Origin of the sequence: uncultured Faecalibaculum sp. (genome assembly GCF_910588395.1) — a bacterium.
Classification (GTDB): Bacteria; Bacillota_I; Bacilli_A; order Erysipelotrichales; family Erysipelotrichaceae; genus Faecalibaculum.
In genome coordinates this window covers 1-57291 of record NZ_CAJUPA010000008.1, presented here as the reverse complement: position 1 = coordinate 57291, position 57291 = coordinate 1, and the positions used below count along the sequence as shown (strand labels likewise).

Annotated in this window: 58 protein-coding genes and 1 tRNA gene (1 of these 59 only partly in view); 23 read left to right on the top strand and 36 right to left on the bottom strand. The window is 54.4% G+C overall.

The genetic code is table 11. The features are described 5' to 3' along the window. The 6 genes from QZ305_RS03545 to QZ305_RS03520 all read left to right on the top strand — a co-directional run. On the top strand, positions 1–457 hold the 3' portion of the coding sequence (locus QZ305_RS03545) for an MATE family efflux transporter (RefSeq protein WP_294730138.1). Its footprint begins 908 nt before the window's first position; only the last 457 of its 1365 coding nucleotides appear in the window; the start codon falls outside the window, past its left edge; it ends in the stop codon at positions 455–457. Positions 458–679: 222 nt separating this feature from the next. Then, positions 680–2566 carry a BMP family ABC transporter substrate-binding protein gene (locus QZ305_RS03540; RefSeq protein ID WP_294730137.1) on the top strand — a complete coding sequence of 629 codons (1887 nt, stop codon included), beginning with the start codon at positions 680–682 and terminating at the stop codon, positions 2564–2566. Beyond that, a complete protein-coding gene (locus tag QZ305_RS03535; protein WP_294730136.1) occupies positions 2563–3216 on the top strand; it encodes a metallophosphoesterase in 654 nt (217 codons plus the stop codon). Before QZ305_RS03540 ends, QZ305_RS03535 begins: the two co-directional genes overlap by 4 nt. A gap of 530 nt (positions 3217–3746) precedes the next feature. Further along, positions 3747–4289: a hypothetical protein gene (locus QZ305_RS03530; protein ID WP_294730135.1), complete on the top strand. Its 543-nt coding sequence runs from the start codon at positions 3747–3749 to the stop codon at positions 4287–4289. A gap of 21 nt (positions 4290–4310) precedes the next feature. Further along, positions 4311–4523 carry a hypothetical protein gene (locus QZ305_RS03525; RefSeq protein ID WP_294730133.1) on the top strand — a complete coding sequence of 71 codons (213 nt, stop codon included), beginning with the start codon at positions 4311–4313 and terminating at the stop codon, positions 4521–4523. After that, on the top strand, positions 4523–5098 hold the full coding sequence (locus QZ305_RS03520; protein ID WP_294730132.1) for a flavodoxin: 576 nt from the start codon (positions 4523–4525) through the stop codon (positions 5096–5098). The genes QZ305_RS03525 and QZ305_RS03520 overlap by 1 nt, the downstream gene beginning before the upstream one ends. Positions 5099–5214: 116 nt before the next feature. Here QZ305_RS03520 and QZ305_RS03515 read toward each other — a convergent pair whose 3' ends face one another. The 6 genes from QZ305_RS03515 to QZ305_RS03490 form a co-directional block, all read right to left on the bottom strand. Beyond that, positions 5215–6243: a zinc-dependent peptidase gene (locus QZ305_RS03515; protein WP_294730130.1), complete on the bottom strand. Its 1029-nt coding sequence runs from the start codon at positions 6241–6243 to the stop codon at positions 5215–5217. Between the two features lie 114 nt (positions 6244–6357). Next, positions 6358–6960, bottom strand: a complete 603-nt coding sequence (locus QZ305_RS03510; protein WP_294730129.1) for a glycerol-3-phosphate acyltransferase — start codon at positions 6958–6960, stop codon at positions 6358–6360. A gap of 42 nt (positions 6961–7002) precedes the next feature. After that, on the bottom strand, positions 7003–7830 hold the full coding sequence (locus QZ305_RS03505) for an RluA family pseudouridine synthase (protein ID WP_294730127.1): 828 nt from the start codon (positions 7828–7830) through the stop codon (positions 7003–7005). A gap of 66 nt (positions 7831–7896) precedes the next feature. Then, positions 7897–7973, bottom strand: a tRNA-Pro gene (locus QZ305_RS03500). 113 nt (positions 7974–8086) lie between these two features. Beyond that, the gene (locus tag QZ305_RS03495; protein WP_294730126.1) at positions 8087–8953 is read right to left on the bottom strand and encodes a hypothetical protein; all 867 of its coding nucleotides are present in this window, start codon (positions 8951–8953) and stop codon (positions 8087–8089) included. A gap of 221 nt (positions 8954–9174) precedes the next feature. Further along, the gene (locus QZ305_RS03490; RefSeq protein ID WP_294730124.1) at positions 9175–10074 is read right to left on the bottom strand and encodes a 3-hydroxyacyl-CoA dehydrogenase NAD-binding domain-containing protein; all 900 of its coding nucleotides are present in this window, start codon (positions 10072–10074) and stop codon (positions 9175–9177) included. Positions 10075–10292: 218 nt separating this feature from the next. Here QZ305_RS03490 and QZ305_RS03485 point away from each other — a divergent pair, with 218 nt between their 5' ends. From QZ305_RS03485 to QZ305_RS03475, 3 genes are read left to right on the top strand one after another with little or no spacing between them, the layout of a single operon-like run. After that, the gene (locus QZ305_RS03485) at positions 10293–10949 is read left to right on the top strand and encodes an HAD family phosphatase (protein ID WP_294730123.1); all 657 of its coding nucleotides are present in this window, start codon (positions 10293–10295) and stop codon (positions 10947–10949) included. A gap of 38 nt (positions 10950–10987) precedes the next feature. Further along, on the top strand, positions 10988–11851 hold the full coding sequence (locus QZ305_RS03480) for a transketolase (RefSeq protein WP_294730122.1): 864 nt from the start codon (positions 10988–10990) through the stop codon (positions 11849–11851). Further along, a complete protein-coding gene (locus QZ305_RS03475; RefSeq protein ID WP_294730121.1) occupies positions 11848–12789 on the top strand; it encodes a transketolase family protein in 942 nt (313 codons plus the stop codon). Before QZ305_RS03480 ends, QZ305_RS03475 begins: the two co-directional genes overlap by 4 nt. A gap of 100 nt (positions 12790–12889) precedes the next feature. On the opposite strand, the gene QZ305_RS03470 is transcribed toward QZ305_RS03475, so the two are convergent. Both QZ305_RS03470 and QZ305_RS03465 read right to left on the bottom strand, forming a co-directional pair. After that, positions 12890–13687: an SDR family NAD(P)-dependent oxidoreductase gene (locus tag QZ305_RS03470; RefSeq protein WP_294730120.1), complete on the bottom strand. Its 798-nt coding sequence runs from the start codon at positions 13685–13687 to the stop codon at positions 12890–12892. A gap of 158 nt (positions 13688–13845) precedes the next feature. Then, on the bottom strand, positions 13846–14106 hold the full coding sequence (locus tag QZ305_RS03465; protein ID WP_294730119.1) for a hypothetical protein: 261 nt from the start codon (positions 14104–14106) through the stop codon (positions 13846–13848). Positions 14107–14321: 215 nt separating this feature from the next. Between QZ305_RS03465 and QZ305_RS03460 the strand changes: the two genes are divergently transcribed. Beyond that, positions 14322–15875, top strand: a complete 1554-nt coding sequence (locus QZ305_RS03460; RefSeq protein WP_294730118.1) for a nitrite/sulfite reductase — start codon at positions 14322–14324, stop codon at positions 15873–15875. A gap of 391 nt (positions 15876–16266) precedes the next feature. On the opposite strand, the gene QZ305_RS03455 is transcribed toward QZ305_RS03460, so the two are convergent. The 3 genes from QZ305_RS03455 to QZ305_RS03445 form a co-directional block, all read right to left on the bottom strand. Next, positions 16267–17352, bottom strand: coding sequence for an FUSC family protein (locus QZ305_RS03455; RefSeq protein WP_294730117.1), 1086 nt, complete (start codon positions 17350–17352; stop codon positions 16267–16269). A 184-nt stretch (positions 17353–17536) separates the two neighbouring features. Further along, entirely contained in the window at positions 17537–17857 is a 321-nt protein-coding gene (locus tag QZ305_RS03450) for a hypothetical protein (protein ID WP_294730116.1), read from the bottom strand. Between the two features lie 208 nt (positions 17858–18065). Next, entirely contained in the window at positions 18066–18491 is a 426-nt protein-coding gene (locus tag QZ305_RS03445; RefSeq protein ID WP_294730115.1) for a DUF2871 domain-containing protein, read from the bottom strand. Between the two features lie 136 nt (positions 18492–18627). On the opposite strand from QZ305_RS03445, the gene QZ305_RS03440 reads away from it, so the two are divergent. Genes QZ305_RS03440 through QZ305_RS03430 form a run of 3 tightly spaced genes read left to right on the top strand, consistent with a single transcriptional unit; the run spans position 18628 to position 21303 of the window. Continuing rightward, the gene (locus tag QZ305_RS03440; RefSeq protein ID WP_294730114.1) at positions 18628–19605 is read left to right on the top strand and encodes an ABC transporter substrate-binding protein; all 978 of its coding nucleotides are present in this window, start codon (positions 18628–18630) and stop codon (positions 19603–19605) included. Further along, positions 19580–20530 (top strand): iron ABC transporter permease, encoded by a 951-nt coding sequence (locus QZ305_RS03435; RefSeq protein WP_294730112.1) that lies wholly within the window; start codon positions 19580–19582, stop codon positions 20528–20530. The genes QZ305_RS03440 and QZ305_RS03435 overlap by 26 nt, the downstream gene beginning before the upstream one ends. Next, positions 20527–21303, top strand: a complete 777-nt coding sequence (locus QZ305_RS03430; RefSeq protein WP_294730110.1) for an ABC transporter ATP-binding protein — start codon at positions 20527–20529, stop codon at positions 21301–21303. The genes QZ305_RS03435 and QZ305_RS03430 overlap by 4 nt, the downstream gene beginning before the upstream one ends. Positions 21304–21441: 138 nt before the next feature. Here the strand turns inward: QZ305_RS03430 and QZ305_RS03425 are convergent, their stop codons facing one another. The 6 genes from QZ305_RS03425 to QZ305_RS03400 form a co-directional block, all read right to left on the bottom strand. Then, positions 21442–22689: a hypothetical protein gene (locus QZ305_RS03425; protein WP_294730109.1), complete on the bottom strand. Its 1248-nt coding sequence runs from the start codon at positions 22687–22689 to the stop codon at positions 21442–21444. Continuing rightward, entirely contained in the window at positions 22686–23582 is an 897-nt protein-coding gene (locus QZ305_RS03420) for an ABC transporter ATP-binding protein (RefSeq protein ID WP_294730107.1), read from the bottom strand. The genes QZ305_RS03425 and QZ305_RS03420 overlap by 4 nt, the downstream gene beginning before the upstream one ends. Before the next feature lie 209 nt (positions 23583–23791). Continuing rightward, on the bottom strand, positions 23792–24238 hold the full coding sequence (locus tag QZ305_RS03415; protein ID WP_294730106.1) for a hypothetical protein: 447 nt from the start codon (positions 24236–24238) through the stop codon (positions 23792–23794). Next, complete coding sequence (locus QZ305_RS03410; protein ID WP_294730105.1) at positions 24225–24440, bottom strand: helix-turn-helix transcriptional regulator; 216 nt, start codon at positions 24438–24440, stop codon at positions 24225–24227. Before QZ305_RS03410 ends, QZ305_RS03415 begins: the two co-directional genes overlap by 14 nt. A gap of 107 nt (positions 24441–24547) precedes the next feature. After that, complete coding sequence (locus QZ305_RS03405) at positions 24548–25681, bottom strand: sensor histidine kinase KdpD (protein WP_294730104.1); 1134 nt, start codon at positions 25679–25681, stop codon at positions 24548–24550. Next, complete coding sequence (locus QZ305_RS03400; RefSeq protein WP_294730103.1) at positions 25668–26369, bottom strand: response regulator transcription factor; 702 nt, start codon at positions 26367–26369, stop codon at positions 25668–25670. Before QZ305_RS03400 ends, QZ305_RS03405 begins: the two co-directional genes overlap by 14 nt. 205 nt (positions 26370–26574) lie before the next feature. On the opposite strand from QZ305_RS03400, the gene QZ305_RS03395 reads away from it, so the two are divergent. Then, the gene (locus QZ305_RS03395; protein WP_294730101.1) at positions 26575–26991 is read left to right on the top strand and encodes a hypothetical protein; all 417 of its coding nucleotides are present in this window, start codon (positions 26575–26577) and stop codon (positions 26989–26991) included. Positions 26992–26994: 3 nt separating this feature from the next. After that, positions 26995–28020, top strand: coding sequence for a Panacea domain-containing protein (locus QZ305_RS03390; protein WP_294730099.1), 1026 nt, complete (start codon positions 26995–26997; stop codon positions 28018–28020). A gap of 124 nt (positions 28021–28144) precedes the next feature. On the opposite strand, the gene QZ305_RS03385 is transcribed toward QZ305_RS03390, so the two are convergent. The 3 genes from QZ305_RS03385 to cobA all read right to left on the bottom strand — a co-directional run bounded on the left by QZ305_RS03385 (position 28145) and on the right by cobA (position 31185). After that, positions 28145–29038, bottom strand: a complete 894-nt coding sequence (locus QZ305_RS03385; protein WP_294730098.1) for a YitT family protein — start codon at positions 29036–29038, stop codon at positions 28145–28147. A gap of 132 nt (positions 29039–29170) precedes the next feature. Then, complete coding sequence (locus QZ305_RS03380; protein WP_294730096.1) at positions 29171–29500, bottom strand: hypothetical protein; 330 nt, start codon at positions 29498–29500, stop codon at positions 29171–29173. Between the two features lie 221 nt (positions 29501–29721). After that, positions 29722–31185, bottom strand: a complete 1464-nt coding sequence (gene cobA, locus QZ305_RS03375) for a uroporphyrinogen-III C-methyltransferase (RefSeq protein WP_294730095.1) — start codon at positions 31183–31185, stop codon at positions 29722–29724. Positions 31186–31500: 315 nt separating this feature from the next. On the opposite strand from cobA, the gene QZ305_RS03370 reads away from it, so the two are divergent. From QZ305_RS03370 to QZ305_RS03355, 4 genes are all read left to right on the top strand, one after another. Beyond that, positions 31501–32469 carry a type I phosphomannose isomerase catalytic subunit gene (locus tag QZ305_RS03370; protein ID WP_294730093.1) on the top strand — a complete coding sequence of 323 codons (969 nt, stop codon included), beginning with the start codon at positions 31501–31503 and terminating at the stop codon, positions 32467–32469. Position 32470: 1 nt separating this feature from the next. After that, positions 32471–33103, top strand: coding sequence for a 3-hexulose-6-phosphate synthase (gene hxlA / locus QZ305_RS03365; RefSeq protein ID WP_294730092.1), 633 nt, complete (start codon positions 32471–32473; stop codon positions 33101–33103). Further along, entirely contained in the window at positions 33084–33632 is a 549-nt protein-coding gene (gene hxlB / locus QZ305_RS03360; protein ID WP_294730091.1) for a 6-phospho-3-hexuloisomerase, read from the top strand. The genes hxlA and hxlB overlap by 20 nt, the downstream gene beginning before the upstream one ends. A gap of 104 nt (positions 33633–33736) precedes the next feature. Then, positions 33737–34513, top strand: a complete 777-nt coding sequence (locus tag QZ305_RS03355) for a DeoR/GlpR family DNA-binding transcription regulator (RefSeq protein ID WP_294730089.1) — start codon at positions 33737–33739, stop codon at positions 34511–34513. Between the two features lie 160 nt (positions 34514–34673). On the opposite strand, the gene QZ305_RS03350 is transcribed toward QZ305_RS03355, so the two are convergent. After that, a complete protein-coding gene (locus QZ305_RS03350; RefSeq protein ID WP_294730087.1) occupies positions 34674–34916 on the bottom strand; it encodes a hypothetical protein in 243 nt (80 codons plus the stop codon). A gap of 658 nt (positions 34917–35574) precedes the next feature. Here QZ305_RS03350 and QZ305_RS03345 point away from each other — a divergent pair. Both QZ305_RS03345 and QZ305_RS03340 read left to right on the top strand, forming a co-directional pair. Beyond that, entirely contained in the window at positions 35575–36318 is a 744-nt protein-coding gene (locus QZ305_RS03345) for a hypothetical protein (protein ID WP_217947863.1), read from the top strand. Positions 36319–36553: 235 nt separating this feature from the next. Continuing rightward, positions 36554–36997: a transposase gene (locus QZ305_RS03340; RefSeq protein WP_294730085.1), complete on the top strand. Its 444-nt coding sequence runs from the start codon at positions 36554–36556 to the stop codon at positions 36995–36997. A gap of 154 nt (positions 36998–37151) precedes the next feature. Here QZ305_RS03340 and QZ305_RS03335 read toward each other — a convergent pair whose 3' ends face one another. From QZ305_RS03335 to QZ305_RS03285, 11 genes are all read right to left on the bottom strand, one after another. Beyond that, complete coding sequence (locus QZ305_RS03335) at positions 37152–37664, bottom strand: hypothetical protein (RefSeq protein ID WP_075885428.1); 513 nt, start codon at positions 37662–37664, stop codon at positions 37152–37154. Next, positions 37651–38328 (bottom strand): hypothetical protein, encoded by a 678-nt coding sequence (locus QZ305_RS03330; RefSeq protein WP_290431833.1) that lies wholly within the window; start codon positions 38326–38328, stop codon positions 37651–37653. The genes QZ305_RS03335 and QZ305_RS03330 overlap by 14 nt, the downstream gene beginning before the upstream one ends. Positions 38329–38405: 77 nt before the next feature. Continuing rightward, entirely contained in the window at positions 38406–40652 is a 2247-nt protein-coding gene (locus tag QZ305_RS03325) for a glycoside hydrolase domain-containing protein (protein ID WP_288081727.1), read from the bottom strand. 101 nt (positions 40653–40753) lie between these two features. Further along, on the bottom strand, positions 40754–41068 hold the full coding sequence (locus tag QZ305_RS03320) for a hypothetical protein (RefSeq protein ID WP_286079194.1): 315 nt from the start codon (positions 41066–41068) through the stop codon (positions 40754–40756). Between the two features lie 169 nt (positions 41069–41237). Next, positions 41238–42299, bottom strand: coding sequence for an aldo/keto reductase (locus QZ305_RS03315; RefSeq protein ID WP_294730082.1), 1062 nt, complete (start codon positions 42297–42299; stop codon positions 41238–41240). A gap of 45 nt (positions 42300–42344) precedes the next feature. Next, on the bottom strand, positions 42345–43754 hold the full coding sequence (locus tag QZ305_RS03310) for a glycoside hydrolase family 1 protein (protein WP_294730081.1): 1410 nt from the start codon (positions 43752–43754) through the stop codon (positions 42345–42347). Positions 43755–43788: 34 nt separating this feature from the next. Continuing rightward, complete coding sequence (locus QZ305_RS03305) at positions 43789–45660, bottom strand: beta-glucoside-specific PTS transporter subunit IIABC (protein ID WP_294730079.1); 1872 nt, start codon at positions 45658–45660, stop codon at positions 43789–43791. Between the two features lie 249 nt (positions 45661–45909). Further along, entirely contained in the window at positions 45910–46791 is an 882-nt protein-coding gene (locus tag QZ305_RS03300) for a MurR/RpiR family transcriptional regulator (protein ID WP_294730078.1), read from the bottom strand. A 132-nt stretch (positions 46792–46923) separates the two neighbouring features. Further along, positions 46924–47493, bottom strand: a complete 570-nt coding sequence (locus tag QZ305_RS03295) for a bifunctional precorrin-2 dehydrogenase/sirohydrochlorin ferrochelatase (protein WP_294730077.1) — start codon at positions 47491–47493, stop codon at positions 46924–46926. A gap of 1 nt (position 47494) precedes the next feature. Beyond that, positions 47495–48574, bottom strand: a complete 1080-nt coding sequence (locus QZ305_RS03290; protein ID WP_294730076.1) for a 6-phosphofructokinase — start codon at positions 48572–48574, stop codon at positions 47495–47497. A gap of 197 nt (positions 48575–48771) precedes the next feature. Further along, positions 48772–49395, bottom strand: a complete 624-nt coding sequence (locus QZ305_RS03285) for a CPBP family intramembrane glutamic endopeptidase (protein WP_294730074.1) — start codon at positions 49393–49395, stop codon at positions 48772–48774. A 360-nt stretch (positions 49396–49755) separates the two neighbouring features. Here QZ305_RS03285 and QZ305_RS03280 point away from each other — a divergent pair, with 360 nt between their 5' ends. Beyond that, positions 49756–51111, top strand: coding sequence for an ATP-binding protein (locus tag QZ305_RS03280; protein WP_294730073.1), 1356 nt, complete (start codon positions 49756–49758; stop codon positions 51109–51111). 247 nt (positions 51112–51358) lie between these two features. Here QZ305_RS03280 and malQ read toward each other — a convergent pair whose 3' ends face one another. Then, complete coding sequence (gene malQ, locus QZ305_RS03275) at positions 51359–52858, bottom strand: 4-alpha-glucanotransferase (protein WP_294730071.1); 1500 nt, start codon at positions 52856–52858, stop codon at positions 51359–51361. 276 nt (positions 52859–53134) lie between these two features. Here malQ and QZ305_RS03270 point away from each other — a divergent pair, with 276 nt between their 5' ends. Continuing rightward, a complete protein-coding gene (locus QZ305_RS03270) occupies positions 53135–54022 on the top strand; it encodes a hypothetical protein (RefSeq protein WP_294730070.1) in 888 nt (295 codons plus the stop codon). A gap of 219 nt (positions 54023–54241) precedes the next feature. Here QZ305_RS03270 and QZ305_RS03265 read toward each other — a convergent pair whose 3' ends face one another. The 3 genes from QZ305_RS03265 to QZ305_RS03255 all read right to left on the bottom strand — a co-directional run bounded on the left by QZ305_RS03265 (position 54242) and on the right by QZ305_RS03255 (position 57246). Then, a complete protein-coding gene (locus QZ305_RS03265) occupies positions 54242–55096 on the bottom strand; it encodes a sugar ABC transporter permease (RefSeq protein WP_294730069.1) in 855 nt (284 codons plus the stop codon). After that, on the bottom strand, positions 55096–56472 hold the full coding sequence (locus tag QZ305_RS03260; protein WP_294730067.1) for a carbohydrate ABC transporter permease: 1377 nt from the start codon (positions 56470–56472) through the stop codon (positions 55096–55098). The genes QZ305_RS03265 and QZ305_RS03260 overlap by 1 nt, the downstream gene beginning before the upstream one ends. Before the next feature lie 108 nt (positions 56473–56580). After that, a complete protein-coding gene (locus QZ305_RS03255; protein ID WP_294730152.1) occupies positions 56581–57246 on the bottom strand; it encodes an extracellular solute-binding protein in 666 nt (221 codons plus the stop codon). Between the last annotated feature and the right edge of the window lie 45 nt (positions 57247–57291).

Sequence of the window (57291 nt, the reverse complement as noted above, 5' to 3'; positions counted from 1 at the left end):
CAACTATGGCGCCGGCAAGCCGGAGAGGATCCTGCGGACGCTGAAGCTGGCCATCGCCTATGCCCTGGGCATCATGACAGTGGGACTGCTGCTGTTTCAGCTGCTGCCGGGTCTGTTTCTGGATCTGTTCCAGGCCAGCGACAACATGAAAGCCATCGGGATTCCGGCTCTGCGGATCATTTCCCTGTGCTTTGTGCCGGCAGGCTTCGGCATCATCTGCGGTTCCTTCTTCCAGGCCATGGGCCACGGCATGATCGCCATGTGGGTATCCATCATCCGCCAGCTGGGGGCGCTGATTCCCCTGGCCTGGCTGCTGGCACAGACCGGCAATCTCAATCTGGTGTGGCTGGCGTTCCCGCTGGCGGAGGTGATCTCCGTCACGGTCACTGCCCTGGGCCTGCGCAAGGTGATCCGCACTCAGGTCAGACCCCTGTATCACCGCCCGGCGGCCAGCTGAAGACAGCACCCGGTGTTCTGGCAGAAACTCCGGGTGTTTTTCTGGCTGTTATTCCCGAAGAACAGATCATGAAACTCTGGCGTCTCACTCCGGGCTGGCGGATCTGGCTGCCGTGGCAGATCACTCCTGCCGGTTTGAAACAAAGCCGGAAGTCTGTCCCGTCTCATTCCGCCGGGACAGAGCATAAAATAAAGACAGACGATACAGAAAAGGAGGAACTCTATGTCCCTGGAAGCATATGAAGCCGCGCGCAAAGCCGGTCTGCGGTGTGTGAAAAACCGCTCGGCGCAGGGTCTGGACCCCTATCTGCCGGCGCTGGAGGACCAGCAGCTGAAAATTCTCAAAACGCAGGAACTGCCCGCAGGTTCCATTCCGCTGGAAGCCGTGACGGGCACCCGGACCCGGGGGCGGACCAATTCCTTCGCCGCGGATTTCATGCCCCTGCTGGAGCCCGGCAGCGAATTTGCCGGAAAATGGACCAGGCTCTATGAAGCCCAGCTGGAAGAAGGGATCCGGGAACCGATCATCTGTGTGGAGTACCTGGGTCAGTATTATGTACAGGAAGGCAACAAACGGGTTTCTGTCCTGAAATACCTCCAGGCACCGGAAATCCTGGCCAAAGTCATCAGGCTGATCCCGGAAAACGACCACTCTCCCAAAGCCGAGGCTTATTTCGAGTCTCTGGAAGCCCAGGAAAAAACCGGTGTGTCCTGGCTGCGGTTCTCCACCCCGGGCAGCTGGAAACGGCTGGATGTGGTGCTGGGCACAGACGACAGACCCTGGGATCAGACGCTGCGGGAGGATGTGAAATCTGCCTGGAACCGGTTTTCGCAGATTTTCCTCAAACTCGGCGGCAGCCAGCTGCAGATCCCCGCAGCAGATGCCTTCCTGCTGTTTCTGGAAATCTACGGACTGAAGGATTTTGAAGAAATCGGCAACGGCCAGCTGGAACAGCAGGTGAAGAAAGTCTGGGAGGATTTCTCTGTTTGGCCCGAAAAACCCCGGGCACAGCTGGAAACCGGCACGGAAGAAGACCGGAAGTCCCTGCTCTCCCGGCTCTACGGCGAACCCCGGGCGGCGTTCATTCACCGGCGGAATCCCGAAACCAGCGCCTGGACCCGCCATCATGAACAAGGCCGGGCGTATCTGAATCAGGAAATGCCGGAAATCGACACCAGAGCCTGGTTTGAAGTCAACACACCGGAACAGGAAATGGAAGCCATGGAAGAAGCCCTGAAACAGGGCTATAACGTGATCTTCACCACCAGCCCTGAAATGCTTCGTTCCAGCATCCGTTTCGGCGCCGCGCATCCGGACATCAAGATGTTCAACTGCAGTCTCAATACCCTCACCGGTCACATCCGCACCTATTTCGGCCGCCGTTACGAATCGCAGTTTCTATCGGGAATGATCGCCGGGATCCTCACGGTCTCCGGCCACATCGGCTATCTGGCGGACTACCCGATCTACGGCTCCATCGCCAGTCTGAACGCCTTTGCCCTGGGTGCCCTGATGACCAACCCGGAAGCCCGGGTGTATCTGGACTGGTCCACCACCACAAAAAGCGCCGGACAGATTCCCCGGGACGCGGATCTGCTGTTCATTGCGGGCATCGACTTCGATCCCAATGTGATCACCAGCCGGGAATTCGGCCTGTACGATCTGCGCCACGGGCAGTTCGTGAAAGTGACCTATGATCTGGAATACTGGGGACAGTTCTACACGAAGATGATGCAGCGCATCCGCAACCGCCGCTGGAACGAGGAACACGGTGAAGGCGGACGTTCCGTGAACTACTGGTGGGGCGTGTCCAATGGCATGATCGACCTGGAAATGACAAACGTGGTACCGGAGCAGACCAGACGGCTCATTGGCATTGTCCGGGAAAACCTCCGCCACGGACTGCAGCCCTTCCGGGATGAGCTGAAGGATCAGGAAGGGCAGATCCGCTGTCATCAGGGCGAAACGCTGTCTCCGGAACAGCTCATGGACATGGACTGGCTGCTGTCCAACATCGTGGGATCCATCCCCGGTCTGGACGAATTCACCGATGATGCCTCCGGCGTCATCCGCACCCATGGCATTTCCCGGGTAAAGGAGTCTGCATGAAGCGCCTCAGGGTCCTGGTCCTATCCGACGAAGTGGACCGTGCCCTGTACGATCACTTTGACCGCTCCATGCTGCAGGACATCGATCTGATCATCTCCTGCGGCGATCTCCCCGCCCGGTATCTGAGTTTTCTCGCCACGATGTTCAACGGTCCCCTTCTTTATGTCTGCGGCAATCACGACGAGAAATACGTCACGAATCCCCCGGAAGGCTGCATCTGCATCGAAGATGAGATCTTCGAGTACCAGGGCATCCGGTTTCTGGGCCTGGGCGGCAGCCGGCGGTACAAAAAAGGCCCGTTCCAGTACACCGAACAGGAAATGGAGAAACGGATCCGGAAACTCTGGTATCCCCTCTGGCGGAAAAAGAGGTTTGATGTGCTGGTGACCCACTCTCCGGCCAAAGGTCACGGCGACGGCAAAGGCGCTCATGAGGGGTTTCCCTGCTTCAACCGCCTGATTGAGAAGTACCGCCCTTCCTGGTTTTTCTACGGTCACATGCATCTGAGCTACGACGGACAGATGTCCCGGGTCTCCATGCTGGAGAACACGAAAACCGTGAATGCCTTCGGCAAGTATGTCCTGGATCTGGAAATCCCCGAAGATGCCGATGAAAGGCAGGGCGTCAGCGGAAAAGAAGCAGGAGTCTGACTTCATTGCCTTCAGATTTATGCATAGGTGCAGGAGCGAGCTTCTGCCATGGAGTTGCAGATAACAGCCAGAGTCCTTTGATTCTGGCTGTTTTCCTGTGGAGTATGCAGAACCAAAGACCATTTATAATCTGGAAAGTATTCACAGAACTTGTACATCTAACTGTTCATGGATTATAAACGATAATATTAAAATAGTTTAGTGATATGATACAATAGAATATTTCGCGTATCACTCTTGAATGTAATTGAAACTATGATAAGATTTGATTAAGGAAGCGCTTTCGGAAAGAATTGTAATTGTGATTTCATTTGGGATATGACAAATATAATCTCTTTCGCTGGCTGATACGCTGGTATTTGTATACAAAGAAGTATTTGCGTATAAAGCAGTTTGAGAGAACAAAGGGACGAGACTGCATTGGTGGATTGGAACCTCAATGGCTTCATGATCAACTTAAACAGTCGGCTACTAATGCTTAATACTCCTATATTTCGTTAGTGGCAATTTGATTTGAAAGAAAGATAATTATGAAAAAAATTAGTAAGGTCCTGTTTTCCTTTATGACTATGATTTGCCTTTTCTGTACCAGTTTAATTCCGTATCAGATTCACGCTAACCCCACCGAGGAAGAAGTTGGATCCGTTCTCAAAGCTACAGAAATTAGTGTACCAGCAGACATCTCGGAAGAAGCCCTTGAACAAAGAATTAATGATACGTTTGCTCAAACTGGTGCTGAAGTTGTAATAACGAACTATATTGATGATAATAATTCAATAAATCCTTTTGCTGGTTCAAATTACGTCGAGAATAAAAGATCATTCTCTTTCTTGTCTTACTGGTACACGATCGACATCATTGTCGGAGGTTATATTGTTGGTGGATATAGCGTATCTGGCTTCAATTGCAAGACTTCTGTAAGCAATTCGATTATTGTTGTAAACAACATTTACTATCAGAACCCCACCACATTGCAAGCAACTGCAATCGTTTACTTTACTCTGAACGGTGAAGTGCCACATACCTATAAATGTGTTGCTCCATTACAGGGGACAATCTACCTGGAAAGTTAAGATAACGCTGAGGAGGTTGCTATGAAACTCTGGAAATGGCTGTTGATTGCAGTCGCCATCGCTGTAGCCGCACTGATCGTCTTCAGTCTGTTATGGCAGAAAACAGGACCGGTAAGTGACAAGCCGGTTTCCGAACAGTCCCTGCAGCAGTCACAGATGATTGATGACATGGATCCGTTTTCCGAAGAAAGCAAATCCCAGGCGGATATGCTGGAAGGCACGGTGGACTACTGATGGGCAGGCGCATTCTGGCATTGCTTCTGGCAGCCCTGTTTCTGGTTGCCGGCTGTTCTTCGGCTCCTTCCGAAAAATCTCTGGTGGTGTACTATTCCCTGGATGATGGTGTGGAGGAAATCGCAGAGAAAACTGCCAAAGAACTGGATGCAGATCTCTTCGAGATCGAAACAGACCGGGATTTTGCAGAACTGCTGAATCATGAACCGCTGACCGTGGAAGAAATCGGGGAACTGCGCTCGGACGACTTCAAGCTGAAGCAGACGGTGCCCGATAACTGGGGCGCCTATTCTGTTATTTATTTCGGCTTTCCCATCTGGTATGGTGAACCGGCACAGCCTTCCCAGCTGTTTCTGATGGAGAACAACATCAAGGACAAAACCTGGTTTCCCTTCACCATCGCCTCCCAAAAGGAAGCCGACAAGGCCGAAGAGATTCTGGACAGCTTCGGCATCCGGAAAGGCTGGCAGCAGGCAAAGGGATTCAGTCAGGATCCCGGCGATGCGGATATCTCGGCATGGATCACGGAAACCAGAACCACACTGGAAGATCTGGACAGGCGACAGGAAAGCTGAACATCATAATTTTACGCGCATAAAAAGCGGGAATCCGCTCCAAATCCGTGGAGACAGATTCCCGCTTTTCCTGTATACGCCCTGTCATGGCTGCCGACAGGCAGCCCATCGGCAGGCTACAGATGCAGACTGGAGAGATCCGGCCACTGAATGTTCTGCAGCCACTCCATCAGATCAAATGATTCCTGCTGCTGAATACTCTCCTGTGCCGGGCCATAGAGGGCTTCGAACACCTGATACAGCTCTGGGCTTTTCTGCTGCAGAAGCGCGGGATTCATGATGTACAGAGATCCGGCTTCAGCGAAAAACTCACTGATGTCCATGGCGCCGTAGGCAGAGATCAGAGCAGGCTGCTGTGCATAGACCTGGCGGACAGTTTCCGTGTAGTCACTGTCGGCGTTTTTCTGCGTGATGTCATGTTCAAAGTCAAAGCAGTGGGTGAGTTCGTGGGCGGTGGTGGCAGCTTCCAGGCTTTCCAGGCGCAGGAAGACTTCTTCGTCGTGATTGCTTTCCAGAAGACCGGAGCCGTTGTCAGTGTAGGAATAGGTGGAAAAACCGGCGACAAGACCCGATGACTGAATGTTGTGTTCGGCCATGGCCTGTCTGAAGGCTGCATCGTCCAGGATCCGGATCACATTGGTCTGCTGGAGGAGCCAGTCCGGGAGGGCATAGACGTTTGCTTCCAGCATCTGCCGGATTTCTTCTTCGGAGAGAGCGGCTTTGACGCCGACTTCCGGCAGGCCTTCCCGCTGTTCTGTGAAGGTATAGCCTTCCAGGTCTATGTTCTGTTTCTGGACGGCTTCCTTTGCCTGGTCAAAAATCTGGCGGAACTGCTCGATGGAATGATCGGGCAGAAGGTACTCATAGACGTAATAGCCGCTGAGGCACAGAGCTGCCAGAAGCAGGCAGGTGCGCAGGAAGCGGACGAAAAATCCCAGGGCGGAATGCCGCAGGCCGGAGCGGATGAAGTGAACGGCGGCCCAGAGGATACCGAAGTACAGCCGCATGGTCTGATCAAGCAGCAGATCCGGGGGATAGCCGAAATACTCCAGGATCCAGGGCAGGCCCCAGTACACGAGGCTGAAGACCAGGGCGGTGCCCAGAATGGTGCCGAATGTGACGTGAAAAACCGCGTTTCGTTTCATGTGGCTCATTATCGCATCTGGGGGAGAATGTGTCCATGTGTGAAAAACACCGGGCTGTCCTGATGCCGGTCAGAACAGTCCGGTGTTCCGGTTCCCCGGCGATTCAGCCCCGGTTCACTCCGCTGCGGATTCATCTGCCGACCGGCTCTCTTTGCTTTTTGCGTCCAGCAGCGTTTTCCGGCTGTTGCGTGCAATCATCAAAGCGGCCATGGCCAGGGAGACAAAGAAGGCTTCCCGGCTGCCGGCCAGTCCCAGACACACGGAAAAAGCCAGAGAGATGATGGCTGCACCCCATTTCAGTCCCATGCGGCACAGGACACAGAGTCCGCCGGCGAGCAGGGAAATGATGCCATACAGCGGTGCGTACAGGACATAGGTGACAGCCAGTACTGCCACGCCCTTACCGCCCTGAAAATGACGCCAGAAGGGATAGCAGTGGCCCAGGGCTGCCCCCAGTCCTGCATACAGTGTGAGGATGGAGCCGGCTGCGGGAAACAGCAGCCGGCAGATCACAATGGCCAGAACGGTTTTCAGACCGTCTCCCAGCAGCACCAGCGCAGCGGCGCCTTTTCCCAGCACCCGGCCGGTGTTGGCCATGCCCGGATTGCCCGATCCTTCTTCATAGATGTTTTTGCCCCGGGCTCTGGCCACGATGGGACTGAACAGCACGCAGCCGCACAGATAGCCGATGAAAAGCGACAGCAGACGGTATTCCATGGATGCACCTCCCGGATCCCGATTCAGGATCTGCGACCGGAATCATGTCACTGGCAATGATACGCCGGATACATGCAGAAAGTCTTCCGGCAGCCTGCTGGAAATGACCAGTGTCTGTTTCGTCAGCGGATGCACCAGCCGACAGGTGACGCAGTGCAGCATGGCACGCCCCTGGCTGCCGGCTTCGCCGTACAGTGGATCCTGAAGCAGCGGATGACCAATGGAAGCCAGATGGGCCCGGATCTGATGCATCCTGCCGTGCTCGATCCTGACGGAAATCATGGTTCCCTCAGGGATGGAGCGGATGGGCCGGATATGGGTGCTGGCACTGAAGCCTTCCGGTGCAGGGACCATTTTCCGGTCCTGCAGCGCCAGGGGCTGATCGATGGTGCAGCTGCCGGGATTTCCCCGGCACAGGGCAAGGTAGAGTTTGTCGGTCCTGGTCACAGAGGGCACCCAGTCGGCTTTGCCGAAGACCAGCACCCCGGAGGTATCCTTGTCCAGCCGGCCTTTGAGATACAGCGGATGACTCAGCGTGGTTTCCAGCACAGTCTGCATGGAATCCGTTTCATGGCCCGGGGATGGATGCACCACCAATCCTGCCGGTTTGTCCACCACCAGCAGCAGCTGGTCTTCGTACAGAATGGCATACGGGACTGGCTGACGACAGGCGGTTTCATGGAGATACAGCGAGATCTGATCGCCGGGTTGCAGCGGATGCGTGGCCCGGACAGAGCTGCCGTTGACCCGGAGACCGCCGGCAAGGAATTTCAGCCGGGAGATCTGCCGCCGGGACAATCCGGGGATCCGTTTCAGATGCTGTTCCAGGGATTCCTGTCTGTCTGCCTGCAACACAAGCCGTTCTTCCATGATATTCTCCTTTCTCCGGATGCCGGAATATGAAAAAAGGAGACTTGCGTCTCCTGTTCATGCAAATGGTCGGGACGACAGGATTTGAACCTGCGACCCCTTGCACCCCATGCAAGTGCACTACCAAGCTGTGCTACGTCCCGATGTCTGCCTGTTAGTTATACCACCGATTTTCACCGATGTCAAACACTGTTGATCGATCGACGCTCAGACAGGCAGGAAACATATGAGATGCAGCTTTTGAATCACAGCCGGATCAGGCAGCAAACGCATCAGCCCAGGGCAGTTGCAGCATATCTCCCTGCTTCCAGCTGACAGAAAACAGCCCTTCCAGCAGGTCTCTGTCCGGCATGCCGGCTTCGTCGGAGACTGTGATTTCCACGGTCCTTTCCGCTGTGCTCTCTGTGGCAGCCTGATGGTATGCAGCCCATGTCAGCACACCTTCCCGGCTGGTCTCCAGCGTTTCGGAAAACTGACTGAAATACGGATTGCCCAGCTTGTGCAGCTGCTGATCATCAGAAACCGCCTGGCGCAGTTCCTGCTCATCCATTGGATGCCAGGCCCAGCTCACCGCATTTCCTTCACTCTGCGCTTCCAGACAGAACAGTGCCGGATACTTCTCCGGAATGGAGAAGGAGTCCAGGCTCAGTGCGTCCAGGATCACCCAGGCCGGGATATCCTGTGCAGGGCTGTGGACTGGGTTCCGGTCAAACATGTCCATGACCTCCCACCCCTGTTCGATGCGCCGGGCTGCCAGAATCTGCTGACGGTTTCCTTCAGTCCGGGTCATGCGCAGTGTCATCGGGATTCCATTGTCCTGATTGTCAAAACACAGGATTTCATACGAAGGCTCTCCCGGAAGAACCATTGTCTTCTCCACCTGCACCAGTCCGGGCCAGGCTGTGGTTTTCCGAAGAACAAATCCATCGGGAAATGCCTGGGCTGTCTTCAGCGAGACCGTCTGCAGCAGCTCAGGGACTGTCAGACTCTCCGGATCATCCAGACTGGAGGCAGCCAGCGGCTTTGTCCGGAAACAGCCCGCCATGACCAGTCCGGATGCAGCCACCAGACAGCACAGGACAAATGTGATCCGTTTCAGGCTGATTCTGCGTTTCTTTCTCATGATTTTCTCCATTATTTTCTCCATTGTCTCCGGGTATTTATCTCCGGGTAGTGCTTCGTAAATCGTCAACTGCAGGCAGGGCAGGTCCAGCCATAAACCATCCCCATTCCGTTGCAAACCGCAAAACTGCCGGACTCACTCCCGTACAGCCACAAGGCAGCATACAGGCGGTGCAGCGTGCAGACAGGCAGCCATGCTGCCTGTCTACTGGCAGCGCTGCTTCAGTTGTAGAACTTCTCTTTCCGCTCTATCTTCTCCGTCAGCATCTTCTCGATGTCCTTGTAGTGGAAGGGTGCCACTTCATCGGGAATCGCCGTGAAATTATGCGCAATGTTTCTGGCTGTTTCCAGACCCACCGCATCCAGCATCCGGAACGGTCCATAGGGTGCACCGGCACCCTTGACCCAGGCTTTGTCTATGTCTTCCACGGTGGAAGTCTCAGTCACCAGCAGATCCATGGCGGAAAACAGGAAAGGCACCAGCATGGAATTCAGCAGATAGCCGCTGCGCTCTTTGCGTACCGCCACCGGATCCATGGAAATGGACCGGGCAAAGTCCATCACCACATCAAACACCGCCGGATCGGTTTCCGGCTGCGCCATGACCTCCGTCAGGTTGTTGCGCCAGATGTGGTTGGCAAAATGCAGGGACAGATAGCGTTCCGGAACACCTGTCAGATCCGCAAACATGGACGGCAGCAGCGTGCTGGAATTGGTCACCAGGATCTGGCCGTCCGTCAGCAGCGGGGCCATCTTCCGGTACATCTCCGCCTTGGCTTTCGGGTCCTCGGACATGGATTCGATGATGACATCTGCCCCCTTGAGTGCTTTTTCCAGATCCAGCTCCAGATGCAGGGACTCCAGGGCCTGGCTGGCTTTCTTTCTGGCCAGCTCCGTCGTGATTCCCGCTTCCTTCAGCCCCGGCGGCAGCAGTGTGGCATCACCACCCGTCCGTTCAATATCGCCGATGATCTCCTGATACGCCTTTTCCAGCTTCGGCTCCGTACGGCCTATGCTTTCCGGAGAGCGCAGCCAGATCCAGGTATCCAGTCCGTGATACGCGCACAGCAGCGCAATCTGGGAACCGAGCACACCTCCACCAATGACAGCCACTTTGTTCATGATGATATCCTCCTTATGATGTTTCGCATTCTCTCTTTAATGTAAGCGATTTCTCCGGTTTTTGAAACCGTCAGAACCGCCGTTCTGTCCTGCTGGTGTCCCGGCTTTTCCTTTGTGAAAAACCGGACACAGGCGACCATCTTCCGGATTTGTCTCTTTGTGCCACGGCCTCCCGTGACAGACCCATTTTGGGATATAATGACTAGTGGAGGATTGTTATGACAAAAGCGATAATCTTCGACATGGACGGCGTCCTGGTGGACACCGAATCCTGGTTTCAGACTCAGTTCCGGGACATGCTGAAAGCCTGCGGAACAGAGGTCTCCCAGGAAGAACTCCGGGTCCTGACCGGCTGCTCCATGGAACAGGAAGATGCATTCATCCAGGAAAAACTTGGTGTGGACGCCTATACCGCTGCCCGGACCAAGAACACATGGCTTCAGACCCATCCGGTGAATTATGCCGCCCAGGCCAGACCCGGGCTGAAGGAAACGCTGGAATGTCTGAAGGAAGCGGGTTTCAAAGTGGCCATCGCCAGTTCATCTCCCATGCGCTTTATCCGTCAGATGATTCAGGAATGCGGACTGGAAGGCCTGTTCGACGCGGTGGTATCCGGACACGATCTGCCCCGGACCAAGCCTGATCCCGCCATTTACCGTCTCGCCCTGCAGCGGCTGGGAGTCCCGGCTCAGGATGCCGCTGCGGTGGAAGACAGTTTCTACGGCGTGCAGGCGGCCAAAGGCGCCGGTCTGTTCGTCTTCGGTTTCCATGATCCCTTCTCCAACCTGTCGCTGGTGGAAGCGGATACAGTGGTGGACGATCTGACTCAGGTCCCGGCTTTTTTCAACCTGGTCCCCCAGACTTGCCGTCCATGATAGAATTTGGTTCGTAAACGGAAGGATACATATAAAAGATGACACCTGAAAGAGAACATCAGCTGAAGCTTGACGCCATCAAGGTACGGGAAGGAATTCTCACCAGCACCCATGGCGCAAAGTCCGGTCATCCCGGAGGCAGTCTCTCGGCTGCCGATCTGTTCACATATCTCTATGACGAAGTTCTGAACGCCAATCCGGCCGATCCTCTGAACGAAGACAGAGACCGGTTTGTGCTTTCCAAGGGCCACGTGACGCCGGGCTATTACTCGGCGCTGGCTCTGAAAGGTTTCTTTCCCTTTGAAGACCTGAAGAGTTTCCGCCACAGCGACAGCTATCTTCAGGGGCACCCCAACATGAACTCGGTCCCCGGTGTGGATATGTCCACCGGTTCCCTGGGCCAGGGATGCTCCGTTGCCTGCGGCATGGCCAAAGGTGCGAAAATGCTGGGGAAGGACTTTGCGGTCTACACCCTGCTGGGAGACGGTGAAATCGAAGAGGGCCAGATTTGGGAAGCGGCGATGTTTGCCGGGCATTACAAGCTGGACAATCTGTGCATGATCGTGGATGTGAACGGCCTGCAGATCGACGGCCGCTGCGCCGACGTGATGGACGCCCGTCCCATTGACAAAAAGTACGAAGCCTTCGGCGCCAATGTCATTGTCGTGGACGGTCACAGTTTCCCCGAACTGGAGAAGGCCTTCGCTTTCTTCAACAGCAACCGGACAAGCGGCAAGCCCACGGTGATCATCATGAACACCCTCAAGGGCAAAGGTGTCTCCTACATGGAAGATGTCTGCGGCTGGCACGGCAAAGGGCCCAACGCGGATGAATATGCCCTGGGCATGGCAGAACTCGCTGCCGCAAGAGCAGCGCTGGAAGCAGAAGGAGTGCAGGCATGAGTGATGTAAAGAAAATCGCCACCCGGGAAGGCTACGGCCAGGCACTGGTGGAACTGGGGGCTGTGCACCCGGATATCGTCGTTCTGGACGCGGACCTGGCAGGCGCCACCAAAACCTGCATGTTCCAGAAAGCATACCCCGACCGCTTTGTGGAATGCGGCATCGCCGAAGGCAACATGATGGATGTGGCAGCGGGTCTCTCCACCCTGGGCTTTGTGCCCTTTGCCAGCTCCTTTGCGATGTTTGCCGCAGGGCGGGCTTATGAAATGATCCGGAACTCCATCGGCTACCCGGGACTGAACGTCAAGGTCTGCGCATCCCACGGTGGCATTTCCGTGGGAGAAGACGGTGCCAGTCACCAGATGAACGAAGACTTCGCCCTGATGCGGGTGATTCCCGGCATGACGGTGATGTGTCCTTCGGACTTCGTGGAAGCCAAAAAGATGGTCAAGGCTGCCTATGAACTGGACGGACCGGTCTACATCCGGTTCGGCCGTGCTGCCACTCCCATCATTCACGATGAAGATTTCGATTTCCGGATCGGACAGGCAGAAACCCTGCGTGATGGCTCGGATGTGACCATCATTGCCACAGGCATCGTGGTTCCGGAAGCGCTGGAAGCAGCAGACCGCCTGGCAGAAAGCGGCATTTCCGCCCGGGTCCTGAACATGGCCACAATCAAGCCTCTGGACAGAGACGCCGTGATCAGAGCCGCACAGGAAACCGGCTACATTGTCACAGTGGAAGAGCACTCCATCATTGGCGGTCTGGGAGAAGCAGTGGCTTCCGTTCTGGCGGAAGAATCCCCTGCCAGACTGCGCCGGATCGGTGTCCGGGATGTGTTCGGCCACTCCGGACCCGCTGCCGAGCTGCTGCATGAATTCGGTCTGGACGCCGAAGGCATTGCGAAGGAAACCAGAGAGTTTCTGCAGAAATAATGAATGATCAGGCGGAAAAGCCCACCAGCCCTTCCGCCTTTTCTGTACAGAAACGGGAGTCTCGCAATGGAAACTCCCGTTTTTTGTCATGCAGTATCTGTTACCAGGTTCTGGAACCCAGCTCCCGGAACTGTGCCACAGTGGGGGAATGGGTGTTCAGACCGCCGTCCACGGTGAGGATCTGGCCTGTCATGTAGTAGCTTTCGTCGCTGCCCAGGTACACGCAGAGATGACCGATGTCTTCCGGTCTGCCGTATCTGGTCACACAGATGTTGTCCAGATAGATTTTCTTCAGTGCCGCCGGGATCCGCGGTTCGTTCTGCGGTGTCACGATCAGCCCCGGACGCACGCAGTTGCAGCGGATGTTGTTCTTGCCGTACTGCAGCGCGATGGATTTCGTCAGCATATCTACACCGGCTTTGGACGCCGCATAGGCCGTGCCCTGCAGATCACCGCCGCAGGCAGCCATGGACCCGATGTTGACAATGGACCCGCCGTTTTCCGTCATGAACGGCAGTGCGCACTTCACCGCCCAGAACGTGCCCCGCAGGTTGCCGTCAAAAATGTCATCCCACTGCTCCAGCGTCACCTCATCCAGCCGGCCGTCCTTCGGACTGGCATTGGCCGCATTGTTGACCAGCACGTCGATTCGGCCGTATTCCGCCGCTGTGTCTTTCATCAGAGCATCAATGGAATCCGGATCCATGAGATCCATGAAATGATAGGCAGCCTCTCCGCCTGCATCCCGGATTTCCTGCACCACCGCTTCGCCTTTTTCCTTGCGACGGCCGCAGATGATCACCTTTGCTCCTTCCTTTGCATACAGCTTCGCAATCCCGATGCCGATCCCGCTGGTGGATCCGGTTACAACAGCAATTTTGCCCTTCAGTCTGTCCATAATCCTTGTCTCCTTTTCTTTCACGAAGGCAGAATACCGCAGATTTGTAATCGGTTTCACATTGACATTCGATATTTTTTGTTAAGCGTCACATATTCGGGCCATAAAGAAAAGCCGGGGAGCTGCAATCAGGCTTCCCGGCTTTGGGACTTGAAGATTTACTTTACGTCGTTGATCTTCTGTTCGTTTTCCTTGATCTTTTCTTCGTGACGCTCTGCGTCGTTTTCCTTGCGGGCAATCACACGCTCGTCATGCTTGATTTCCTCAGCGTGGATATCCTTCATGAATTTTGTCTTGTCTTCACGGATCTGAGCTTCGTGATCGGCAATGTCGCTGCGCTTGTCATCGATTTTGTTCTCGTCGTGTCGCAGTTCCTTTTCCAGGATATCATCTTCCATTTTCTTGAATTCGTCTGCCATGGGTATGTACCTCCTTGATGGTTTCAGTATAGTAAAACGCCATGCAAAACTCGAACCGGATGCCTGAGACCCGCAGCTGCTGCCTTTTTCTGCCAGCCGCCAGTGCAATCCGAACATGAGAAGCGCTTACTGTCCAGTGCCATGGCATGACCATCACCGGTATACCGTTCCGGTGCTAAAATTACATTGTATGCCGCGAGGCAAGGAGGCTTTATATGGATGAAAAATTTGCTCCGCTGAATCCGTCCGTATTCCGGGACACGATTCCCCTGTTCAGGGAGAAAACCGAGGAGTTTCACAAAGGAGAACTGTCCAAAAAGGACTACAAGGGTTTCTCCGGAAAATACGGCAGCTACGCCCAGCGTGACGGCAGGCACCACATGCTGCGCCTGCGCACCACAGCCGGCCGTCTGACCAAGGACAAGCTGAATTTCCTGATCCGCACCCTGGACGAACAGAACGTGCCCATGGTCCACTTCACCACCTGTCAGGCCGTGCAGCTGCACGATCTGGACCCCGAACAGGTGTATGCGATCATGGACAACGCCCTGGACTCCGATATTGTCTGCTACGGCGGCGGCGGAGACTATCCCCGAAACGTCATGTGTTCCCCTCTGGCTGGTGTGGATCCGGAAGAAATGTTCGATGTCCTGCCCTGGGCCGAAGCAACCGCTCAGTTCCTCATGCACTTCATCGATGCCCCCAAAATGCCCCGGAAGCTCAAAGTGGCTTTCTCCGGCAGCAACGCCAATGAGCCCCACGCCACATTCCGGGACCTGGGGTTCGTGGCCCGGGAAGATGGTACCTTTGATGTCTATGCCGCAGGCGGTCTGGGCAATGTCCCGCGTCTTGGCGTGAAAGTGGCAGAGGGCGTTGATCCCCGGGACATTCCGTATTATGTGGTCGCCATGATCAATACCTTCCGCAAATACGGCAACTATGACAACCGGTCCAAAGCCCGGACCCGCTTCATGGTTCAGGCGCTGGGCAGCGAAGAAGCCTTTGCGAAGGCCTTCGCCGAAGAACTGGCAGCCATTCAGGACCAGGATCTGAAATTCCCCGCTGTTGAGAACGATGCATCTCACAAAACCGGTGACGGTTCTGTTCCCCGGGATTCCTGGCAGGTATTCCCCCAGAAGCAGGAAGGACTGTATGCGGTTCAGTGGCATGCACCCGGCGGCAAGCCTGACCAGGATGTGCTGCACAAAGTGAATGAAGCCATTCAGGAAATCCCGGCTGCCGAAATGCGGGTGGCTCCGGACCAGGGTGCCTGGATCATCAACCTGACAGGCGCTGAAGCGAACCGGATCATGGACATCATCGCCAATGATGCGGCTCAGAATGCCTTTGAAGCTTCCGAAGCCTGCATTGGCGCGTCCATCTGCCAGGTGGGTCTGCGGGATTCCCAGCAGATGCTGAAGGATATCCGGGCTGCGGTCAAGGAGGCCGGCGTGGAAGCCTGGCTGCCTCAGCTGCACATTTCCGGCTGTCCTTCCTCCTGTGCATCCCATCAGGCTGGTGTAATCGGTCTGCGGGGCGGCATCAAGATGGTGGACAAGAAACCGGTTCCGGCATTCCTGCTCTATCTGAACGGTTCCGATCTGCTGGACAACGAAAAACTGGGTACGGAAGTGGGCGCCATTGCGATCACCGATGTTCCCGGCTACTTTGTCAAGCTGGGTGAAACGGTCCGGGATTCCGGAAAATCCTGGAAGGAATGGGCAACACCGGAAGCGCTGGTGGAATTCTCCCGTCCCTTCGTTGCCTGAACAGTTATTCTGTCTCCTGTCTGAAACAGTCATCATGAAACGAAGCGCTGCCTGTACCGGTTCTGCCGGACAGACAGCGCTTTTTGTGTAATATCGGCTGTTTTTGAGAAAAACGTGAATCTATTCACGTTTTTCCCGGGAATTTCGTGAATGGATTCACGTTTTTTCTGAACTCAGACTAAAAAAAAAATCAATCAGGATATGGGAGGGATATAAAATGGCTGTAACCCAAACAAGAGATCACAGCCAAATTTGTTATATCGTTTTACTTCATCTCACAGCCGGTCATTCTGCTGCTCTTCACCATCTTCCTCTTCCGGATCCGACGGCAGTCTGTCTCTGCATTCATCAGATGCAGAACAGACCACCGGTTTTGTTTCCTTCACCCGAACTATGCAGCCGGTTTTTCTTCACCGGCCTTCTCCTCCAGCTTCGACAGGATGAAATGGTCAAAGAGCCAGAAGAAGACCAGTGCAAACAGGACCCCCAGCAGGGTCATGACAATCCGCAGCCACACCGCACCCTTCAGGCCATACATGCCGGCTGCCAGAGACAGCGCGCCGAAGCAGTTGAGCATGGTCTTGTGCCGGTATTCTGTGCAAAGTCCCAGACACAGACCGCCCACCGGTCCCAGCAGCGGAATAAAGGAAGCAGGCAGAAGCGACCAGATCACATAGAACAGCGCAGACCCTGCCGCGGCTCCAATCACCCGGTCCCGGAGCTTTTCATGAATCCGGTTCTCCACTTCCACATCCGACAGCAGCGAACCGCAGGCAAATCCCGCCCACATGTACCGGGTCAGTCCCAGCGTGGAAAACAGAGACAGAAGCAGCGTGACGCCCAGGGTCAGCCGCAGCTGCCACTGATACTTCGGATTCCGGAGTGAATAGCCCTTCAGAATGGACACAAACGTCCGTTCCCGGTTCTGGCCGGCGTGGTTGCGCCACAGCACGAGACCACAGAGGGCAAACCCCAGCAGTGTCATGTAAAACCGGTTCAGGAACGCCTCTCCCTGCACCGGATTGCCGCTCAGGAAAATATACGCAAAGGTATACAGCCCCCCGTTGCCCATCTCCGGATTCTCACAGGTCATGAGAACAATCAGAAACAGGCAGCCGAAATTGATGAGCAGAGTCCAGAAGAACCCTGGAATCATCACCGCCAGCACCGGTCCTGCCAGCAGGATCAGAAAGCACAGTGCCATGCTGAACAGGGAATCCGATATCCGGTATCCGAACCCCACAAACCGGCTCGCCAGCAGAATGCAGAAAATGGAGACAGCCATGCTGCTGTTTTCTGCACCGAAAAGCGAAGTCATCAGGGCGATGAACAGAATGGCGAAAACCACGATCAGCGCTGAACGCGTAATCATGGCGATCCGGAGCCGGCGCCGTTCCTCCCTGTCCTCTGTCTGCCCCATCATTCTCCGGATCATCGATGGATCCAGCTGGATCAGCTGATAAAACGAAATAAACATCCCTCCCGCAAAGACAGCAGAGCCGCAGACAGACGCTGCTTCTCTGTTTCTTCACTCATTCTATAATTCCTGGCGGGCAATGAAAAAAGATGTACCCGCAGGACACGGGAAAACCGGCAGACTGTGATCCACCGGTTTTCCGTTTTCCTTATGATGGTCGTATCTGAAGACAAACAGCTGTCCCTCAGCCGAAATGCGTCCAGTCCCGCATCAGGCTCTCTGCCCGTTCTCTGTCCTCTTTGTAGGCAGTGGTCCCGAAGGAAGTCTTCCGTTCGGATACCGGTACCAGCACCGGTTCACCATTGAGCTGTCCATAGAGACATACACGAAGCTTTGGCGAACTGAAAATGCCTGTCTGAATGAACGTATCCGGCACCTCATGCGCGAGAGGATGGGGATCGTCCAGAAATTCCGCCTGAATGTTGATGCACTTTTCCGGCACAAACCGGTTTCCCGCTTCATTGGCAGATACTATGCGCACGGCCTGATTCTTCTCTGCTGACATATCATTTCACTCCTTTGCCTGTCAGGATCGCAGATATCGTTTAATAATCTTCTGCACCTCTTGATAAAACCATACCAGCATTCCGGCAAAGAATCACCTGTCCGGTCGAGAAACCGTAAAAAAAGGAGAAGCTTTCACTTCTCCCCTTCCCGTATCTGCCCTGACACAGCCGGCTCAGCCGGCGCATCGGCAGAATCTTTCACCCGGCTCAGTCCCGGATCTTTCCTGCACACTTTCTCAGACCGGCGAACAGGCAAAACAGCCCGATGGCCAGCACAATGTGGCATACACCGGCGATGCCTGAGACAGCGGCGTTCATGCCGGCGGACAGCATGGTGCCCTGGACCTGCAGAATGCCCCGGACAATCATCATGATCACCGATCCAGCCAGGCCGGCGTTGTACAGACCATAGAACCAGCCAAAGGATTTCTCCTGCTGCAGACCCGGGAGTGCTTTGACAAACAGCGCCAGGATCAGGAACATGCCCATGCCCAGGGCCAGCAGATGGGGATGCAGTCCTTTCAGGACGGTGAGGCCTTCAAAGCCGGACAGCTTCGTGTATTCCCGGTAAAAGACCCCGGCTGCAAGGCCCAGAATCATGTACACAAATGCAGTATTGATCATTTTTTTCATGGATGCTCTCTCCTTTGCGTTTCCGGGAAGATCCCGGTTCTGTATCCAAGGATAGGCTTTTGCAGCAGGCAAGACAACGGCAAGGCCCGGGGGCTGTCAGGGGTGGGGTCCGGAGATGTCTGATATAATCGGAACCATGAAATACAAAACAGTTTTACCTTTGCTGCTTGCAGCTGGTCTGGCGTTGACGGGCTGCGGGACGGGGGCTGTCAAAGAGGCCGGTGAGGTCATGACAGAGCCCGCGGAGTCCATTTCCTTCAAAGACGATGCCGGGCGGACTGTCACGCTGGAGAAACAGCCGGAGCGGGTGGCGGCGCTGATTGGCAGTTTTGCGGATATCTGGTGCACGGCAGGGGGCACGGATACGCTGGTGGCTGCCGCGGGGGACACCTGGACGGGGTTTGATCTGCAGCTGCCGGATACGGTGCAGGATCTGGGTGCGGTGAAATCTCCGAATACCGAGGTGCTGCTGGCGGCAAAACCGGATTTTGTGCTGGCGAGTCTGAAAACCGAGGCGGACAAGGACCTGGAGCCGGTGCTGAAGGACCAGGGGATCCCGGTGGCGTACTTCGATGTGGCGGATTTCGATGACTATCTGCGGATGCTGAAGATCTGCACGGAGCTCACAGGGGATGACCAGGCTTACCAGACATACGGTCTGAATCAGCAGACGCAGATCGACCGGGATATTGAACTGGCCCGGGAGCAGGAGCCCCGGACGGTGCTGTATCTGCGGGCAAGTGCCAGGTCAGTGAAGGCGAAGAATTCCAAAGGCACGGTGCTGGGTGAGATGCTGAAGAACCTGAATACGGAGAATGTGGCGGACAACGACAAGTCACTGCTGGAGTCTCTGTCCATGGAAGCGATCATGGAGGCGGATCCCGACGATATTTTCATCGTGTATCAGGGAAAAGGCGGAGATGACGCCGGTGCGAAGGCCCAGATGGAGCAGTGGCTGTCAGATCCGGCCTGGCAGTCGCTGTCGGCGGTGAAAGCCGGCCGGGTGCATGTGATGGATCCTTCGCTGTACAATCTGAAGCCCAATGCCCGCTGGGCGCAGGCCTATGATGAACTGACGGAACTGCTCTATGGAGACTCAGCGGCGAAGAAGTGAGTTCAGTCTGCGCTGGCAGCTGCTTGTGCTGCTGTTGCTGGCAGGGCTGAGTCTGCTCTTCGGGTCCACCACGCATCTGACGCTGCCGGTGTTTCTGCATGTCCGGCTGCCCCGCATGCTGGGATCGCTTCTGGCAGGGAGCGCGCTGGCTGTGGCAGGGATGATCCTGCAGACGGTGCTGGCCAATCCCCTGGCCAGTCCGAACATCCTGGGCATTCAGTCCGGAGCCGGGCTTATGACGGTGCTGTGCGCCGCCCTGTTTCCCACTGCGTTCGGCCTGCGGATGCCTGCTTCGTTTCTCGGGGCTTTTCTGGCTTCCATGCTGGTGCTGTTTCTGGCCCGGAAAGTGAGAGCGAGCCGGAGCACGATTGTGCTGGCGGGACTGGCGGTGTCGCAGATTTTCTCCGCGGGAATCGATCTGATCCTGACACTGGCACCGGATTCTCTGACCGGCTATACGGATTTCCGCATTGGCTCCCTGGCGGGAACCACCCTGAACCGGCTGATGGTGCCGGGGCTGTGCATTGTAGCGGGATTGCTGGTGGCCCTGCTGTGTGCCCGCCAGCTGGAACTGCTGTCCCTGGGACTGCGGCAGGCGCAGTGCGCGGGACTGGATGTGAACCGGTGGATGCCCGGATTTCTGGCACTGGCGTCCCTGCTGGCAGGCGCGGTGATTTCCTTTACGGGCATGATCGGGTTCGTGGGACTGATTGTTCCCCACATGGTGCGGCGGCTGTGCCCGGGGCCGCTGATGAAACAGCTGGTTTCCTGCCTGGTGCTGGGTCCGGCGTTTCTGCTGCTGGCAGATCTGCTGGGGCGGACCCTGGCGGCTCCCTATGAAATCCCTGCGGGGATCCTGCTGACGCTGGCCGGAGGTCCGTACTTCCTGTGGCTGCTGCTGAAGGGGAAAGGACATGGCGCATGATCGAACTGGATCACGTGACAGCCGGCTATGATGGCGTACCGGTGCTGCGGGATGTGTCTGCTTCTTTCCGCCCTGGTGAACTGACGGTGATCATCGGCCCGAATGGCTCGGGAAAATCCACCCTGGCGTCGGTGATGATGGGGCTGCTGACGCCCTGGAGCGGGCAGGTTCGCTGGCAGGACCGGGATCTGCAGTCGATTCCGGTGAAAGACCGGGCGAAGATGACCGGACTGCTGTCTCAGGAACACCCGGTTCCCTCTCTGTCTGCCCTGCGGCTGGCGATGCACGGACGGTTTTCCCAGGTGCCCTGGCCCCGGAGCTATTCCCCGGAGGACCGGCAGAAAGCCCTGGAGGCGCTGGAGAAGGCGGGAATCCGGGATCTGGCGGAAAAACCGGTATCCGGGCTTTCCGGCGGGCAGCGGCAGAAGGCCTATCTGGCGATGCTGCTGAACCAGGATCCGGAGATGATGCTGTTTGATGAGCCCTCCACGTTTCTGGATCTGCCCAGTCAGCGGCAGCTGGAGCGGACGATGCGGTCCCTGGCAGATGAAGGCCACGGCGTGGTGGCCGTGCTGCATGATCTGAGCACCGCGCTGAAGCTGGCTGACAGGATCCTGGTGATGGACCAGGGGCAGATCCGGTTTGATGGGACGCCGGAAGAGCTGCTGAAGACCAGGGTGCCCGAAGAGGTGTTCGGGGTCCGGATCCTGCCGCTGATGGTGGAAGGTCAGCGGGAATATATCCTGAAGGAAGCGGATGTGCAGGGTGCGTGATTCTGGCGGCATATTTCATCATAATTTCAACAATTCTGGAAAAACGTGGCGATCTTCCACAAAATTCCGTAGAAAAACGTGGCAAGCTGCCACGTTTTTCTTATCCCTGCAATAGACAGAGAATATTTCCGCAACCTTTCACCCCGGCTGGTGACTGCAGTAGACCCGCACTGTCAGCAAGGCAAACAGCGGGATCTCCACCAGCCAGGCAGCCACCATGGCCCAGGGCGTCCAGACAGCCAGAGGTCCCAGTGACAGAAACTGAAAGTCCGTGGCGGCGTACAGGAAACTGGCCTGAATCCCTGTGCCTCCCGCCGGCAGCAGCACACCCAGCCAGGTGCTGATTTCCCCGGGCATTGTCATGGCTGCGACTGTGGGCAGCAGACACAGCAGCAGGGAAACTGCCAGAGCTGACAGACTGGTCTGGCATCTGGCGGAAACAAACAACGTCAGGCTCACGGAAGCCAGAACCGAAAGTGTGGCTGCCCCTGCAAAGAACAGCTGCAGCTGCCCCACTCTCCAGCCGGGCAGTGCCACAATGGAGTACATCATCTGTACGGAGGTCTGCACACACTCCCACCCGAAGAAAGCATTGGTCGCGATGATATACACACCGGCGCACAGCAGAAATCCGATGCCGCTGACACAGAGCGCTGCCATGATCCGGACAGCGGCGATTTTTCCTCTGCCATGGCGGGTGCAGCGGAGGATGTCATCCGCCCCGTTCTGATAGCCTGAGGCAAAAGCCGGAGCCGCCATCACCACGCAGAAGAGCAGGATCAGAAATCCCAGCATGTTCTGGTAATCCAGACTGGCGGTGTTCATGCCCGGATGCACCCGAAAGGGCTTCTTCACCGACTCATACATTTTCACCGCCTGTTCCTGTGCCGCCGGACTCTCCGGCTGTTCCATGGTCATCAAAGAGACGATCCGTTCATTGCAGAGGCTGTACCAGTCATCCAGTTTCTCCGGATCGATCTCCATGATTGATGGCGCCATGCCGGTTTTCGGATTCGCAAAGGCTTCCTTCACGCCGTGCAGCAAAGGAGCAACGGGCATGATCTCCTGTTCATATACACCTGGCGGCAGGTCCCAGGATTCCGTCACGTCATACTTCTGCAGGCAGGCCTGATAGGTTTCCACCGCAGCTTTCACCTTCTCCGGTGTCACCAGGCCGGAGGCAGCAGCCTGCCGGGCTTTTTCATACTGCACCGATTCCAGACCGGTCAGCATGACTTCCTGTCCGGCCGCATCCATGCCGGTGCTGTAACAGTAGCTTGACGGCAGCCAGGCCAGCACCAGAGAACAGAGGATTGCCAGTCCCATCAGAATCTGCGAAATCCGTTTTTTCAGAATCCGCTTCAGTTCCAGAGTGAACAGTCTCATGAAAACCGCCTTCTTTTACCGCATCCCGCGCTTTCCGGAAACAGCCACAGATACACATCCTCCAGCCTGGCAGCGGCCGGGCAGGATCCGGAAACAGCGGGAGCAGAGGCCAGATACCGCACCGTCACCGAACCGTCCTCCTCATTGTGCAGTCCGATGATCTGCAGCCGGTTTTCCAGAGCAGGCACCTGTTCCGGTTTCTGCCGGCAGGTCCACACCTTTCCGCACACCAGTTCCGTCAGTTCCTGCGCAGTTCCGGAAGCCATGAGCCGGCCGTCTTTCATCAGCAGGTGCCTGGTGGCAATGTATTCCACATCCGACACAATGTGCGTGGAAATAAGCACGATGCGGTCCTGGGCCAGTTCCGACAGCAGATTGCGGAACCGGACCCGTTCCCCTGGGTCCAGCCCGGCAGTGGGTTCATCCAGAATCAGGATCTCCGGGTCATTCAGCAGCGCCTGGGCGATTCCCACCCGGCGGCGCATCCCCCCGGAAAGCTTCGCGATTTTCCGGTTTGCAACCTCTGTCAGGGAAACCTCATCCAGCAGTTCCCGGATCCGGGCCACTGTCTGTTCCCGGTCCAGTCCCTTGAGCACTGCCACATAAATCAGATACTCGCGAACCGTGAATTCCGGCGGAAACCCGAAATCCTGAGGCAGCCAGCCAAACACTTTCCGGTACGCTTCCCCCAGTTTTTCTGCCGGTTTTCCGTTGAACAGGATCTGACCGCCGGAAGGTTCCAGGATCCCGGCAATCATTTTCATCAATGTGGTCTTCCCCGCTCCGTTGGCACCCAGCAGGCCCCAGACTCCCGGTGTCAGCGTGGCAGAGAAATCTGCCACAGCGGTTTTGTCCCTGTATCTGCGACAGAGATGACTCAGTGTCAGTTCCATATCTGTTTCCTTTCCGCAACCGCAAAACAGCGGCTCTGCTTCTGTACTCAAATGGTACAAAAGCCGGAACCGCTGTTTTTGCAGGCATTCTCCGGATTTGCCGCCGGAATCCTGCGGATTTTCGAAACAAACTGTAAAGAGCCGGAGGCGGCAGCATGCTGGGCCGGCAGACATTCCGATTCCCGCATCGCCCAGGCAGCCTCGATTTGTCATTCGTACTGTCTGAGCAAATGCCTGAATATCGCAACGCCGGCAGCAATCTCAAAAACGAGGAAGGCGCCCAGATACAGGACCATTGTGCGGGCATTGTCCATCAGTCCCAGGGCTCCAAGAATGCTGAAAAGCAGAATGGAGAAACACAGTATCAGCAGGCCGGCCCCATAGGCACAGCGTCCCGCCCTGTCTCTGATTTTTGTCTTCAGTTCATCATGCAGTTCGATCTGTTCATTTTCCAGACGCTCCCTGTACCGCTGCCTGTTTGCGGGAGAAACCCAGTAAAAGTATTTGCAGATCATCACAATCCCCGGGAACATGCCCGCACCAGCCAGCCCATACAGAATACTCTCCAGTTTTGTTTCCGTGCACAGCGCCAGGCATAAGCAGGCTGCGCCAAAGAGCACATAGGCAATTCCGGTTATCAGATTACTTTTTTTCATGTTCTGCACCCCGCTCATACATAAAGATTTCTTCAATTGGCTTCCCGAAAAAACGGGAAATCGCAAACGCCAGTTCCAGAGACGGATTGTATTTCCCGGTTTCTATCGAACTGACTGTCTGTCTGGAAACTCTCAGCGCTCTGGCAAACTGTTCCTGACTCATGCCTGCTTCTTTTCTCAGTTCCTCAACCCTGTTTTTCAACTCTGATTCCCACCGTCTGACAAGGTTCCTTTACATTCTCAGTTATAGTCTGCAGCGATGTGTTTGTCAAGTTTCCTTGACAGAACTGGCTGCAGGCAGCTGCCGGATCATCCCGCTGCCCTGTCCTCCTTCAGCGGCAGCGTCACGGTGAAGCAGGTTTTGCCATCTGTGCTGTCAGCGTCGATCCTGCCTCCGTGCTTTTCCGCAATCTGCCGGGCAATGGCCAGCCCCAGCCCGGTTCCCTGCGGACTGCCCCCCGGGTTCACACGGTAGAAGGGATCGAAGACATGATCCAGCCGATCCCGGTCAACCGGCTCTCCCTGGCTGGTGACCGAAATCCGCACCTGGCCATCCGCCGTTTTCATCTGCACCTGAATACAGGTTCCTTCCCGGCTGTACTGCACCGCGTTGCGCAGCAGATTGTCAAACACCCGCTGCAGCTTGTCCGGATCACAGCAGATCCGAATGTCCTTTGCACTCTCCAGCGAACAGTCAAGATTCCGGTTTGCCAGCACCGGATGGAGTTCATGGATCAGCTGCGCCAGCATCCGGTTCAGACACACAGTCTGCCGGTGCAGCACCACAGTGGTGAGACTGTACCGGGAAATTTCCAGAAATTCCTGCACCATCTCCTCCAGCCGCAGCGATTTGGTCAGGGCAATCCGCAGATACTTCTCCCGAAGTCCGGAAGGAATATCCGGTTCATCCAGCAGCAGATTCAGATAGCCGATGGAACAGGCCAGAGGCGTTTTCAGATCATGTGCCAGGTACATGACCAGATCGTTTTTCTTCTGCTCCTGCTCCCGGATCCCCTCCTGCTGTGTCTGCATCTGCCGCTCCAGCAGATTCAGCCGGCGCTCCAGAGGCTGCAGTTCCGAAGACAGATGGATCTGGTGACCGGTGTTTTCCGTCAGCTGCCCCAGCGCCTGATTCACCTCCCGCAGATATCCTTCCACCCGCCGCAGATGCAGATGAATCAGACACAGTACCACACCCAGAATCAGCAGCCAGAGAAACAGATCCCGGTGACTGCGGAAGACCCGCTCATACAGCTCAGCAGCCTGGGTCAGCCTACACCGGCTGACCAGCGCAATCAGGTCTGTGATGCAGCGCGCCATCCGTCCCTGCAGCAGCGAAACCAGAGCCACTGTAACCATCACGCCCGCCAGCACGCTGCCTGCGATCTGCAGCCAGAGCCTGCGCCGCAGCAGACGGAATTCAGTGTTCTTACCGGCTTTCAATGGTATACCCCACACCCCAGACCGTTTTGATGAACCGCGGAGCCCTGGGCGGTTCCCCCATTTTCTCCCGCAGCCGGGCAATGTGGCCCATGACCGTGTTGTTGCTGTCGAGAAATTTCTCCTTCCACACCGCTTCAAACAGTGCCTCCGAAGACACCACCTGTCCCTGGTGCTCGCACAGATGCCAGAGGATGTCAAATTCCAGGGGTGTCAGCGCCAACGTTTTTCCATACAGTTCGCAGCTGTGGGAAATGCGGCTGATCCGCAGCCCCCGGATGTCGTATTCCTTCACCGGCTGACTCTGCGCCAGCCCGGAATTGTAGTGATGATACCGCCGCAGCAGCGACTTCACCCGGGCCATCACCTCCATGGGACTGAAGGGCTTGGTGACGTAGTCATCTGCTCCCAGATTCAGTCCCAGGATCTTGTCCGCATCCGCGGTTCTGGCCGTCAGGAACATCACCGGGCAGAAAGAGGTCTGCCGCAGCCGGCGACACAGAGAAAAGCCATCATCCTCCGGCAGCATCACATCCAGAATCGCCATATCCGGTTCTTTTTCGCCGATGGACGCCCGGGCCTGCATCCCGGTGTGACATACAGTGACTTCATAGCCTTCCGCGCGCAGGTACAGTGACAGAAGTTCAGCCAGCTCTTTTTCATCTTCCACCACCAGAATTCGTTCATTCATATTCATCTCCCGGTACCTGAAAGGTATCCGGAATAACCGTACCGCGCAGAGTTTTCAGACTTCCTGCGGATTTTGTGAAGATTTGAGGAAACCGGGGTTCCGGATATGACTGGATTTTTGGTTTTTTCCATCATATATGTATAATGATGATAGGAATAACAGAAAACTCCATCATTGCAACTATGACTGTATCAGGAGAGGAGGAATGAATCTGCAGCTGCTTCCTTCAGACATAGAAGCTTATTTAAAAGAAGTCAAAAAATCCATCCTGTCCGGGCATTATGCAATTGCCCGAAACCGGAACAGATCTGAAAATGAACAACTGTTTCTGGATTATGTACTGTCTGAGTCCACGGCCCGGGAAATTCTGCTCAGTTTGACCGTCGAGGATTTCTCTGAAATCAGATTCAACAGACACCCGGGATATGAACATGAACTCTTGTATATTTTCGGAAAAGATGTACGACTGCTGGAACGCTTTGGATCTCAAATCAGAAATGTCTCTCTATATATAAAATTCAATAAACTGGGGAATCAGTTTGTTATTGTGATTTCTTTCCATGAACAGCATCACCCGCTTTCTCATCCTTTTCGCACTTCTTATGTACAACAGGAGGTATGAACCATGTCCGATATCAGCCAGACCGGCTTCTGCACCGAGTGCAGAAAGACAACTGCCTGCAGACTGCAGACAGAGCCTGTGACCAGATACATCCATGGAGCAGAACACACATTCTCTCTGACCACAGCCCGATGTGAGATCTGCGGTGCAGACATGAATCCCACCGGATTGCTGGATGTCAACATCCGGGAAATTGATGAACAGTATCGGGCTGCCGAACACATTCTGACCATCGGGGACATTCAGACGCTCATGGATCTGTATTCCCTGGGCAAGGCTCCCCTGTCCCTGGCTATGGGATTTGGTGAAGTGACCATCTCCCGGTATCTGGATGGACAGATCCCCTCCCGGGAGTATTCCGACAGAATGAGAAAGGCTCTGTCTTCTCCTGCCTTCATGAAATCTCTTCTGATGGAAAACAAAGACAGACTGACACCGGCAGCCTGGCGAAAAGGCATGCAGGCTGCACAGGAGCTGGAACAGTTTTCCACTCTGTCACCGGCTATCCGCTCTGTCATCCTCCGCCTTTTTTCCCATCTGGACGAGATTACACCTCTGATGCTGCAGAAACTGCTCTACTATATTCAGAGCCTGTCTCTCACGCTGCATAATGAACCTGCCTTTCCGGAAACCTGTCAGGCATGGGTCCATGGGCCGGTATTTCCTTCGGTCTACAGACTGTTCAGAAGCTTTACCTACGATCCCATCGATGATGCACGCTTTTCCATCTTCCGCCAGACTCCGGATCCCCTGACTGAGAACGTCTGCAGAGTGGTCGATCTGGTATCTGCCTCCTTCGGACTATACAGCGGGAAAGTTCTGGAGGCTGTTACCCATGGAGAAGATCCCTGGAAAAAAGCCCGGTCCGGTCTTCCAGATGACATGCATTCCAGCAGGGAAATTTCCCGGCAGGAGATGAAAGCCTGGTTTGACAAAGCCGGTCAGCAGTACAGCCTGTGCTCTTGCGAAGGTCTGAACCAGTACATTCAGGATCTTTCCTTCTGTCTCTTTCATCCCGCCACCCGGTAAGCCTGTACAGAAAAGTCTCTGCAGTCAGACCATGCCAAATGGCCGCTGCAGAGACTTTTTTTCCTGTTCATCCGGCGGTTTCAGGCCCTGTCCAGGCGCAGCCGCATCGGCACAGCCTGCTGTCTCATTCCTCGCTGAGGAGCACATCTTCCAGTTTCACCTTCTGCCAGCCGGTGAAGCCCAGGCCCCGGACTTCCTGGACATTGGAGACGATCATGAAGGCAGCAGGATCAATGGCCGACACCTGTTCCCGCAGGGAATTGAGGTCCCGGCGTTTCAGGACGGAGAGGATGAGATCGGTTTCCTTTCCCCTGTGACCGGTGCGGCCGTGAAGCAGCGTGGATCCTTTGTCCAGCTGCTTTTCCAGCAGCTGCCGCACCTGTTCCACTTCTTCGGTGATGATGAGCACCTGGACGGCGCTGGATCCGATGGTCAGAATGTGGTTCATGGCCAGGTAGGTGCAGGCGATGAGGATCAGACCGTGGAGCAGAGCGGTGAGGGGGGAGAAGGAGGCCTGGATGGCCAGGAAAACCACGTCCAGGGCCCACATGATGACGGTGAGATTCCAGCCGAGTTTCCGGTGGAGAATGATGGGCGGAATGTCGAGGCCTCCGGAGCTGGCGCCGGACTGAATGATGAGCCCCAGGCCGGCGCCCATGAGACAGCCGCCTGCCACGGCTGCGACCAGGGGATCGGCGGTGATCTGGGAGCTGGTCAGAAATCCGGTGAGCTGGACGAAAACGGGATAGCCAATGGTGGAAATCAGTGTGGTGAGGGCGAATTTCACGCCCAGGACAATCAGGCCGAGGAAAAAGCAGCTCCAGCTGACGATGGTGGTAGCCAGGGAGAAATCCAGGGCGGGGAAATAGTGGGAGAGGATCAGCGCCAGACCGGTGCTGCCGCCGGCGATCATGTTGAAGGAACGGATGAAGGCATTGACTGCCACGGCCAGGATGAGATTTCCTGCCAGGATCCGGAGGGTGTTGATGAGCTGTTTCATCATCAGACTTCGGTTCATAGTTGTAAGTTCCCTTTCTTTGTTTTTTTCTTGCTTTCTTTGTTTCACATTATTTTATATTTGGCTCTGTCCCACAAAAATGTGATAGGGGACAGAGCCAGAATTTTTTCTCACAGACAAACTGGAATTATTCTATTTTGTTTCGTACTTATTTGTAATGTATGTACTATAAACAACCATAATCGCTATTGTTTCTATCATCACTCCTAATATAGACATTAGGATATAAGGCGTATTTTGATCACTAAGCAAAGGTGTTCCTAATGCAATAAAAATGGCACCATATATAATAAATAATTTACCTGTCGCACGATTGTATCCACTTATGTCAATAACTGGAAAAGTCTTGATATTCGCCCAAAAACTAACTGCCTTTTTTGAGAAAAATGCTCTGATTCCAAGACCGATCATAAGACAGCCAAATAACGTCCATACTATAAATCCAATAATTCTGCCGTCCATATTTTGTTTCCCTTGTAAATTCCGATTTATTTGATCAAGTATACCCCGTCACATTTTGGTGGGACAGTGCCTTATATTTTTCAGCGTGACCTGGCTGCTGGTGTCTCTCTGCATCAAATCCCGGGCTGAACCGTGCTGACTTCATCAGCTGCGATACAACAGGTGATGGCTCTATGCATCACATCGCGGGCTGAGCCGCGCTGACTTGCGTCAGCTGCGGTTCAGCTGGCGATGTCCATGCCGGCGATGACCGCCGCAGCCAGTCCCGGGGCACTGATGTCTTCGGCCACCCGGATTTCCGCCTCCGGATGCAGATTATGCAGCACGGAAGCCGTGATCTCCGATATGCACAGAGCCGGTGCCGGAAGCTTCCCGGCCCAGGCTCTTGCAGCACTGGCAGAGGCAAACACCACCAGATCCGGTACCGGTTGCCCGCTCATGTCACAGGCACTGTACCGGATTTCATACAGGTCTTTGCGCCGGACATCGAACCGCTTCTTCAGCCGGGTTTCCATGGCATCATCCGCTTCCCTGGCCCGCAGCAGCAGGATCCTGTCTCCCGGTTCTGCCAGATCCATCAGCGTCCGGGACAGATCCTCTGTGGTCGCCCGCTGCGGCACCAGATCCGGGTACAGCCCTGCGGCTTCCAGCACCTGCGCCGTACCCTTTCCCACCGCCGCCAGTTTCGGCACCTGCCGCAGATCCAGTTTCCGTGACTGCAGATCCTCCAGAAACTCTCCGGCACCCCGGCGGCTCGTGATCACGATCCAGTCCGCCTCCAGATCCGCCGGATCCAGATGCGCCAGCCGCACGCTGTCCGCCTCCATCGCCGGCACCAGATCAATGCCCGCCGGCAGATCTTCCTGCATCCGCTCGCGCAGATCCCGGGTCCCGGTGGTCCAGACCACACATCGCGCCGGCCTGCCGGCATCGGCAGGATCCTGCGGGAGTCTGGCATTGCGCACCACGTCCCCGATCACAATGATTGCCGGAGACTCCATCGCCGCGGCCTTGCCCATGATGTCGCAAAGCTCCCCCGTGACAATGTGAGAATGCACGATGTCCGGCGAAGAGATCACCGCCGCCGGTGTGGCAGGATCCTTCCCCGCCCGGATCAGATCCGACACGATCTCCGGCAGCCGGGTGAGTCCCATGAGAATCACCAGCGTTCCCGGTGTCCTGGCAATGGCCTCGGTGTCATCCCCGAAGGGCCGGCCCCCTTCCTTTCTCCGGGCTGTGATGACCGTGAAGGAAGAAGCATACTGCCGGTCTGTCAGCGGAATATCGAACCGGGCCGGCACTGCAATCGCGCTGGTGATCCCCGGCACCACGCGGCAGGCAATTCCCGCCTGACGCAGCGCCCGCATTTCTTCCATCCCCCGGCCAAAGACAAACGGATCCCCGCCCTTGAGCCGCAGCACCCGCTGATTCTGTCCGGCCAGGTCAATGAGCAGGTCATTGATTTCCTCCTGCACCAGAGAATGCTTCCCCCTGCGTTTCCCCGCATACATCCACCGGGCCTCTGTAGGCAGGTTCAGGATATCTTTGCCAATGAGATCGTCATATACGATCACATCCGCCTCGCCAATCAGCTTCACCACCTCTGTGGTCAGCAGCCGGATTCCCCCGCACCCGGCACCCGCCAGGATCACCTGCCCCGGTCTGAATTCTTCCTTGTCGGACATCGTCTCACTCCTTCTGAATGGATCCATCATACAGGGTCATTCTAGCAGAGACAGCCTCCCTGGACAGTTCTGTTGTTTCCGGAATGGAAACCGGACAACTGCCGCAGCCGCCGCTTTGTGGCCGATGGCAGACAGAGCGGCCGGTCCCGGATCGCCACAGCTGCCCGGCGCCTCGAACGGGACCGGCATTGGCATGGAAGGAAGCCGGAGGTGACCTGGCAATGAGCTTGCGATTTGGCAGACCGCAGGAAACCGCAAGAAGAAAACTGGCGCAAAACCCGGTAGTCTGTGAGTACAGACAAGGAGGCAGTCAAGATGAAAAAACAGATCGTGAAAATCAATCCCTATTATGAACCCCGGCTCTGGGGCGGCGGTGACCGTCTGGAGAAGGAATTCCACTACCACACCGATGTCAGACCCCTGGGAGAGGTCTACAACGTGGTGGCCCTTGCGGGCAGAGCGGACTGTGAAGTGCCGGCTCTTGGCATGACCCTGTCACAGCTGTATGAAGCGGCGCCGGAGTGGTTTGAGTGCGAGACAGAAGAGCTGCCGGTGCGGGTGAACATCCTGGATCCCATGGACGATCTGTCCATTCAGCTGCATCCGGATGATGCCTTCGCGAAAAGCTGGAACGGCGGGCGGGGCAAGCCCGAGGCCTGGGTGATCCTGGATGCCCCGGAAGATGGCCGGATCGAATTCGGACACCATGCGAAAAACCGGGAGGAATTCGAGACCTGGACCGAAAACCGGGAATGGGACAAACTGCTGCGGTATCTGCATACGCCGGTGGATGGCTTCATTGACATCCCTGCTGGTACGCTGCATGCCATTGGAAAGGGCGTGCTGACCTACAACATTTCCCGGAATGCGGATCTGACACTGCGGCTGTACGACTATGACCGGATTGATCCGGATACCGGCACAACCCGGCCAATCCAGCCGGAGGCGGTGTATGAAAATGTGAATCTGCCGGACAGGCTGATCGAATTCCAGATGTACCCTGCCGCCACAGAGCACGGACTGAAGGTCACCCGATACTGGGATGAACCGGGGCTGTACACGCTGAGCCGGCTGCAGTGTGCAGACAAAGGAAGATTTCTCCATGACCGGTTCTGTTTCCTGACAGCAGTCAAAGGAGAAGGCACGATCAACGGCGTCCGGATCCGGCAGGGAGAGACCGTTCTGGTCCCGGCGGGTACCGGCTGGCTGGATATCGAAGGCAGTCTGGATCTGTTTCTGGCTTCCTACAGGAATGAACACAGCCCCAGAGAGGAGGAAAACTGACATGAAACTGCAGCTGGCACTGGATGACATCACGCTGGAAAATGCGCTGAACCTTCTGGAGACTGTCGGTGACTCTCTGGACATCGTGGAAGTGGGCACACCCATGGTGATTGAATACGGCATGGAACCGGTGCGGCAGATCAAAGCCCGCTTTCCCCGGCTGGAGATTCTGGCAGACCTGAAGATCATGGACGCGGGAGACTATGAAGCCGAAGAAGCGCTGAAAGCCGGCGCAGACTATATCACGGTTCTGGGTGTCACTGACGATGCAACCATCCGCGGCGCTGTCAAAGCCTGCAACCGGTATGGGAAGAAATGCGCAGTGGACATGATCTGTGTGCGGGATCTGGCAGCCCGCACCAAAGAAGTACAGGCCATGGGCGCTCATGTCATTGCGGTTCACACCGGGGTGGACCAGCAGGCACAGGGGCGGACACCCCTGGACGATCTGCGGGTGATCCGGGCAGCCGCCGACCAGGCTGAGGTCTCCGTGGCCGGGGGCATCAAGCCGGAAACCGCCCGGGACTTTGCTGCTCTGAATCCGGATGTGGTGATCTGCGGCGGTTCCATTCTCCACGCTGCAGACCCTGCCAGAGCCGCAAGGGAGATCAAAGATGCCATCCAGGGAAAATGATGTACAGAGGATCCTGCGGGAGCTCCAGGGGCTGGCTGACGGAATTTCCCAGGCACAGCTGGATGCCGCCGGCAGTCTGCTGCTGGCACAGAACAAAACCATCTTCGTGACCGGTGCCGGACGAAGCGGGTTTGTGGCCCGGGGATTTGCCAACCGGCTGATGCACGTGGGAAAACAGGTGTTCGTCATCGGGGATCCCACCTGCCCGCCGGTGCAGCCCGGTGACTGTCTGGTGGTGGTGAGCGGATTGGGCAATGCCCCGGCTGCCGGGAAAGCCAAAGCAAAAGGCGCTGTGATTCTGGGCATCACGCTGAACGCGGACAGTCCGCTGGGACAGGCAGCGGATGCACTGGTGATCCTGCCGGGATCCACCCGGCAGAACCAGACAGACGTGGTTTCCATTCAGCCTGTGGGTAATACCTTCGAGCAGCTGGCCTGGCTGACCTGTGATGCCATTGTGATGGGCATGCGGGACAAGTCCGGCCAGAGCAACGAAGATCTGCTCCGGCGGCACGCAAACATTGAATGATGCCTGACATTCTGGCTGCATCAGCTGAGAAAGGAACCTGATCCGGTTCATTTCACAGCCGGCGCGGCTTTTCTTTTGCGGCTTTTCTCTGTTACCCTGAACTCATGAAACTGTCTGCAAAGAAACGGCTGGAACTGATTGACCGGGAGCTCCATGAGAAAGGTCAGGTCTTTTCCCGGGATCTGGCTGAACGCTGTGAAACGAGCATGGAAACCATCCGCAAGGATCTGGAAATGCTGGAAGCCAGCGGCGTGGCTGTAAAAGTGTATGGCGGCGCGCTGCTGGCGCAGACCGGCGCGGAGCGGCTTGTATCCATGCGGGTGCAGGGGCAGGAACAGAAGCAGAAAATCGGCCGGCTGGCAGCCAGGCTGCTGGAAGGTGCCCATTCGGTGATCCTGGATTCCGGCACCACGGTTCTGGCGGCCGTGCCCTACATCAACCGAATGCCGGCCATGAACATCATGACCTGTTCCCTGGATGCTTTTGAGGCCCTGGATGGCAGTCATCACCAGGTGTTTCTCACCGGCGGCAAAAAGCGGGAGAAGAACCGGTCACTGGTGGGGTTCGGCGCGCAGGAATCCATCCAGCGTTTTCACGGAGACATCTGTCTGATGGGAACTGCCGGCCTCAAGGACATGGCCGGCCCTTCCAGTCATTCCTACCAGGAAATCGAACTGAAGCAGACGATGTGCCGGCAGTGCGATCAGGTGATCGTGCTGGCGGATTCAGCAAAGTTCCGGGAAAGCGGGCTGCACCAGTGGGGAAACTGGGAGGATGTGGATATGCTGGTGACAGGACCGGGGATCAGTCCGGCAGCTGTATCCAATCTGGAGAAGCAGGTTCGGATCATTCAGAGTCCGGAGGATCTGAAGGAAAACTAAAAAGAGCGGATATCAGCTGCTGTATGGCAGCGATACCCGCTCTGTTTTGTGCTCAGATTTCCGAAACGCTTCTGGATTTCATCAAAGCCGCCAGTTCACGCCACTCCTCCAGAGGATGCCCATTCATATCCAGACCCACCAGCACCATGCCCCAGAGATCCTATGTGAGAAACAGCGTGGATTCCACCACCCGATAGCTTTTGATTTCGTCCCAAGACACTTCCGGCAGATAGATCACAGAGGAATCCGGGGAGGAAAACTTCAAACCTGTCTCATCCAGGGTGCAGAATACCTCAGCGGTTTTTGAGGTATTCGGATAATGGGGTGGATAGCCGAAACCAAGAATCCGTCTGGCCCACAGCTGCAGGCCGCCGCAAACGGCAGCAAGAACAGCGATTCCCACCAGGCAGTACCGAACGGGATCCGAGATTGGCTGACAGGCCAGAGCTGTACAGCAAACGAAGCACCTAGATGTGGGCCATGCCGGGCACACCTAAAAGTGGACTTCTCACGGGACAAAATCCTCTGAAAAATCCATCTTTAGACTGGCTTGCAAGACTAATTGCAATTCTGTGATTCGATCTCTACGAGAGTTGGATTAGCCTGTTCTTTCAGCCTAGTTCTTTTATTTTCTCGCTCTGGGACAGACTTTTGACAATTTCCGCTAGATACGGACCAGATTTCATGTACAAATACGGAAAATTCGGTCGTAGCTTTCTCTCCGACCACTTGAAGAAAAAAGGATACATCGAAGAAGTAGATCAGATACTGAATCGCGTCAGTGTCTCCAATTTCCCGAACGCTAAACGCTTGATCAGCAAAATCGAAACAGACGGACTAAATCCGTTCTTCGAAATCTAACCAAACAGCTTATTCAGTGTAGAAAGCGCTAAAAGTCAACCTGCAAAATCGCCTATGAATATGGATCAATCCTTCTCGATGACAACCCAGGAGTTTAACCTACTAATTAGCAGCTTTTGAAACATTTGCAGTAGACTCATCAGTAACCTTACTGTTAAAATATAAGCAAGAATATATATAAACAGCAAGGAGGTGTACTAATGTTTATCAGTTCGTTTAATCCCAAAACGTTTTACAAAGCAACAGCTATCTCTATCAGTACATTAATCGGTATTTCATCGTTTTCTCCGATTTGTGCAGCCCGACCGGACGCAGATACCCAAATAACAGGCACTGTTGATCAAAGCTCAGGAGAAATAGCTAGAGGAAGTGAATCAATTAAAGATGATCCATTTGCTAACCTTGATAGCTCAGATAAGATTCTTCCTCTTGAGGACGGAGGTTTTCTCATTGGAAATGGTGAGGTGGAAATTTTTTCGATTGATGATTTAGAAAATCCAATCGAAACCATTAATCTAGATGACGATGCAAATACGGTTACAATCAGCGAAGCCAGATCAATCTTTAACGAAAGAGAATCCGAAACTGGTTTACCCTCGCCACAGCAAGATATAATTGTACCTAGTTCCAAAAATATAATGGGACTAAAGTTGGGACAAGAATATGTTTCTCAAAAGTTTAAGGGCTCAGGTTGGGTATTTGCTGGCTGGTGGTTTGTTGCAATGGAGCCTGATAAATACGGTTCCTATCTCCGTTGGTCGACCCACGTGGATGCTGGAAGAGTAACTGATCTTTATCACTTTCATCTTCTTGACGCTGCAGGAGCAGCTATTTATCCTGGACAATATTACTGGATAAACTTTGGTATTTCTGTACCCCAAACTTACTGTACTTATAACCCATTAAACGGAACATATTACACTGTCGGTAATATTGACGCTTAAAAATAAACTGATCCTAAAATAACTCTAGAGTTTTGACAACCCTACAATCATTTGGAGCTCATTATTCACATTAGACTGTAAGGGGATAGTTACGTTTGTAACTGTCCCCTTATTTTTCATATAGTCATCGTCCCCAGCTCGCTTTTCAGAAAGGTCTTCATATCTCCCAGTGGATAGTAATTAATCCAGCCGCCCGGTTTTTGATTCACCTTCATGATAGTCTCTGCCAGTTGTATTGCTTAATAAGCTACTTGAGATCAGTCCGGATCTAGAGGAGACGTACCGTTTTCGCAACCGCCTGCCTGAATATTTCAGAGAGGGAACACTCAGTACTGCAGAGGAGGAACTCAGAACGCTGATAGCGGGTCTAGACAGTACAGGTGTGGCGGAGCTGCAGGATTTCGCCAACACCCTGCGCACCTGGTTTAAAGAAGTAGTCAATTCATTCCATATCGTGAAGCGGGAATATATAGCCGAGGCCAGGACAGGCAAGGTATATGTGAAGAATCACCGGCTGACCAGCTCCATGATCGAGAATCGAAACAAGATAATCAAGATGATCAAGCACAATTCGAATGGTTACAGCAACTGGGAGCGATTCAGGAACAGAGTACTGTATGTTCTGAGCAGCGGACCAGAAGATGGACATCCGGATCTGACAGACAGGCCTGTAAATTGAAATGAGGCCAGAGGGAATAACCCTGAAAACAAAAATGAGGTCCAGACTCCTCATCCAAATGAATTGGATATGAGAGTCGGAACCTCATCAAAGTTTAGAGTTTAGAGCGCCGTTTTTTTCAGCAGTCTCATAATATCCGCTCTGTTTTGTGTATTCAGATTTCCGAAACGTTTCTGGATTTCATCAGGGATGCCAGTTCGCGCCACTCCTCCAGAGGATGCCCATTCATATCCAGCCCTACCAACACCATGCCCCAGAGGTCCGATGTGAGAAACAGCGTGGATTCAACAATCCGGTAGCTTTTGATTTCGTCCCAGGATACTTCCGGCAGATAGATCACAGAGGGATCCGGGGAGGAGAATTTCAAGCCAGTCTCGTCCAGCGTGCAGAATACGTCAGCCGTCTTTGAGGCATTGGGATAATGGGGTGGATAGCCGAAACCAAGAATCCTTCTGGCCCACAGCTGCAGTCCGCCGCACAATGCGGCAAGGGCAGCGATTCCAGCCAGCCAGTACCGAACAGTATCCGATACTGGCTGATAAGCGAGATATAGGCAATAGCCGATGCACATTGCAGGAAGGAGCAGCAGTCTCCACACCGGAATTGCCGCCTGTACCCGAAAGTCTTTGGAGACATTTCCAGGAAAGCTGCATTTAAAAATTTTCATCGTCTATCTCTTTCTTGTCCTTTGTGTTCTTGTCCAGCAACTCCATAAGTTCCTCATAAGCCGCTTCCTGATTCTGATGTGTGGCATCAGGTTTCAGCCAAAACGGGAACCCGTTGTCATGCCCCAGGACACGAGCCGAAAACGACTGATGCTGCCGACATGGTCCAGCATCCAGAACCACCAGGATTCCTTTCGGCTTTCTGATCCACTTCCGAACCCGATTCCAGCCAATGACAGTACCGGTTCCAATAAACTCAATGCCGGCGTCGGATACCGCAAAGGAGCGCGGCATCTCTTTCGATACTTTTCGGGACGCCCTAATCAACTGAATGACGCAAATCAGCAGAGCAATCAGGGAAGCTGTTCCCATCACTATCTCACCTGTCAGAAATGAAGCCAGAAGCAAAAGAAACATCACTATGGGTGGGATAAATAGAATCATATATCCGGCAATCAGGAACCGGGAGACAAGGCGATACTGTCTCACAGATCCTGTCATTGTAATTTCGTTTTCCATTTCAATCTCCAAAATTCTATAGTTTATGAAATTCATAAATCCCATAACTTTCTGCTTTAAAATATCCAAGAACCGATAACTTGCACTCGAGACAATTGTACCATAAATTGAATTTACAACTATTTCAAAATATGCGCGTTTAGCCAATCTATTTTCATGATGGCTATAAAAAGAACACAAGATTTTACCTCGTGCCCTTTTAACATATACTGCTTCATTAGAAGCTAAATATTCGTTTTTACTCCAAGTACCGGAACAGGAATTAGGAACTTGAAATATTCCAGGAGAAACTGTCCTACGGTTGCAGCTAGGCTAGGTGCTCCTTGTGCGATTCCTAAGAGAGCTAGCGAAACATATGCAACTATCCGCACGACTGTTTCCGACTGCTCGATCCACTGATATGCAGTGGAATCAGTAAATTGAATATCCAGGTCAATCTGGATGCCAATTGTACCAGAAACACCCTCCACGGACTGCAGATCATCGGTTCCAATCGAAATACTGAAAGTCCCGGACCCATCAGAATTGATGGTAAAAGAATACTGCATAGCTCCGCTTCTGACGGCATACGCTACATCGGTCAGAATACCGGAAACATCATAATTTACGGAGGCTTCGGTGGATACTCCCTGAATTTCAGAAATGGTCTCTGACAGTCCAGCCTGGATTTCGCCATTCAGTGTATCAATCGAAATCACACCAAAACTATCGTCTCCAAACGGAACAGTCACCATTTCCTTAACTGTTGGTCGAATAATCAGTCCTCCTCCTGCTACAGGGGGCAGAACCTGTTCACCAACTTCGAATTCAAGATCGATTCCTGTATTTTCCGTAAAGCCAAGCGCTGACAGCACTCTTCGAGTAAATTTGCTCCTGGCTGCCTGCAGCATAGCCGCAGTAGTCACAGCTCCATCTGCATCATTCTTCCGTGCGCCTCCATCACGGCCGGAAACTGCCACCTTATCAAGAGGGAAAGCGGGCGAAGGTTCAAACGTGAATTCGTCAAACTGATCGAAGGCCCAGTTTGATGGAATCGGGAATCCGAGGTTTCCGGAGAATCCAGTGGACATATCGGCAACGAAGGAATACTCCGCCAGTCCCTCTGCAGATACCAGTCTGCAAACCTCCCGGGGCCCATAAATACCAATTTTATAGTTTTTGGTATTGAATGCGGTCTGCCTGAAGGCATTGGCAATCTGCCTGAAATACGGGATAATCAGAGATTCAGTCTGGTAGCTCATGCAGTCGAAATCCACCGCAAAGTAAATAACCGTTTCTTCCGGGAAGCCCAGAACTGCTGCCGTACGCAAGGCTGTTACCGCATCATAGGATCCGCGTCCACTGATTTTGAAATAGTCCGCGTAATAGCCACCATCCTGATAGATGGGAAAAACAGACAAACCTGCATCCTGAATATTTTTGATTTCTTCCGGTGTGAGGTATTTGGGGCGTTCTGCTGCCCCAACCCCAACTGTCCCGGTAAGATAACGGCCAATCACGTTGTACCCGGCTGCTTTCAGGTTATCACACATCAGTCTGGACAGGATTTGCGAAGTATCTCCCCCTGTACAGGGGCGGTTGGGATTGCCCCGGCTTGTCAGCATTGACATCATGGTGGTCAAATGAATCTGTCCGGAAACCACACCATCCAGTCCAGTCAGTCCATAGTCGTTCTGGAAATTTACAACATTGAGACGCATCCCGCTGGTAAACGTACCGGAGAACTCTCTCTGATCAAATCCGTAAAAATACAGAGCATACTTTGCAATCTTCACGAGAGCCGGCTCTGCGCATCCTTCGTAAAGAGAATGCCGGGAAAAGGCTGACTGAGTGGCAGGACCAAACACCACAGAAGCAAGGTCTGGAATCCACTCCTGCAAGCCCAGTGCTCCCTGCAGACATCCAACCAGGGAGAGAGCTGTATTTCTGCTCATGACCCCTTCACATGGCTGAACTCCAATTACCGAGGACCAGTCTGTGTTGATGCTTCGCTGAATCTCACGCAGTGTTGGATCTCCTCCGGGAACAAGCTGGAACCATCCCATGGAAAGGAGTCCCTGCCAGACTTTCCAGTCAATGACCCCAGTGACAGTAAGACCTGCATCCTCCTGATACTGCTTGACTGCATTTACACCATTTGTGTAATAAATACCTGTGATTCCTCCTGCATGATATCCTTTGCAGAAGAGAGCACATTGAATCAGTTTTACATCTTTGGATGGTTCATCAGACGGATCCATTTTCTTGATGTCTTTCAAAGACCGCATGGTATTTATGGTAGCAGGTCCTAGATAGCCAGTAACGTATTCGAGGTCATGATCAATCTGAAATGCCCTTACCAGGCCTTCCATCATCAAGCCTCCTGTCACGCCATTTTCAGCAAGAGGCACCCACTCGCTGTTATGACCGTAGGTTTTATTCAGATATTGCTGTGCTTCAAGCACAAAGCTGTCTGCCATATCAATCACCATTCTTTCTGTTCAGACAATATGACCGGTCGTTGTCTGCATACACAGAATATCTAATTTTATAAGCACATATGTGCGTTTTAACGACAACGATTGCTGATTAATTACTTATAACTTTTCTGAATACTGTCAGCTATCCTCTTAACAGAATGGTCAATCAAGCGTTTTGCTGAACTGTGGTTCTCATAACCCAGTTCGGCTGCAATATCTGAAAATGATTTGCGCTCGAAATAGCGAAGTTCGATTGCTTCTTTTTCCAGCAAATCCAAATCCATTTCCCACTGATCATAAAACCGGACGATTAGTCTCGAGATTTCTTTCAATTCTGAATCATCCACCAGATTCTTGTCCTGGATAATCAGCAGTGCAAATGGATAGGCGGATAATACCGACTCTACGAAAGACGGAGTAACATGCACGGGAATCACCTTCTTACTGGAATTAATAAATCCATCCTCAATTTTACCTGCATTATGTTTATTCGTCCAGCATTATGTAATCATATTGTTACCATATTGCGATACGCAGAAAGGGACAGAATCTGCCTGCACAGCCTGTAGCGGTTCTGTCCCTTTGATCTTTCTCAGCTTACCTGTCCGGATACACCGGCAGAATTTCCTTCATTTTGTTCACGCCATAGGCTGCATAGCAGTCCTGATCCGGCGTGTGTTCCGCGATGACCCCTGTCAGTACATGGGGCACATAGCGGGCTTCCAGCGCTTCCATCTGCGCCGGTGTCAGCTCTGTCCGGGCTGCCTGGGCAAGTCCCTGAATCTGCTCCGGCCTGGTGGCCCCGGCCAGCGGCACAGCGCCTTTTTCCATCAGCCAGGCCAGGGATACGGCAGTCATCGGCACCCGCAGAGTTTCGGCAATCTCTTCCACTGCCTGAATGACCTTTCCATCGGCTTCCTTCTGAGTGGAAAACTTCTTCTCTCCATAGAGATCCGTCTGCGAACGCCATGTCACTGTCCCTGCCGGTCGGGCCAGCCGTCCTGCTGCCAGAGAGGCGTAGGGAATGGGGGTCATGCCATAGTGATTCAGACACTGGGTCAGTTCCCGTTCATCTTCCCGGCTGATGAGATTCCACTGATTCTGCACAGCCGCAAACACCGGTTTGCCCATGGCCAGTGCCTTTTCATTGGCCATGGCCACCTGCCAGGCGCTGGCATTGGAGAGTCCGTAAGCCCGGATCTTTCCTTCTTCCTGAAGGGCTGCCAGCGTCTTCACGGTTTCTTCCACCGGCGTGTTCCAGTCCCACATGTGCAGATACAGCAGATCCACATACTCTGTCTGCAGCCGCTTCAGAGACCCTTCCAGCCAGGCCCGGATGTGCTCATCCATGGAGATGCCCGCTGCGATTTCCTCCTGGCTTCTGGGGTAGAACTTGGTGGAGATTACCACCGATTCCCGGGGGACCTGCAGGTCCTTAAGCGCCTGTCCCAGGGCTTTTTCGCTGGATCCATCCGCATACACCGGGGCTGTGTCAAAGAAATTCAGACCCGCATCCAGTGCCGCTTTCACAATATCCCGGCTGGTGGCGTAATCCACGCTCCATCCTCTGGCAGATTCCGGATTTTCCGAAAAGCCCATGGTTCCCACACACAATGGCGGAATCTGGATGTCTGTTGTTCCCAGTGTTTTCTGTTTCATTTCAGTCCTCCTGTTTCTGATACTTCTGATACCGCTGCTGCCGGTTCAGTTTTCCGGCAGAGAGCGGCCACCGGTTTCTATGACGCCATGATACCAGTCAAAGCTGTCTTTTCTGATCCGGTTCATTGTGCCAGGATCCAGTTCTCCCCGGTCCACGTACACGAATCCGTACCGCTTCTGATATCCCTGGTGGGTGCTCACCAGATCCATGAACGCCCAGGGGCAGTATCCCATCAGATCCACGCCATCCATCAGCGCCTGCTGCGCCTGCCGGAAGTGGGCGGTGAGGTAGGCAATCCGGTACTGGTCGTGCACCTGTCCGTCCGCCGCGATTTCCTCCCGGCCCCCGATGCCGTTTTCCGTGATCAGCACCGGCAGATGGTAGCGGTCATAGACCCGCCGCAGGGTGGTGCGCAGGCCCACCGGATCGATTTTCCAGCCGAATTCCGTGGCTTTCAGCGCATCGTTTTCCTCTGCCCGGAACACGCCTTCTTCTCCCACCATGGTCTGCTGGTCGCCGTTTCTGGGCTGACGGTCATGGCCATCGTTCTTCGCTGCGGATACCGTGGCGGTGGAGTAGTAGTTCAGCCCCAGGAAGTCTGCGGTGTTCTCTGCCAGCAGCTCCAGGTCCCCTTTTTCCATGTGCGGATACAGCCCCTTTTCCTTCAGATACGCGGCTGCCAGGGGATTGTAATACCCTTTGGCTGCCACATCCAGATACAGCCAGTTCCGGATGGCTTCCCAGTTGTCCGCTGCAATCACATCCTCCGGCAGGCTTGTCTTCGGATAGACCGCAATGATGTTGGGCGCCGGTCCGATCTTCGCCGCGGGATCGATTTCCCGCAGCGCCTTCACCGCCCTGGCAGAAGCCAGAAACATATGGTGGTTCTGCTGGTAAAGCTCTTTCTGGGAGGGGACGTTGCCCGGGTACATCGCCGCCGGGTGATTGATCATGACATTCTGCTCGTTGATCGTCAGCCAGTATTTCACCTTGCCCCTGAAGGTTTCAAACATCAGCCGGGCATAGGCTTCGAAGGCGTCAATGGTGCTGCGCAGGCTCCAGCCTCCCTGCTCATGCAGTGCCAGCGGCAGATCGAAATGATACAGCGTCACCACCGGTTCGATGCCCGCTGCCAGCAGTTCGTCAATCAGATCCCGATAGAACCGCAGTCCCTGCGGGTTGATGTCACCGGCACCTGTCGGGAACACCCGGCTCCAGCTGATGGAGAACCGGTAGGCTTTCAGCCCCAGTTCCTTCATCAGCGCCACGTCTTCCCGGAACCGGTGATAGTGATCGCTGGCCACGGAGAAATCCGAGAACTTCTCCGGCTTGTGCAGATCCTGTACAGAAGGGCCTTTGCCGTCCTGGTTCCAGGCGCCTTCCACCTGATAGGCGGATGTGGATGCGCCCCAGAGAAATGATTCGGGGAACGGTCTTGTCTCGCTGTAAAACATCTTCTTCCACTCTTTCCTTTCTGTTCTGACGGGCTCAGTGCAGCTCCGGATTCTCCTGCACCGAGACAGACTCGAAGGCAGGGGTGTTGGTGACAATGACCATGGTCTGGGTCGGGTAGCCGGCCTGAGCGATTTTCTCCAGATCGAATCCGATCAGTTTCTGCCCTCTGCGCACTGTGTCGCCCTGGGTCACGAAGGTCTCGAAATGTTCGCCGTTGAGCTCCACGGTGTTGATTCCCACATGGATCAGCAGTTCGATGCCCTCCCGGCTGGTAAGGCCAATGGCGTGTTTTGTGGGAAACAGGGCGGTGACCGTGCCGTCAAAGGGAGCGATCACCAGACCGGTTTTCGGGTCAATGACTGCCCCCTGTCCCAGAGCGCCGGAGGCGAAGGCTTCATCTTTGGCCTGTTCCAGAGGCAGAATGTCACCGGCGACCGGAGACAGGATGACGGCGGAAGCGGGTTTTTCCACCACAACGGTCTCTGTGACAGCTTCCGCTGCGGCTTTGTCCGCTGCAGCCGCCGCTTCGGCTGCTTCCTTTTTCTCGAACCGGCTAGCCAGGATCCAGGTCAGAACGGCACTGACTGCGGCGGAAATCAGAATGGCGATGATGATGTTGTAGAAGAAAGTCATGGTATCGTCGCCAATGTAGAGCAGAACGGCGGGAAGTCCGGAGCTGCCGGTGGCAAACCGGTGGGTGTGGGTCAGGCCTGCATACAGACCGCCGCAGGCGCCGCCGATCATGGAAGCAATCAGGGGATATTTCTTCGGCAGGTTGACGCCGTACAGCAGCGGTTCGGTAATGCCCATATAGGCTGTGATGGCACCGGAAGAAGCAATCTGCCGTTCTTTGGCGTTTTTCGCCCGGATGGCAACCACCGTACCGGCAGCAGCCTGCGCCATGTTGGAGCAGACACAGCCGGGGCCGAAGATGGAATCATAGCCAAGGTTGGCCATCTGCATGACACCCAGCGGAGCCACGCCATTGTGAATGCCGAACATGACCATCACCGGGAGCAGGCCGCCCACCAGCAGTGCCGGTGCCCAGGCAGCGTTTTCCGCCAGATAGTTGAAGACCACAGCCAGTCCCTGACCCACGATGTTGCCCAGAGGACCGAGAACCGACAGCGCCAGGGTGCCCATGATCAGGAACACCAGCATGGGAACAAATACCAGATTCACGGATTTCGGCACAACCCGGTTGAGCCACTTCTCGATTCTCGCCTGCACGAAGACCACCAGGATCACCGGAATGACGCTGTTGGCGTAAGTCACCAGCTGGAAGGGAATGAACTCAAAGAAGTTCAGGGGTTCCGCCGCGGCGACCAGTCCCGCCCAGGTGGGGTGCAGCATGATGCAGGCAGTGCCTGCGGCCAGGATCAGGTTGCATTTCAGTTTCTGCGCTTCGGTGAACGCCAGCAGGACCGGCAGGAAGTAGAACACCGCATCCGCGAACATGTTCAGCAGCACATAGGTCTGGGAATCACTGTTGATGACATGGAAGACCACCAGCAGTGCCAGCACCGCCTTGACCACACCGACGCCGGACAGTGCCGGAATGATGGGCTGAAACACACCCGCCACAAAATCAATGACCGTGCTCAGGATGCCTTTCTTCTCTCCGGCTTCCTCGGCCGCTGTTCCTTTGGATTTCAGATCGGCCACCTCTGCCACTTCTTCAAATACATCCGCCACGTGGGTGCCAATCACCACCTGGTAGACACCGGCGTTGCGGATCACGCTGGCAACGCCATCCAGATTCTTCAGTGTTTCATCGTCTGCCCTGGACTCATCCCTGAGTTTGAAGCGCAGTCTTGTCTGACAGTGGTACGCGTCACTGATGTTGTCTTTGCCGCCGATGAGCTTCACGATTTCTTCGGCCAGGCTTCTGTATTTCTTTGCCATGTGGGTCTTTCTCCTTTTCTTCACTTTCTCAGGCCCGCCGGCTCCGGATCCGGCTGCCTTTCCTTGATGCACTTAGAGAATACCCTGCGGCAGAAACCGCTTCCATGCAGGACCGGCAGGTTGAAACAGAGTTTCATGAAGTCTGTCTGAAGAGACCTGTCCGGTAAAACAGGATGAAACAGAGCATGCTTTGAAGACTTGCCCAGGAGCAGAAAAGGACCGGTCCTGAATTCGAACCGGCCTTGAGATCTATTCGTGTATCGCTTCCGGGCGGCCCCGGTGCTTCTCCAGCTCCCGGGCGCTTTCCACTTTGTTCACCCGGTTTTTCTCATACTGCCGGGCAAAATAGCAGGAAAACAGCAGATTCAGCAGATACTGCAGCGACTGCTCCGTGGAAAACGTGGCAATCTTGTTGTAGAGCGCTTCCCGGGTGGTGAGCGTCAGCACCGTATCGATCTCCCAGCGCAGGTCATTGGTGCCGGCACTGGTGATCGCCGCCACCGGCACCTGGTGAGACTTCAGATAATTCACCACAGTCATGGGTTCCGCTTCCACATTCATGCCAGAATAGCTGATGATGATCGCCAGATCCTGCGGTGTCATGCTTCTGGCAGTCAAGCCCATTTCCCGGGCCTGCACCACCTGGACCGGTTTCTGGATCGTCATCATTTTCCGCTGAAACAGCTGGGCGCTGTAGGTGTGGGGAGATACGCAGAACACCACGATCCGGTTTGCCCGCTGCATCAGATTCACGAACCGCGTCAGGGCATCTTCATCCAGATTTTCCAGCGTTTCATCCAGCGTCTGCACCATGAGCGTCCGCAGATTCCGGCTGATCTGCGCCGGCGTATCCCGGGACGTGAAGGGGTAGCTGAAATCCACCTCGGCTTCAAACCGCTGCTGATAGTTCAGCTCCTTCAGATACTCCTTCAGAAACGCCTTCCAGCCGCTGTATCCCAGACCCTTCGCAAACCGGACCACCGAAGCTTTCGAGGTAAAGGTTTCCTGGGCGACTTCCTGCAGGCTTTTTTCCAGGATCCGCTGCCGGTCCTCCAGAATATAATCCGCAATGGCGGACATGGCGGAATTGCCGCCGACTCCCAGTTCTTCGATTCGCTGAAACAGAAACATGACCCTTCTCCTTCTCTGTGAAAGAGGCTGTCTGCTTTTTCCCCGAATCAAAGAAACAGGATGAAGCCGCTTTCATTCCCCCTTATTGTACCTGTTCTGAATCAGCTGCAAAACCCGGGCGTGACCATCGGCTTAGTCCGCATCCACCATCAGAACCCGCTCTGTCAGCAGGTTCAGCACCCGGCTTCTCTGTTTCTGGTCGGGATACAGCGATTTCACCAGCGGGCGCAGAGCCTTCATCACCGCCAGGGAAGCAGCCACATCCGCCGGCAGCGCCTGACGGATTCTCTGCTTCAGATCCCGGGCTGCAGCCGGGCTGGCACCATCGGTGGAGATCCCCACGCAGAGATCCCCCTCCGTGATCATGCTCCCGAAATAAAACCCGCACAGGTCCGGATCATCCACCACATTCACCGGCAGATGCCGCCTTCGGGCATCCTCTGCCACCTGTTCATTCAGCACCCGGTCATCCGTGGCGGCAATCACCAGATCGATGTTCTCCAGCACCGCCGGACAGTACGCCTGCGTTAGACAAATCACATGAGCCATTTCCCGGATCTCCGGCAGAATCTTTGGCGCGTTCACAAAAATCCTGGGGCCAAAGGGCTCCAGGACTTTGACTTTGTGAGCGGCGATCTGACCGCCACCTACAATCAGCACCGATTTCTGCGAAAGATCCACAAACATCGGAAATGCGGGCATGTCAGTCTCCGAAACTGATGCCCAGCATCCGGGCTTCCTGGATAATGGTGGAATCCGGCTGCACAAGCTTCAGCTTCCCTGCCGCTTCTTCCAGCGGCACCCGGACAATTTCCCGGTTGCGGTACGCCACCATGAAACCGAAAGCCCCTTCACAGATCATGCGGCCGCCCTCGGAACCAAGCCGGCTGGCAAATACCCGGTCATAGGCATCCGGCATGCCACCGCGCTGTGTGTGCCCCGGCACTGTGACCCGGACCTCCCGGCCGGTGCGTTCTTCGATCTCCGCCGCCAGTTTGTAGGATACGGACGGGAACATGTAGTTCTGCAGCTGCTTTTTGTATTCCTTCTTGGAGAGCTTTTTGTCCTCCTGGGAAATGGCACCTTCCGCCACAGCCAGAATCATGAACCGGCCGGAATTGTTGGTCTTCTTCTTCTCGATGACCTCCACGATCTTGTCCATGCTGTAGGGAATCTCCGGCAGCAGAATGATATCCGCACCACCGGCGATGCCCGCATTCAGCGGCAGCCAGCCGGTTTTGTGCCCCATGATCTCCACAATGAACACCCGGCCATGGCTGGACGCCGTCGTGTGAATCTCATCAATGGCTCTGGTGGCGATATCCACCGCAGACTGGAACCCGAATGTCATGTCCGTACCCCACAGATCATTGTCGATGGTCTTGGGCATGGCAATCACGTTCAGCCCTTCCTGACTCAGGAGATTCGCCGTCTTCAGCGATCCGTTGCCTCCCAGAACCACCAGACAGTCCAGCTCCAGTTCCTTGTACGTGTGCTTCATCAGCTCCACTTTGTCATTGCCCTGTTCATCCGGCTTGCGGATGTCCTTGAAAGGCACCCGGCTGGTTCCCAGAATCGTGCCCCCCACCGTGAGGATACCGGTGAAGTCGTCTGCCGTGAGCATCCGGTACTTGTTGTACATCAGCCCTTTGTATCCATCCTCAAAGCCGTAGAACTCAAAAGGTTCTTTCGCGTTGTGAGACACGGATTTGTAAATCGCACGCATGGTGGCATTCAGTGCCTGGCAGTCGCCGCCGCTGGTCAGCATTCCAATTCGAAGCATATGCATTCCTCCTTCAGTTCATACCTGAATTCATTCGTCAATGTCTTCTTCATTATAGACCTTGCCGCCGGGAATCGTTTCCCACCATGCCGTACCGGAGAATATTTATGCCGATGGAGACTTTGCGACAGGACGGCAGAGCGTTGGCCTGCCGTACATAGCAGCCTCTAGGCTGCATCTGACAAGAGTTGCACTAGTCATGATAAAGTGGATTCCTGCTTACTCAGCAGGAACGAAGAGATTTTCAGGCTGGCAAACAAAGCCAGGTAGACAATGACTTTCCATGCCCATGGAATAAAATGCATATTCGTAACCGCATGAAGCAGAACCACGAAGGGCAAACTATGGGTCTCATTCATGAAAAAGCCATATATGATCCCTGATATCGCGACACTCAGAACTTGTGATAGAACAATCCCCACAGGGGCATCCTCCCAGAACAGCCACCGGGGAATATGAAGCAGAGAGAAAAGGAAGCTGCAGATAATCAGGCCTTTCCATTTACCGAATATCCTCTCCAGATCATACTGATATATTCCGCGGAAAATCCATTCTTCAGGCAAGGCAATCACAAAGGTCTGTTCCAGAAGTTCAAAAAAGTGTTCAGATATATTTCCCTGAAACAGGAATACCAGGCACAGTACAGCCGGAAGAATCATCAGCCAGGAACAGGAATGGCAGCGTTGCCAAATCTGAACTGTGGACAATTTCAATCCTCTCTGTACTATGAATACAGTCAGACCATACATAGTAAGCTGAAAAAACAATGTGTATGGAAATCCTGTATCAATTAAACCAAAACCGTAGATGGCCATATTCATGACGGTGAATATGATCAGATATGTCAGGGCAACCCGCTTTAGTGTATACGAGGAAGAGAAAGTCGCAGTCTGCGGTTCAGCCATTATAATCATGTATCCTTTCATCAAGATTTTCTCTATTTAGGCAGATGTCAATAACAATCAAATTTATTATACACCAGCAAAGCAAGGGCGCTTTTTCTCTTCAGACTTACTCAAAAGCTGAAACAAAGCGTCTTTCAGCCTGACCAGCCGAAAACCGGCATTCGTGCCCATTTCTGGAAAAAGCAGTAAAATGACTGATTATTCTTGAGAAAAAGCAGTAAAAATACTGCTTTTTCCATGTTTTCAGGATATTGTCTGTGTATGGAGGTGCATCCAATGCTGAAACGAAGGCTCTATCAGGATCTGCTGGACTGGAAAAACAGACGGGCCAGCTCCAAGGCACTGTTCATCATGGGTGCCAGACAGGTTGGCAAGTCCACCCTGGCGCGGCATTTTGGTGCGGAAAACTACGAATCTGTCATCGAAATCAATTTCTACAATGATCCCGGGGCTTCCCGGATTTTCCGCCAGCAAACAGCGCAGACAGTTCTGACTCAGCTGACTGCCTATACAGGACAATCTATCATTCCCGGGAAAACGCTGATCATACTGGACGAAATACAGGAATGCCCGGCCGCCAGAACCGCCGTCAAGTTTCTGGTGGAAGAAGGATCTGCACAGTATATAGAAACCGGCTCGCTGCTGGGGATCCAGTACAAACCGGTGAAATCCCTGCCTGTGGGCTATGAAGAACAGATCAATATGTATCCCATGGATTTTGAGGAATTTCTCTGGGCTCTGAACTATCCTCTGGAAAGCATTCAGTATCTGAAAGACTGTTTTCTTCACAGACAGTCCGTGGGAGAAGCCGTTCATGACAGAATGCTGCGGCTCTTTGAAACCTATATCGTAGTGGGAGGTATGCCTGAAGCAGTGCAGACCTATGTCCGAACCCGGGACATCACAGAAACGGTCTACATACAGAAACAGATTCTGACTTTGTACCGGCAGGATATTTCCAAATATGCCCAGGGGCTGATGAGTCTGAAAATCCGTCAGATTTTCGATTCAATTCCCTCTCAGCTGGATGACAAAAACCGCCGTTTCCGACTGAATGCCCTGGGAAAAGGTGCGCAGATGCGAAATCTGGAAAATGCCTTCCTGTGGCTTGAAGAAGCCGGGGTGGCCCTTCCCTGCTACAACACTTCCGCGCCGGTGACTCCTCTTCGGCTGAATGAAAAGCGCAATCTCTTCAAGCTGTTCATGAATGATACCGGCCTGCTTTGTGCAGCCAGTCTGGGAAATATTCAGTTTGCCCTGCTGCAGGGAGAACTGGACATCAATTCCGGAAGCATTCTGGAAAATGCTTTTGCCCAGGCTCTGACTTCAAAGGGACTGGACTTGTTCTACTACGATTCAAAAACCATTGGCGAACTGGATTTTGTGATCCAGAATGAACGGTACATTGATGTCCTGGAAATCAAGTCCGGCAATGACTACCGGAAACACAGGGCGCTGGACAAAGCTCTGCAGGTATCCGACTGGAACTTCCATGAAAAAATCGTATTCTGCAAAGCTGATGTGCAGGAAGAAGACGACATTCTCTACCTTCCTTTTTATATGATCATGTTCTATGCCCTCAAGGACCAGCAGCATCTGATCTGGGATCCTCTGGCACCGGATTTCAACTGATATCCGCATCCTTCCATCTGCAGAACAGGCATCCTGCCGACCGCATTCAGCGACTGAACAGGATGCCTGTTTATTGCTTTCAATATCCCAGATTTCGGAAAAGTGTGCATTCTGTCACGTTTTTCCAAAGAATTCTGTGCATTCTATCACACTTTTCCAAAATCCCCGCAATTTTCGGGAACTGAAAGCCGGATCCCTCCCCCTTCAGGTTTGGGCCCCGGCATGCATCGGCAGCAACAGCGCTGCCCTATTGATATAATCTCTGCGGCTGGTACGGAATCCGCCCGGTGACCTTCAGCAGATGCCGAAGACGCGGGAGCATGGCTTCCAGCAGGGCGAAATCCGTCATGCGCCACTGCCAGTTGGGATCGCCGCAGGTGCCCGGAGAATTGATGCGGGCAGATTCATCCAGAGACCAGAGATCCTGCAGCGGCAGAATCGCCCAGGCGGCTTCACTTTCCAGACAATAGCGGCACAGTTTTTCTGCGGGGGTGGATCCTGCGAGTCCGAGACGGCGGAAGATCCGGTTCAGTCGCTGCCGTTCTACCCGGTTCTGGTTTTTGTGCCACATCATAACCGGTTCATTGTCATGCACCCCGGTGCAGATCACCGCATTTTGCGGCACCCGGAATTCCTGGCGTTCTTCAGCGGGGCCCAGAGAATGCTGGGCGATTTTCATGTTCGGCATGCCATAGCGGTTCATGAGGGTCTGCACACTGGACCGCTTGTCTCCCAGGTCTTCGGGGATCACCCGCAGGTCCGGGAGGTCCTGAATCAGGCGGTCGAAGAGGATCTCCTTCGGTCCTTCCTCCCAGTGACCGTTGCGGGCGGTGGAATCTGCGGGCGGAATGGACCAGTACCGGTCAAAGCCGAGGAAATGATCGATCCGCACCACATCATAGAGACGGGCGTTCCAGGACAGCCGCTGTTTCCAGAAATCATACGCGTGTTCCCAGTCATAGAGCGGATTTCCCCAGAGCTGCCCGTCTTCGGTGAAGCAGTCCGGCGGACAGCCGGCTTTCGCAGCCAGGGAGCCGTCGGGTTCCAGCTGAAAGGCACCGGGCATGGATTTCACATCGGCGCTGTCATGTCCCACATAGATGGGCAGATCACCGATGATGTCAATTCCCAGTTCCCTGGCACAGTCATGAACCCGCTGCCACTGTGTGTAGAACATATACTGCAGGAACCGGTGAAACGCCGCTTTCTGTTCCAGTTCTGCGGGAATGTCCCGGCGGTTCCGATCGGTTTCCGGCCAGTCGGTCCAGGCCCGCAGACCGTTTTTCTCCTTGAGCACCCGGTAACGGACATAGTCTTCCAGCCAGAAGGCCTGGGAGCAGAAGGTTTTGTAGTTTTCATCCGGTTCAAAGGCTGCAAAGGCTTTTCGCAGCCAGGGCAGTTTCGCTGCCCGCACTGCAGCGTAATCCACTCTGGCAGCATTCAGATCCGGTGCCGCCACAGCCGGCAGCAGGCCCCGTTCGGTGAGATCGTCGATGTCAATGTAGATTTCATCCCCGGCAAAACTGCTCAGGGGCTGATAGGGAGAGTTCCCGAATCCCACAGGACCCAGGGGCAGAATCTGCCACAGGGTGAACCCTGCCAGATGCAGATTTTCCAGAAACCGGATTGCCGGCCGTCCCGCTGAACCGATGCCCCAGGCACCGGGGAGACTGAACAGCGGAACCAGCAGTCCTGCCCGCCGTTCAGTGAGCCGCTGACTATTGCTGTGTACAGCTGCATTCTTCATATAGTCTTTCCTTTCCGGCGCTGACAGTCTGTGCAGCGCGCCGCTTTCTGTTTTCATGATGCGTCCTGTGACGCCATGTGCTGTTCGTAAAAAAACGGAACAGGCCGTTTCCCCTCTGCTGTTTTGATGCCTTTCGGGAAAAGGCTGTGTGTCTGAGATTGTCTGATTTTCTGTTCATAAAAAGATATTTGTCACATTTTGTTTCGGTTTCCATAAACTTCCGCAAAAACCCGTGAATCTGGCGAATATAACCAGTAAGGAAAGGAGAAAGTGATTGTGACAACAGAAGAATTTGGCAGAAAACACATCGACAGACTGAAGAAACTGCCGCTGAAAAGCGATATCTGTTTCCGGGCCAGCGTGAAGCTGTGCAGCCCGGAGGAAAAAAACATGTATATGGCACTGATTGCAGACGCGGTCTGCGACAGACAGACAGGGCCCTTTCATCACGTGGAGAGCCAGAAGGACCTGAAGACAGTCTCCGGAGCGAAGTCCATCATGCCGGATCTATTTGGATATGACGGAAAGGATGAATCCTGGAGCGTGGAGATGCAGAACGATGTGATCGAGGATGGAAGACTGGACGTATCCCGTTCTCATATCGTGCTGGACAGAATGCCCCAGGGAAAGAAGTATTCATTTCTGAAAAAAGGTCATATGATTGTATTGACAGATGCCACAAGCCTGCCGGGGATGGAAGGTCCACTGTTTCTGCCGGGAAAGCCGGTGGTGAACATCCAGGCGGTGGACAGTTTTACCGGAAGGATCATACCGGAGAAAATGGAAATCCGGCTGTTCAACCTGCGGTATGAGGGCCCGGAGGCAGCAGGAGATCTGGCGCATGATCTGCGGCAGTCCGATCCGCAGAAAATTAGAAACGGGTTTCTGAGAAGACTGATGAAACGAATGAAGAATACAGAAAAGGGGGAAAAGGCGATGTGTGAGGTATCAAGAGAAATCTTCGGCGAAGGTGTCCAGATTGGGCGAAAGGAAGGACGAATGGAAGGGCGCAAGGAAGGACGAATGGAAGGGCGAAAAGAGGGTCAGATGAAGTCTGCACAAGGTTTGCTGCAGATGGGTCTGCTCACGCTTCAGCAGATCGCCCAGGCCACCAGCCTGAGCCTCAGTGAAGTGCAGAAGCTCCAGTCCGAACTGAAAGCCTGAACCACAGGAATTCAGTTTCCCGAAGCACATAAGACTGAAACCAGGCATCCGCCTGGTTTTTCTGATTCCTGCACAGCAGGCTGCATTCTCCGTCCGGAAACCGGACATGCTCCATATCATGGAAAGGAAACATGGATGAAATCAAAAGGAGCCGAATCTGTCAGCCTGCGGGAACAGGATCCGTCTGTAAAAGAAGCAGCAGGCAGTTCCGGCTGCAGATCAGCCTTTGACCGCCCCGCCCATACCATCGGCATAGAACTTCTGCATGAAAATGAAGATGATGGCAATGGGAATGGAAATCAGCACGGCAGCAGCCAGGAAGCGCATATACCAGTCGTTGATGTAGGTCTTGTCCAGCATCTGCCACATGCCAATGGCCACCGTATACTCGTTTGCGTTGGCCCGGCAGATGACCTTGGCGAAAATAAAATCGATCCAGGGAGCCATGAACGCCTGCAGCGTTGTGGAAATGATGATGGGCTTGGACAGGGGCATGGTAATCTTCGTGAAAATCTGCCACTTGGTGCAGCCATCCATTTCCGCCGCTTCGTCCAGAGCCTTGGGCATTGTGTCAAAGAATCCCTTGGCCACATAGAACTTCACACCGGCTCCGGCGGAGTACACCAGAATCAGTGCCACTTTGATCATGGACCCTTCTGTGAGTCCGAATGACTGCAGAATGAAGTACACTGCCACCATTGCCATGAAGCCTGGGAACAGCCCCAGGATCATGGCAATGTTCATGAAAGGCTTGCGCAGCTTGAACCGCAGCCGGGACATGCAGTAGGCCACGGAAATGGTAAAGAATACACTGAGCAGACAGGAACAGATGGCAATGATCAGGGTGTTGGTGAACATCCGGGGGAAATTCAGGATGGAGGTATCTGTGAAGAGCTTCGTGTAGTTGGAAATTGTCCAGGCTTTGGGAAGAATCGTGGAAATATAGCTGCCTTTCTGTGCGGAGAAACTGTACAGCACCACCCAGACAATGGGGAACACCCAGATGATGGCCAGAATGGACAGGCCAATGTAGGTCAGCGTGTTGCTGACACGCTTTTTCACAGTCGCGTTCATTACATGAAGCCCTCCTCATTCTTGTAGGACCCGGTGCTGCGGTAGGTCACCAGCGATACGATGGCCAGCACCACGAAGGTCAGAATGCCGATAACCGCACCGATGTTGTATTCCTGCCGGTCAATGGTCAGCTTGTACAGCCAGGTCACCAGCAGATCGGTTTTGCCCGCTGTGTGGCCCACAGGCGTGGGGTTGCCTTCCGAAAGCAGGTAAATGACGTTGAAGTTGTTGATGTTGTTGGTGAACGTCACAATCAGGTTCGGAGCCGTGACAAAGAGCATGTAGGGCAGTGTGATCTTGAAGAACGTGGTGACGGTACTGGCGCCGTCGATCCGGGCGGACTCATAGAGTTCCCCGGGGATGTTCTGCAGAATGCCTGTGAGATCCAGCAGGGTATAGGGAATGCCCACCCACAGGTTGATGACGATCACCGTCACCCGGGCCCAGGTGGCGTTGGTGAAAAACGGCAGGGACTGGTCAATCCAGCCCAGGTTCTGGAGAATGACATTCACCGCTCCCTGGGGCTGCAGCACGGAGCGCAGGACCATCAGCGAGACAAACTGCGGCACGGCAATGGAGAGCACGAAGCAGAAACGCCAGAAGGCCTTCCCCCTGGTGCCCTTGCGGTTAATGGCCAGTGCCAGGATCATGCCGAAGATGTAGTTCAGGAACGTGGCAAAGAACGCCCAGATCAGGGTCCAGCCCAGAACGCTCCAGAACTGGGAGCCGATGTCCGATCCGAAGTTCAGCACCTCGCCGAAGTTTTTCAGCCCCACCCAGTCAAAGAGCACCAGATGCTGGCCCACTTTGGAATAGTTGGTGAAAGCCATGGAGATCATGAACACCAGGGGAAGGATGGTGAAAATCAGGATTCCCAGCACCGGAAGCGTCAGCAGGGTTTTCTGGATGTCGGTATCAAAAAGCCGGGCAATGTCCTGCCGGAAGGTGGGCAGGGGTTTTCCCTGTTCCTGCAGTACCTGCGCCTTCCAGGCACCTTTCATATTGGCCCGCCAGATGACGATGAAACCGGCGGTGACAAAAAGAGCCACGATGCCAAAGAGCAGGATCTTCACGGAGTTGTCACCGGCGGTGTATTCATACACTCCCAGCGCTTCGTTCCACACCTTGCCCTGTTCGGCTTCCCCCAGACCGGGCAGAGCAGCAATCTCGGCAATGCCCTGGGAAACCATGTAATAGATATAAAGTGCTTCCACACCCAGATACATCAGGCCCTTGATGAACCGGTGGCCGGCCAGCTGGCCGAAGCCCATGATCACGGCGGACAGTCTGGTTTTCCAGTTCCCTTTTGTCAGGGCGTTCCAGACGGTATAGGGCGTATAGAATTCGTCATTGGGATTGGACTTGAAGAGAGCCACAATGGTGCCTCCTCTCTGCGGGCTGCAGCCGGTGATGCTGCATGCAATGTGCCGTCCTTTCAGAAAAGACCCGCCGGCAAGGCAGGTCTTTTTCTTGCGGACAGGGGCTTACTCTTCTGTCAGGGTATTCAGCTGTTTCTGGAACTCGGCGGTTTTGTCCTTTGCGTTGGCTTCCGTTACATCGCCGGCCATAATAGCCTTGCCGAAGTTTTCACCGATCTTCCAGTAGTTGCCCATTTCCGTCAGTGTGGGCTGGATCTTTGCTGTGTTGTCCACGGTGTCGTTCTGTGCCTTCACCAGCATGTCCTTGGCAAAGACTTCGTCTTCCAGCAGCGTGGTGTTGGTGGGGATGATCATGCGGTCTTCCCAGTGGGCTTTCTGGGCTTCCTCACCGCCCAGGTAAGCTGCAAATGCCACGGCAGCCGCCTGGTTTTCGCAGTTGGGGTTCACGCCGATGGCTTTGGAACCTGCGAAGGAGTACAGCTGTTTGTCTTCTCCGCCGATTTTGGCTGTGGGCAGCTGGGCTGCACCCAGGTCATCGCCCAGGGCTTCTTTCAGTGTCTGATAGTCCCAGGAACCGGAGAAGAATACGGCGGTTTCCTTTTCGGAGAACGCTGCATAGCCTTTGCCGTCGGCGTCATCCGCAAAGTTGCTGTTGTTTTTCAGGGCCACCAGATACTCGGTGGCATCCGGCTTGTCGAACTGGATGCCGGCAGCCGCGTCCTGACCGTTGTCACCGAACATCGTGCCGCCGTCCGCATAATAGAACTTGATAGGCTACGAAGCTCAGTAAAGCTAAGCTGCAACCAGTTGTTTCTG

Bases quoted from the DNA above. Each gene is read 5' to 3' on its own strand.
- QZ305_RS03525 (WP_294730133.1), top strand. From the start codon at position 4,311: ATGAAACTCTGGAAATGGCTGTTGATTGCAGTCGCCATCGCTGTAGCC.
- QZ305_RS03335 (WP_075885428.1), bottom strand. From the start codon at position 37,664: ATGAAAATTTTTAAATGCAGCTTTCCTGGAAATGTCTCCAAAGACTTT.
- QZ305_RS03325 (WP_288081727.1), bottom strand. From the start codon at position 40,652: ATGGTGATTGATATGGCAGACAGCTTTGTGCTTGAAGCACAGCAATAT.
- cobA (WP_294730095.1), bottom strand. From the start codon at position 31,185: ATGTCCGACAAGGAAGAATTCAGACCGGGGCAGGTGATCCTGGCGGGT.
- QZ305_RS03425 (WP_294730109.1), bottom strand. From the start codon at position 22,689: ATGAGACTGTTCACTCTGGAACTGAAGCGGATTCTGAAAAAACGGATT.
- QZ305_RS03475 (WP_294730121.1), top strand. From the start codon at position 11,848: ATGAGTGATGTAAAGAAAATCGCCACCCGGGAAGGCTACGGCCAGGCA.
- QZ305_RS03390 (WP_294730099.1), top strand. From the start codon at position 26,995: ATGTCCGATATCAGCCAGACCGGCTTCTGCACCGAGTGCAGAAAGACA.
- QZ305_RS03445 (WP_294730115.1), bottom strand. From the start codon at position 18,491: ATGAAAAAAATGATCAATACTGCATTTGTGTACATGATTCTGGGCCTT.
- QZ305_RS03540 (WP_294730137.1), top strand. From the start codon at position 680: ATGTCCCTGGAAGCATATGAAGCCGCGCGCAAAGCCGGTCTGCGGTGT.
- QZ305_RS03470 (WP_294730120.1), bottom strand. From the start codon at position 13,687: ATGGACAGACTGAAGGGCAAAATTGCTGTTGTAACCGGATCCACCAGC.
- hxlA (WP_294730092.1), top strand. From the start codon at position 32,471: ATGAAACTGCAGCTGGCACTGGATGACATCACGCTGGAAAATGCGCTG.
- malQ (WP_294730071.1), bottom strand. From the start codon at position 52,858: ATGAAGAATGCAGCTGTACACAGCAATAGTCAGCGGCTCACTGAACGG.
- QZ305_RS03505 (WP_294730127.1), bottom strand. From the start codon at position 7,830: ATGGAAGAACGGCTTGTGTTGCAGGCAGACAGACAGGAATCCCTGGAA.
- QZ305_RS03265 (WP_294730069.1), bottom strand. From the start codon at position 55,096: ATGAACGCGACTGTGAAAAAGCGTGTCAGCAACACGCTGACCTACATT.
- QZ305_RS03370 (WP_294730093.1), top strand. From the start codon at position 31,501: ATGAAAAAACAGATCGTGAAAATCAATCCCTATTATGAACCCCGGCTC.
- QZ305_RS03300 (WP_294730078.1), bottom strand. From the start codon at position 46,791: ATGTTTCTGTTTCAGCGAATCGAAGAACTGGGAGTCGGCGGCAATTCC.
- QZ305_RS03280 (WP_294730073.1), top strand. From the start codon at position 49,756: ATGCTGAAACGAAGGCTCTATCAGGATCTGCTGGACTGGAAAAACAGA.
- QZ305_RS03430 (WP_294730110.1), top strand. From the start codon at position 20,527: ATGATCGAACTGGATCACGTGACAGCCGGCTATGATGGCGTACCGGTG.
- QZ305_RS03345 (WP_217947863.1), top strand. From the start codon at position 35,575: ATGTTTATCAGTTCGTTTAATCCCAAAACGTTTTACAAAGCAACAGCT.
- QZ305_RS03355 (WP_294730089.1), top strand. From the start codon at position 33,737: ATGAAACTGTCTGCAAAGAAACGGCTGGAACTGATTGACCGGGAGCTC.
- hxlB (WP_294730091.1), top strand. From the start codon at position 33,084: ATGCCATCCAGGGAAAATGATGTACAGAGGATCCTGCGGGAGCTCCAG.
- QZ305_RS03415 (WP_294730106.1), bottom strand. From the start codon at position 24,238: ATGAAAAAAAGTAATCTGATAACCGGAATTGCCTATGTGCTCTTTGGC.
- QZ305_RS03460 (WP_294730118.1), top strand. From the start codon at position 14,322: ATGGATGAAAAATTTGCTCCGCTGAATCCGTCCGTATTCCGGGACACG.
- QZ305_RS03515 (WP_294730130.1), bottom strand. From the start codon at position 6,243: ATGAAACGAAACGCGGTTTTTCACGTCACATTCGGCACCATTCTGGGC.
- QZ305_RS03295 (WP_294730077.1), bottom strand. From the start codon at position 47,493: ATGCCCGCATTTCCGATGTTTGTGGATCTTTCGCAGAAATCGGTGCTG.
- QZ305_RS03510 (WP_294730129.1), bottom strand. From the start codon at position 6,960: ATGGAATACCGTCTGCTGTCGCTTTTCATCGGCTATCTGTGCGGCTGC.
- QZ305_RS03380 (WP_294730096.1), bottom strand. From the start codon at position 29,500: ATGGACGGCAGAATTATTGGATTTATAGTATGGACGTTATTTGGCTGT.
- QZ305_RS03450 (WP_294730116.1), bottom strand. From the start codon at position 17,857: ATGTCAGCAGAGAAGAATCAGGCCGTGCGCATAGTATCTGCCAATGAA.
- QZ305_RS03520 (WP_294730132.1), top strand. From the start codon at position 4,523: ATGGGCAGGCGCATTCTGGCATTGCTTCTGGCAGCCCTGTTTCTGGTT.
- QZ305_RS03395 (WP_294730101.1), top strand. From the start codon at position 26,575: ATGAATCTGCAGCTGCTTCCTTCAGACATAGAAGCTTATTTAAAAGAA.
- QZ305_RS03310 (WP_294730081.1), bottom strand. From the start codon at position 43,754: ATGTTTTACAGCGAGACAAGACCGTTCCCCGAATCATTTCTCTGGGGC.
- QZ305_RS03400 (WP_294730103.1), bottom strand. From the start codon at position 26,369: ATGAATGAACGAATTCTGGTGGTGGAAGATGAAAAAGAGCTGGCTGAA.
- QZ305_RS03285 (WP_294730074.1), bottom strand. From the start codon at position 49,395: ATGAATATGGCCATCTACGGTTTTGGTTTAATTGATACAGGATTTCCA.
- QZ305_RS03440 (WP_294730114.1), top strand. From the start codon at position 18,628: ATGAAATACAAAACAGTTTTACCTTTGCTGCTTGCAGCTGGTCTGGCG.
- QZ305_RS03455 (WP_294730117.1), bottom strand. From the start codon at position 17,352: ATGTTTATTTCGTTTTATCAGCTGATCCAGCTGGATCCATCGATGATC.
- QZ305_RS03495 (WP_294730126.1), bottom strand. From the start codon at position 8,953: ATGAGAAAGAAACGCAGAATCAGCCTGAAACGGATCACATTTGTCCTG.
- QZ305_RS03530 (WP_294730135.1), top strand. From the start codon at position 3,747: ATGAAAAAAATTAGTAAGGTCCTGTTTTCCTTTATGACTATGATTTGC.
- QZ305_RS03305 (WP_294730079.1), bottom strand. From the start codon at position 45,660: ATGGCAAAGAAATACAGAAGCCTGGCCGAAGAAATCGTGAAGCTCATC.
- QZ305_RS03420 (WP_294730107.1), bottom strand. From the start codon at position 23,582: ATGGAACTGACACTGAGTCATCTCTGTCGCAGATACAGGGACAAAACC.
- QZ305_RS03490 (WP_294730124.1), bottom strand. From the start codon at position 10,074: ATGAACAAAGTGGCTGTCATTGGTGGAGGTGTGCTCGGTTCCCAGATT.
- QZ305_RS03480 (WP_294730122.1), top strand. From the start codon at position 10,988: ATGACACCTGAAAGAGAACATCAGCTGAAGCTTGACGCCATCAAGGTA.
- QZ305_RS03485 (WP_294730123.1), top strand. From the start codon at position 10,293: ATGACAAAAGCGATAATCTTCGACATGGACGGCGTCCTGGTGGACACC.
- QZ305_RS03535 (WP_294730136.1), top strand. From the start codon at position 2,563: ATGAAGCGCCTCAGGGTCCTGGTCCTATCCGACGAAGTGGACCGTGCC.
- QZ305_RS03290 (WP_294730076.1), bottom strand. From the start codon at position 48,574: ATGCTTCGAATTGGAATGCTGACCAGCGGCGGCGACTGCCAGGCACTG.
- QZ305_RS03435 (WP_294730112.1), top strand. From the start codon at position 19,580: ATGGAGACTCAGCGGCGAAGAAGTGAGTTCAGTCTGCGCTGGCAGCTG.
- QZ305_RS03465 (WP_294730119.1), bottom strand. From the start codon at position 14,106: ATGGCAGACGAATTCAAGAAAATGGAAGATGATATCCTGGAAAAGGAA.
- QZ305_RS03385 (WP_294730098.1), bottom strand. From the start codon at position 29,038: ATGAACCGAAGTCTGATGATGAAACAGCTCATCAACACCCTCCGGATC.
- QZ305_RS03315 (WP_294730082.1), bottom strand. From the start codon at position 42,299: ATGAAACAGAAAACACTGGGAACAACAGACATCCAGATTCCGCCATTG.